Raw genomic sequence first — 45654 nt, 5'->3', positions numbered from 1 at the left:
GTGTTGAGGTGAGAATATCACCTTTAATCAGGTGGCCAAATTTACTGTGCCACTACAAACAGTTTAACGCAATTGTATATGACAGTGGCCTGTTCAGTCTTGAAGAAGAAAATGGGGTTCTTGTTGATGTTATTGGCTGCATTATCGATTACGAGGAGCCAGAAAACGAAAGATGTACAGGCATTGAGCGCGGTGGTTTTTTCGTAAACATGAGGATTGTTGATGGCAGTAAAAACATATCTTCTTTAATGCCTTTCATTACGACAGATCAGCATGTAAGGACATGGGCTTAATGGAGTAAGACAATGGTTACAAAAACAGTAATTCCGGGAGACATCACCACGCTAAAGGGAGATATTTCCTCAATTAACGGAAAAGTATCAACGCTTCAGACTGAGATGACCAGTGCAAAGCAGGATATCAGCTCCAGATACACAAAAACTGAAGTTGATAATAAGCTGAAAAACAAAGTGGAAGTGAACGATCTGGAAAGTGGTCGTTATGGCGGAGATTTTTATCCACTGACAGGTCGTGAAGCGTTTTATTTATGGAATTTGGCCACGACTACAGCGGCGGCAAACCTTTATCTTAATCCTGACCCTGCAATTTCGTCTGTGCTGCGGTCAACATCGTCTATCCGCTATAAACATTCAGTAGAGACGATAGATTCAGAGCACGCCGATCTCATTTTCAAGATGCGCCCTGTGTGGTACAGGTCGCAATGCGAAAATGACAGGCGCGATTGGGGATTCTATGGATTGATTGCCGAGGAAGTAGGAGAAATTGCCCCTCAGTTTGTTCACTGGCGACCAGCTAACGAAGATGATGCACCGGAAACCATTTCCAGCAATGGCCTTGTTGCCGAAGGTGTAATGTACGAACGTCTGGTTGTTCCACTGATTCACCATATCCAGAAACTGACTGAAAGAGTTGATGAACTTGAGTCAGAATTAAAGTTGTTATTAACTTCCCGAAGCGATATTGGATAAAGGAGGAGTAATGGATATAACACCTTTCCTTCACGCGCTTTGTGCTGTGGCTGCGCAGGTACTGATTGGCCTTTTTACCGGAAACTGGGCTTACGGGGCGATAGCTGGTTGTACGTTCTTCATTGCGCGTGAACATACCCAGGCAGAATATCGCTGGATTGAAATGTTCGGGCATGGCAAGCGTATGAATATGCCGTGGTGGGGTGGTTTTGATCCGCGCGTGTGGGATATGGCAAGTCTGATGGATTTTGCGGTGCCGGTGGTGGCGTGTCTCCTGGTCTGGATGTTGATTAATCGTGGGTGAAAAAGGTGGCTGTAAATGCAACGGAGGACGCGGTGCCGCTTCAGGTTGCCAGGAATAAGCACCGAGTTCTGTTAAATCATGCGCAATATGCCAATCGTCCCAGATATTGAGTAGCCTGTAATTCCTGTCATGTAATAATCATTTCTGCGATATGTCGCGGGCACACCATATACAAGATCGTACAGTGGTTGGTCAACTTTCTGTATGGTGTGCAGGGGCATATTAATTTGTTATCGATGCTACCGGTTGATAAATGATCAAAATGGTCGTTAGCTGTCTCCCCAACCCTGGTGCATGTTAAGTAGAACTTTTTGCTGCTTACAGTTTAGAAAGGTATCGAATGCCATTAAACCGGGCTATACCTTACTTGACAAGTATAGATGTGGTTGGTGGTGTTTTTTTTATAAATTTGTCAGCACACGATTTAAAAATGCATAACTATTCGTTCTTTTGTATGCGCATTTAATATTGAATAGTTGGTTTATTGCGTATGAGCTAAGGCGAGATAAAAGCTGCTGCATTCTTATGTATATAAATGAATAAATATCAACTCCCTCATATTTTATTTCGATAGGTATATTTTAGTCCTCAATTAATTGAGGGCTAATAACATGAATGGTTATTTATATAATTTTAGTGTAAAATTTGAACGTTATATAGATTTGCAGTGCAACAAAATAGCAATATTTTGAGTGGGAGAGATTTTATTGTTATGCGGGCAATGTGAATTTTTCTTTATGAATCTGTGTTTTAAAATTGTTCAATTCTGAGAGGAAAAATAACAATGAGTTGTTTTATGAAGTGAGCGTGTGTATTTTGTTTGATAAAGACACCTTAATCATAAGATGTGCTAATCATTTTATGTGTATTAATTGTGTTTTTATTAACCTCTGAGTGTAACTTTATTGTTATATCGATTTTTCTTGTAACCTTTATCTATTTCTTGAATATAAGATAATTCTTGAATTTCATAAATCATATAAATAAAATCCCACCGCTTATTTTTAGAGCACTATTCAATGGTGTTAAATCCTGTCTATCTATCAATTTAAAAGATTGAATGTTCATGAAAAAAATATTCGTAGCCTCTGTTATGTTTGCAGTTTCAGCAAATACTTATGCATATAATTCTTATAATGCCGGTGATAATAGCCAGGCAACTGATAGTAATGCGACAGCTATTGGTGCATATGCAAATGCTTCAGGTTCTTCTTCTACAGCAATAGGTGCTGTTTCAAAAACAGAAGGAGACTATAATACTGCAATTGGTTCATATTCTTCATCTCAAGGTAACTCATCGTCAGCTATTGGCGCAAATGCAAATGTTGTTGGAAATAACTCGGTAGCCATCGGTTCATTTAGTAAAGTAAACGGTGATTCAGCTATTGCAAATGGTGCGGGTAGTGAGGCAGTCGCTAATTCTACAAGTGTAGGTGCTGCGTCTAAAGCAACTGGAGAGAACAGTGTTGCATTTGGTTCTTCCGCCCAGGCGACTGCAGGAGATACATTAGCTATTGGTGTAGGGGCTACATCTACTGCAGAAAATGCTATCTCACTAGGCTCACAGAGTGTGGCTGAACATAATAATAGTGTTGCCATCGGCGGGGGAAGTACAACTGACAGAGAGTATAGTGTATCTTTTGGTACGGGTAACACTAATCGACAATTAACTCATGTTGCCGCAGGCACTGAGGATACTGATGGCGTTAACGTTAAGCAGCTGAAAGATTATACCGGGAATGAGATAGCTAAAAATAATACTGTAATTAATCAAAACATCAGTAATGCCAAGAATGAATCAATGGCATATACAGATCAGCAAGTTACCAAAAATAATGCTGTGATAAATCAGAATATCAATAATGCCAAAAGCGAATCAATGGCATATACAGATCAGCAAGTTACCAAAAACAATGCTGTGATAAATCAGAATATTAATAATGCGAAAAGTGAATCAATGGCATACACTGATCAGGAAGTTACGAAAAATAACGGCGTTATTAATAAAAACATACAATCAGCAAAACAAGAATCATTCGCATATACTGATGCAAAATTTAACCAAATTGATGGGAAGATAAATTCAACATTTAAGCAGTTGAATGATAAGATAGAAGCTAATGCTAAAAAAGCTAATGCAGGTATTGCTTCTGTGGCAGCAATGACCAATATCCCGTATGTGAATAATCAGACATTTAGTGCCGGTGTTGGGGTTGGTAACTATAGAAACGGTAATGCAGTAGCTGTTGGTGTTCAATATAAACTTAATGAAAACACCAATATTCGTGCATCGTCTTCGTGGAATAATACTGATGGAGCAGTAGTCGGAGGGGGTATTGCTGTAGGCTGGTAATTTGTTTCTATAACTATTGTTTTTAAATTACGTAATCTAAAAGCCTGCAGTCTATGGACTGACCCTATAAAGTTGGACAATTCATTTTAAGCGGCTTTCAGGGCTTGGGTTCGGTATTCTACCGGACTCAGGCCTTTTAATTTCAGGCTGATCCGCTCGTGGTTATAATAATGAATATAGTCCTCTATCGCTTTCCTCAATTCATTCAGATCGCTGAACCTGTTCAGGTAAAAACACTCCGATTTCAGTGTGCCGAAGAAGTTCTCCATCACTGCGTTATCCAGACAGTTTCCCTTTCGCGGCATACTTTGTGTCATTCCATGGACCTTTAACTTTGCCTGATAGCCTGCCATTCGATATTGCCAGCCCTGATCCGTGTGCAGCAACGGTGTATCCTCCGGCCCGAGGACTGAGAATGTATCGTGCAGCATCGTATTAATCATCTCCATCACCGGCCTTTCTGACAGGCTGTAGGAGATAATATCCCGGTTAAACAGATAGATAATTGAAGTGGTTGTTGAGACAAAACAGACACACAAAGCTTTGCATTGGACGCAAGGCTTTGTGCTTCTCTGGAGTGCGACAGGTTTGATGACAAAAAATTAGCGCAAGAAGACAAAAATCACCTTGCGCTAATGCTCTGTTACAGGTCACTAATACCATCTAAGTAGTTGATTCATAGTGACTGCATATGTTGTGTTTTACAGTATTATGTAGTCTGTTTTTTATGCTAAATCAAATATAATATATTGATATTTATAACATTTTACGTTTCTCGTTCAGCTTTTTTATACTAACTTGAGCGAAACGGGAAGGTAAAAAGACAAAAAGTTGTTTTTAATACCTTTAAGTGATACCAGATGGCATTGCGCCATCTGGCAGAGTGATTAACTGAACATCGCGGTAATCGATGCGCTGGCGAGAGAGTGGAAATGGACGTTAAACCCGACCATCGCGCCGCTGGCACCTTCATCGACATCAATACGTTCTACATCCAGCGCGTGAACGGTAAAAATGTAGCGATGCGTTTCGCCTTTCGGCGGCGCGGCGCCATCGTACCCGGTTTTACCAAAATCGGTACGCGTCTGCAAAACGCCGTCTGGCATTGCTACCAGACCAGAGCCAAACCCCTGCGGCAATACGCGTGTATCAGCGGGTAAGTTAACCACTACCCAGTGCCACCAGCCGGAGCCGGTTGGCGCATCCGGGTCGTAGCAGGTGACAACAAAACTTTTCGTTCCCGCAGGAACATCATCCCAAGCCAGATGCGGCGAAATATTATCGCCATCGTAACCCATGCCGTTAAAGACATGACGATGTGGCAACTTATCGCCATCGCGCAGATCATTACTGATGAGTTTCATGAACCCTCCTTTCTTGTTTGCAGAAAGTGTAGCCAGAAACCTTCAGGCTGACTGCTCGTTATTGGCAAAAAAATGTTTCATCCTGTACCGCTCGGTTAACTGCTGCGGTCAGGCGCTGCAACTGTTCAGGGCGAATAATATAGGGCGGCATCAGGTAAATTAGCTTGCCAAAAGGCCGGATCCAGACGCCCTGTTCGACAAAGAATTTTTGCAGCGCTGCCATATTCACCGGGCGAGTGGTTTCGACCACGCCAATTGCCCCCAGCACGCGCACATCGGCAACCATTTCGGCATCACGGGCGGGGGCAAGTTGCTCGCGCAGCTGTACTTCAATAGCCGCCACCTGCTGCTGCCAGTCGCCAGATTCGAGAATCGCCAGGCTGGCGTTTGCTGCTGCGCAGGCCAGCGGATTGCCCATAAACGTTGGCCCATGCATAAAGCAACCGGCTTCGCCGTTACTGATGGTTTCCGCAACCTCGCGCGTGGTGAGCGTGGCGGAAAGGGTCATTGTGCCGCCGGTTAAGGCTTTACCGAGGCACAAAATGTCCGGCGCGATTTCTGCATGTTCACAGGCAAACAGTTTGCCGGTACGACCAAATCCGGTGGCGATCTCGTCGGCAATCAGCAAGATACCTTCGCGATCGCACATTTTGCGGATTCGTTTTAACCATTCCGGATGGTAGATGCGCATCCCGCCTGCGCCCTGGACAATCGGTTCAATGATCACCGCCGCGATTTCATGACGATGCGCCGCCATCAGGCGGGCAAAGCCCACCATATCGCGCTCATCCCATTCGCCATCCATACGGCTTTGTGGAGCCGGAGCAAACAAGTTTTCTGGCAGATAGCCTTTCCACAGGCTGTGCATTGAGTTGTCCGGATCGCACACCGACATCGCGCCAAAGGTATCGCCATGATAACCATTGCGGAAGGTCAGAAAACGCTGGCGCGCTTCGCCTTTGGCCTGCCAGTACTGCAACGCCATCTTCATCGCCACTTCCACCGCCACGGAACCGGAGTCCGCGAGAAAAACGCATTCCAGCGGTTGCGGCGTCATTGCCACCAGTTTGCGGCACAGCTCAATGGCTGGCGCATGGGTGATACCGCCAAACATCACATGCGACATAGCATCAATTTGCGACTTCATCGCGGCATTAAGCTGCGGGTGATTGTAGCCGTGGATCGCCGCCCACCAGGACGACATACCGTCAACCAGGCGTCTACCGTCAGACAAAATCAGCTCGCAACCTTCGGCGCTCGCCACCGGATAAACCGGCAGCGGGGAGGTCATGGATGTGTATGGGTGCCAGATATGGCGTTGGTCAAAGGCAAGATCGTCCGTTGTCATAATCGACTTGTAAACCAAATTGAAAAGATTTAGGTTTACAAATCTACACCGAATTAACAACAAAAAACACGTTTTGGAGAAGCCCCATGGCTCACCGCCCACGCTGGACATTGTCGCAAGTCACAGAATTATTTGAAAAACCGTTGCTGGATCTGCTGTTTGAAGCACAGCAGGTCCACCGCCAGCATTTTGATCCTCGTCAGGTGCAGGTCAGCACTTTGCTGTCGATTAAAACCGGAGCTTGTCCGGAAGATTGCAAATATTGCCCGCAAAGCTCGCGCTACAAAACCGGACTGGAAGCCGAGAGGTTGATGGAAGTCGAACAGGTGCTGGAGTCGGCGCGCAAAGCGAAAGCGGCGGGATCGACGCGTTTCTGTATGGGCGCGGCGTGGAAGAATCCCCACGAACGCGATATGCCGTACCTGGAACAAATGGTGCAGGGGGTAAAAGCGATGGGCCTGGAGGCGTGTATGACGCTGGGTACGTTGAGTGAATCTCAGGCGCAGCGCCTTGCGAATGCCGGGCTGGATTACTACAACCACAACCTCGACACCTCGCCGGAGTTTTACGGCAATATCATCACCACACGCACTTATCAGGAACGTCTCGATACGCTGGAAAAAGTGCGCGATGCCGGGATCAAAGTCTGTTCTGGCGGCATTGTCGGCTTAGGCGAAACAGTAAAAGATCGTGCCGGATTATTGCTGCAACTGGCAAACCTGCCGACGCCGCCGGAAAGCGTGCCAATCAACATGTTGGTGAAGGTGAAAGGCACGCCTCTGGCCGATAACGATGATGTCGATGCCTTTGATTTTATTCGCACCATTGCCGTAGCGCGGATCATGATGCCGACCTCTTACGTGCGCCTTTCTGCCGGACGTGAGCAGATGAACGAACAGACTCAGGCAATGTGCTTTATGGCTGGCGCAAACTCGATTTTCTACGGCTGCAAACTGCTGACTACGCCGAATCCGGAAGAAGATAAAGACCTGCAACTGTTCCGCAAACTGGGGCTGAATCCGCAGCAAACCGCCGTTCTGGCGGGCGATAACGAGCAACAACAGCGTCTGGAGCAGGCGCTGATGACCCCGGACACCGACGAATATTACAACGCGGCAGCACTATGAGCTGGCAGGAGAAAATCAACGCGGCGCTCGATGCGCGGCGTGCTGCCGATGCCCTGCGTCGCCGTTATCCGGTGGCGCAAGGAGCCGGACGCTGGCTGGTGGCGGACGAGCGCCAGTATCTGAACTTTTCCAGCAATGATTACCTCGGTTTAAGCCATCATCCGCAAATTATCCGTGCCTGGCAGCAGGGGGCGGAACAATTTGGCGTCGGTAGCGGCGGTTCCGGTCATGTCAGCGGTTATAGCGTGGCGCATCAGTCGCTGGAAGAAGAGTTGGCCGAGTGGCTGGGCTATTCGCGGGCGCTGTTGTTTATCTCTGGTTTTGCCGCTAATCAGGCGGTCATTACTGCGATGATGGCGAAAGAGGATCGTATTGTTGCCGACCGGCTTAGCCACGCCTCCTTGCTGGAGGCTGCCAGTTTAAGCCCGTCGCAGCTTCGCCGTTTTACTCATAACGATGTCGCTCATCTGGAACGTCTGCTTGCTGCCTCCTGTCTGGGGCAGCAACTGGTGGTGACAGAAGGTGTGTTTAGTATGGACGGCGATAGCGCGCCGCTTACGGAAATTCAACAGGTAACGCAACAGCACAATGGCTGGTTGATGGTCGATGATGCCCACGGCACGGGGGTTATCGGTGAACAGGGGCGAGGCAGTTGTTGGCAGCAAAAGGTGAAGCCGGAACTGCTGGTAGTCACTTTTGGCAAAGGATTTGGCGTCAGCGGCGCGGCGGTGCTTTGTTCTGATAGCGTGGCGAATTATCTGCTGCAATTCGCCCGCCATCTTATCTACAGCACCAGTATGCCGCCCGCTCAGGCGCAGGCATTACGTGCATCGCTGGCGGTCATTCGTAGTGATGAGGGTGATGCACGGCGCGAAAAACTGGCGGCACTCATTACGCGTTTTCGTGCCGGAGTGCAGGGTTTGCCGTTTACTCTTGCGGATTCACGTAGCGCCATCCAGCCATTAATCGTCGGTGATAACAGCCGTGCGTTACAACTGGCAGAAAAACTGCGCCAGCAAGACTGCTGGGTCACGGCGATTCGCCCGCCAACCGTACCCGTCGGCACTGCGCGACTGCGCCTGACGTTGACTGCGGCACATGAAACACAGGATATCGACCGCCTGCTGGAGGTGCTGCATGGCAACGGTCAATAAACAAGCCATTGCGGCGGCATTTGGTCGGGCAGCCGCGCACTATGAGCAACACGCAGATCTACAGCGCCAGAGTGCCGATGCATTACTGGCAATGCTCCCACAGCGTAAATACCCCCATGTACTGGATGCTGGCTGTGGACCTGGCTGGATGAGCCGCCACTGGCGCGAACGTCATGCACAGGTGACGGCGTTAGACCTCTCGCCACTTATGCTTGCGCAGGCACGCCAACAAGATGCCGCAGATCATTATCTGGCAGGCGATATCGAATCCCTGCCGTTAGCGACTGCGACGTTCGATCTTGCATGGAGCAATCTCGCGGTGCAGTGGTGCGGTAATTTATCCATGGCACTCCGCGAGCTGTATCGGGTGGTGCGCCCCGGAGGCGTGGTCGCGTTTACCACGCTGGTGCAGGGATCGTTACCCGAACTGCATCAGGCGTGGCAGGCGGTGGACGAGCGCCCGCATGCTAATCGCTTTTTACCGCCAGATGAAATCGAACAGTCGCTAAACGCCGTGCATTATCAACATTATATTCAGCCCATCACGCTGTGGTTTGATGATGCGCTCAGTGCCATGCGTTCGCTGAAAGGCATTGGCGCAACGCATCTTCATGAAGGGCGCGACCCGCGAATATTAACGCGTTCGCAGTTGCAGCGATTGCAACTGGCCTGGCCGCAACAACAGGGGCGATATCCTCTGACGTATCATCTTTTTTTGGGAGTGATTGCTCGTGAGTAAACGTTATTTTGTCACCGGAACGGATACCGAAGTGGGGAAAACCGTCGCCAGCTGCGCACTTTTACAAGCCGCGAAGGCGGCAGGCTACCGGACGGCAGGTTACAAACCTGTTGCCTCCGGCAGCGAAATGACAGTAGAAGGCTTACGTAATAGCGACGCACTGGCGTTGCAACGCAACAGTAGCCTGCAACTGGATTACGCCACGGTAAACCCTTACACCTTCGCAGAACCGACCTCGCCGCACATCATCAGCGCGCAAGAGGGCAGACCCATCGACCCCGTGGTTATGAGCGCCGGGTTACACGCGCTGGCACAGCATGCAAACTGGGTACTGGTAGAAGGTGCAGGAGGCTGGTTTACGCCGCTTTCTGAGTCTTTCACTTTCGCGGATTGGGTAATGCAAGAACAACTGCCAGTGATACTGGTTGTGGGCGTGAAACTCGGCTGTATTAATCACGCGATGCTGACCGCACAGGCTGTACAGCAAGCCGGACTTACCCTTGCAGGGTGGGTAGCGAACGATGTGACTCCACCGGGCAAACGTCACGCTGAATATATGGCCACGCTCAAGCGGATGATTTCCGCACCGCTGCTTGGGGAGATCCCATGGCTTGATGAACCCCCTGAAAACGCGCTAACCGGAAAGTACCTCAATCTCACCGCATTGTTGTAGCAATATATTTGGTTAAATTGCGAGCGAGATCGCGTCGTCTGCTGCCTGCAATTCAACCAATTAAATTTCAAAAGAATTGAGAAAAAATATTTACCCCCACAATATGCGGTTAGTGTGGGAATTGCCCAGGCGGCAGGGCATACGGGCTGCAGGCAGTTATCCACTATTCCTGTGGATAACCATGTGCATTAGAGTTAGAAAACGCGATGCAAGCGAGAGAATACGCGGCTTGCACGCGAATTGACGCGAAAGAAGGCTTAAGGAAATATTTGTTATTTTTCAATTAATTATATAAAAGCAATGGCAGTCATGAAAGTGACATCTCTTGCCATAAATCCGTCATCAGCCATCTTGACAATTGTTAAAAAAGCCGTTGCTTTGGGGATAACCCCGCAATCCTGGAGTTTTATCTCGTCACTGAGCAAATTATGCTCATGATTGATACCTTCGTTGACGGTGTAACAGAAATAATGTGGCGTGAAACTGTTTTTTTATCCAGTATAATTTGTTGGCATTATTAAACACGACGAGTAAAATTACATACCTGCCCGCCCACTCCTTCAGGTAGCGACTCATGAGTAAACCGTTCAAACTGAATTCCTCTTTTAAACCTTCTGGCGATCAGCCTGAGGCAATTCGACGCCTCGAAGAAGGGCTTGAAGATGGCCTGGCTCACCAGACTCTACTCGGCGTAACGGGCTCCGGGAAAACATTTACCATTGCTAACGTCATTGCCGACCTTCAGCGCCCGACGATGGTGCTGGCGCCCAACAAAACGCTGGCAGCCCAGTTGTACGGCGAGATGAAAGAATTTTTCCCGGAAAATGCGGTGGAATACTTCGTCTCTTACTACGACTACTATCAACCGGAAGCCTATGTGCCGAGCTCGGACACCTTCATTGAAAAAGATGCCTCGGTAAACGAACATATTGAACAGATGCGGCTTTCAGCGACCAAAGCTTTGCTGGAGCGGCGCGATGTGGTGGTGGTCGCCTCTGTTTCAGCCATCTACGGTCTGGGCGACCCTGACTTATATCTTAAGATGATGCTGCATCTGACGGTCGGCATGATTATCGATCAGCGCGCGATTCTGCGGCGCCTGGCGGAACTGCAATACACCCGTAACGACCAGGCGTTCCAGCGCGGGACTTTCCGTGTTCGCGGGGAAGTGATTGATATTTTTCCGGCGGAGTCCGACGACGTTGCGCTACGTGTTGAATTGTTCGACGAAGAGGTAGAGCGGCTGTCGCTTTTCGACCCATTAACTGGGCAGATTATCTCAACCATCCCCCGCTTTACCATCTATCCGAAAACACACTACGTCACCCCGCGTGAACGTATTGTGCAGGCGATGGAAGAGATCAAAGAAGAGCTGGCCGATCGGCGCAAAGTGCTGCTGGCAAATAACAAGCTGCTGGAAGAACAACGCCTGACTCAGCGTACCCAGTTTGATCTGGAGATGATGAACGAGCTCGGTTATTGCTCAGGCATTGAAAACTATTCGCGCTTTCTTTCCGGTCGTGGACCCGGTGAGCCACCGCCGACGCTGTTTGATTATCTCCCCGCCGATGGCCTGTTGGTGGTCGATGAATCCCACGTCACTATTCCGCAAATTGGCGGCATGTATCGAGGCGACCGGGCGCGTAAAGAGACGCTGGTGGAGTACGGTTTCCGCCTGCCCTCGGCGCTGGATAACCGTCCGCTGAAATTTGAAGAGTTCGAAGCATTAGCCCCGCAAACCATCTATGTTTCTGCAACACCCGGTAATTACGAGCTGGAGAAATCCGGTGGCGACGTGGTGGATCAGGTCGTGCGTCCAACAGGGCTGCTGGACCCGATTATCGAAGTGCGCCCGGTAGCGACCCAGGTTGATGATCTTCTCTCAGAAATTCGCCTGCGGGCGGCAATTAACGAACGCGTACTGGTCACGACGTTGACTAAGCGGATGGCGGAAGATCTCACCGAATATCTGGAAGAACACGGTGAACGCGTGCGTTATCTTCACTCGGATATCGACACCGTCGAGCGTATGGAAATTATCCGCGACTTGCGCTTGGGCGAGTTTGATGTGCTGGTGGGGATCAACTTACTGCGCGAAGGTCTGGATATGCCAGAAGTTTCGCTGGTGGCGATCCTCGACGCAGACAAAGAAGGCTTCCTGCGTTCCGAACGTTCATTGATTCAGACCATTGGTCGCGCGGCGCGTAACGTCAACGGTAAAGCGATTCTCTATGGCGATAAGATCACCCCATCAATGGCGAAAGCGATTGGCGAAACCGAACGTCGCCGCGAGAAACAACAGAAGTACAACGAGGAACACGGAATTACGCCGCAAGGGCTGAACAAGAAAGTGGTCGATATCCTGGCGCTGGGGCAGAACATTGCCAAAACCAAAGCGAAGGGCAGAGGAAAATCGCGTCCGATTGTTGAGCCGGATAATGTACCGATGGATATGTCGCCTAAAGCGTTGCAGCAGAAAATCCATGAACTGGAAGGGCTGATGATGCAACACGCGCAAAATCTGGAGTTCGAAGAGGCGGCGCAAATTCGTGACCAGTTGCATCAGCTGCGTGAGTTGTTTATTGCGGCTTCGTGACAGGATAACGAAGAAGAGAGATGGCAAAAGCAAAATTGCCTGATGCGCTACGCTTATCAGGCCTACATGATCTCTGCAATACATTGAATTTGCGCGGTTTGTAGGCCGGATAAGGCGTTCACGCCGCATCCGGCATGAACAACGTGTACTTTGTCTTCAATAAGAAGCCGGAATTTTCTTTCGGCTTTCCGTTAACCCAAAGCCTGTAATGCCTTTTCCAGTGCGTTATGTAACAACTGGCGGTCATGACGATAGGGGATATCGCTGGCCTCCAGTACGTCCTGAATGACTAATCTGTCGTTAACTGTAGAAACATCGACCTTCGGCCCAACAATAACCGCATCAATCACCTTTTTACCGACATACTGCTCCATAATCGCCAGCTTGTTTTCAAGCTTCAGATTCGCCGCAGGCAGGCTTAATTCTCTTCCCAAATTGCCAATATAAACCATCGGGGCTGGCGTGCGGCGTAGTGCCTGCGCCATTTCCTCAAGCAGCAGGATTGGCATCAGGCTGGTATAAAAACTGCCTGGCCCGATGATTATCAGGTCAGCCTCATTAATTGCCAGCACCGCTTCACGGGTGGCAGGTACGTTGGGGGTTAACAGTAGTTCCTGAATCGGCGTAGTTAGCTGGTCGATGTTGACCTCGCCGTAAACTTCATGTCCCTGATCGTCAATGGCCATCAGATCAACGGGATGCTCTGACATCGGAATTAATTGCGCGTCCACTTTCAACAGATTACGAATTAAATTGATGGCTTCCAGAGGCCGCACGCTAAGGTGATCCAGCGCCTTTAACATCAAGTTTCCGAGATTATGACCGGAAAGCTCGCCATTGCCGCCAAAACGGTATTCAAACATCGCGGAGGCGACGCTCGGTTCCGTTATCAGTTGGTTGAGACAGTTGCGCATATCGCCCCAGGCAATTCCGCCTTCCGAGCGACGAATACGTCCCGTCGAGCCACCGTTATCCGTGGTGGTGACGATACCCGTTAAGCGAGAGCCTAAAGACGAAAGTGATGAGAGAACGCGTCCCAGTCCATGCCCCCCGCCGAGAGCAACGACACGATCAAGGTCAGCCAGCGTACGATTGCGCATATACATTCCTGAAGTCAGATTATCCGCGCTACAGTAGCGCAAATTACGGGGAAACAGCAATTAGCCTGCCAATATTGAGGATACAACTCATGGTTTTCTACCCCCAAAGGACAATATTCGCTCTGCGTCCCTGATGATGTATATCAAAGTAAAACCGCCATTTTCCCTTATTCTGTAGCGAAATAGGCCGATCATGACGCTATATACATGATTACATAGCGAAAAGGGTGAATGGTAAAAATCTCATTTACGCGCTAGTATCGGCATAACCACTAAACACTCTAGCCTCTGCACCTGGGTCAACTGATATGGTGCTTTGGCCGTGACAATGCTTTGAAAGGTTGCCACCAGGGCGAAGGAAGAAATGACTTCGCCTCCCGTATCTGGAAAGGTGTACATGGCTTCACAACTGACTGATGCATTTGCGCGTAAGTTTTATTACTTGCGCCTGTCGATTACCGATGTGTGTAACTTTCGTTGCACATATTGCCTGCCGGATGGCTACAAGCCGAGCGGCGTCACCAATAAAGGCTTTCTGACCGTCGATGAAATTCGCCGGGTTACGCGCGCCTTTGCCAGTCTGGGCACCGAAAAAGTTCGTCTGACAGGCGGAGAGCCGTCTTTACGTCGCGACTTTACCGATATCATCGCCGCAGTGCGGGAAAATGACGCCATCCGTCAGATTGCGGTCACCACTAATGGTTACCGTCTGGAACGCGACGTGGCGAACTGGCGCGATGCCGGACTGACGGGCATTAACGTCAGTGTTGATAGTCTCGACGCTCGTCAGTTTCATGCCATTACCGGCCAGGATAAATTCAATCAGGTCATGGCTGGCATCGATGCTGCATTTGAGGCGGGCTTTGAGAAGGTCAAAGTCAATACCGTGCTGATGCGCGATGTCAACCATCACCAGCTCGACACTTTTCTGAACTGGATCCAGCATCGTCCTATCCAGCTGCGTTTCATTGAACTGATGGAAACGGGCGAGGGCAGCGAGCTCTTCCGTAAGCATCACATCTCTGGTCAGGTTCTGCGTGACGAGCTACTGCGTCGCGGCTGGATCCACCAATTACGTCAACGTAGTGACGGTCCCGCGCAAGTCTTTTGTCATCCGGATTACGCCGGAGAGATTGGCCTAATCATGCCGTATGAAAAAGACTTCTGTGCCACCTGCAACCGCCTGCGCGTTTCCTCCATTGGTAAACTCCATCTCTGCCTGTTTGGTGAGGGCGGCGTTAACCTGCGCGATCTGCTGGAAGACGATACCCAGCAACAGGCGCTGGAAGCGCGTATTTCAGCGGCGCTGCGGGAGAAAAAACAGACCCATTTCCTGCATCAAAACAACACCGGTATTACGCAAAACTTATCGTACATTGGCGGCTAAAACGTCAAAAGGAGAGATCAGATGAGTCAGGTAAGCACTGAATTTATCCCGACCCGTATTGCTATTCTTACGGTTTCTAATCGTCGCGGTGAAGAAGACGATACCTCCGGTCACTATCTGCGCGATTCGGCGCAGGAAGCGGGCCATCACGTTGTCGATAAAGCCATTGTCAAAGAAAACCGCTACGCTATTCGCGCTCAGGTATCTGCGTGGATCGCCAGCGACGATGTACAGGTGGTGTTGATTACTGGCGGCACAGGCCTGACGGAAGGCGATCAGGCTCCCGAAGCACTGCTGCCGCTGTTCGACCGTGAAGTCGAAGGTTTCGGCGAAGTGTTCCGTATGCTGTCATTTGAAGAGATTGGCACCGCAACGTTGCAATCCCGTGCGGTAGCGGGCGTCGCTAACAAGACACTGATTTTCGCCATGCCGGGCTCGACCAAAGCGTGCCGCACCGCGTGGGAAAATATCATCGCGCCGCAACTGGATGCCCGTACACGTCCATGCAATTTCCATCCACATTTGAAGAAATAAGTATGTCGCAACTGACCCATATCAACGCCGCTGGCGAAGCGCACATGGTGGATGTCTCCGCCAAAGCGGAAACTGTACGTGAAGCGCGGGCGGAAGCCTTTGTCACCATGCGCAGCGAGACGCTGGCGATGATCATCGATGGTCGCCACCACAAAGGCGACGTGTTTGCTACAGCACGTATTGCCGGTATTCAGGCGGCAAAACGCACCTGGGATCTGATCCCGCTGTGTCATCCGCTGATGCTCAGTAAAGTCGAAGTCAATTTACAAGCCGAGCCGGAGCACAATCGGGTGCGTATAGAAACCTTATGCCGCCTGACCGGGAAAACCGGCGTTGAAATGGAAGCGTTAACCGCGGCCTCCGTGGCGGCGCTGACCATTTATGACATGTGCAAAGCGGTGCAAAAAGATATGGTGATTGGTCCGGTACGTTTGCTGGCAAAGAGCGGCGGCAAATCAGGTGACTTTAAGGTGGAAGCGGATGATTAAAGTTCTTTTTTTCGCCCAGGTGCGCGAGTTAGTGGGAACAGATGCAACCGAAGTGGCTGCGGATTTCCCAACCGTTGAAGCGTTACGCCAGCACCTGGCTGCGCAGAGCGATCGCTGGGCGCTGGCGCTGGAAGATGGCAAATTGCTGGCTGCCGTCAACCAGACGCTGGTGAGTTTTGACCATCCGCTGACTGACGGCGACGAAGTGGCTTTCTTCCCGCCGGTAACCGGAGGTTAAAATGGCAGAAACCAAAATTGTTGTCGGCCCGCAGCCGTTCAGTGTAGGGGAAGAGTACCCGTGGCTGGCGGAGCGTGACGAAGACGGTGCAGTGGTCACGTTTACCGGTAAGGTGCGCAATCATAACCTGGGAGACAGCGTCAAAGCATTAACCCTCGAACACTATCCGGGAATGACAGAAAAAGCACTGGCGGAAATCGTTGATGAAGCGCGTAACCGCTGGCCGCTGGGGCGCGTCACGGTAATTCACCGCATTGGTGAATTATGGCCGGGTGATGAAATTGTTTTTGTCGGTGTTACCAGTGCGCATCGCAGCAGTGCGTTCGAAGCCGGGCAGTTTATTATGGACTATCTCAAAACCCGCGCGCCGTTCTGGAAGCGCGAAGCCACGCCGGAAGGCGACCGCTGGGTCGAAGCTCGGGAGAGCGATCAGCAGGCGGCAAAACGCTGGTAGTTTTTAGCAGGCCGGATACCGCACAGCTGCATCCGGCAATTTCACCGCTCAGTACATGCGTTTACGCTGCGTCGATGCACAGCCCCATCATTTGCAGTATCCTTAAGATATTCCTTATATCTTCAGGAGAAAGTCATGGACAGATTCCCACGTTCTGATTCAATCGTACAAACCCGAGCTGGCCTGCAAACCTATATGGCACAGGTCTATGGCTGGATGACGGTAGGCTTGCTGCTTACCGCGTTTGTTGCCTGGTATGCGGCCAATTCCGCCGCCGTTATGGAGCTGTTATTCACCAACCGCATCTTTTTAATTGGTCTGGTAATAGCACAATTAGCTCTGGTTATTGTGTTATCAGCGATGATTCAAAAGCTGAGTGCAGGTGTGACAACCATGCTCTTTATGCTTTATTCAGCGCTGACGGGCCTGACGCTTTCCAGTATTTTCATTGTCTATACCGCTGCCTCTATCGCCAGCACCTTCGTCGTTACTGCCGGGATGTTCGGCGCAATGAGCCTGTACGGTTACACAACCAAACGCGATTTAAGCGGCTTCGGCAATATGCTGTTTATGGCGTTGATCGGCATTGTGCTGGCATCGCTGGTCAACTTCTGGCTGAAAAGCGAAGCGTTGATGTGGGCGGTCACCTACATCGGCGTGATTGTCTTTGTCGGATTGACGGCGTATGACACTCAGAAATTGAAAAATATGGGTGAGCAGATTGATACCCGTGACGCGTCGAACCTGCGCAAATATTCCATTCTTGGCGCATTAACCTTGTATCTGGACTTCATCAACCTGTTCCTGATGTTGCTGCGAATTTTTGGCAATCGTCGTTAATTCTTTTTTCACCACCAATATCCCGGCCATGTGTCGGGATTTTTTTATTTAAAACGATAACAAACAAGAGTCTGGTATAAAAAGCAATTTATGGCGTGGCGGTTGTGTTTTTCGCATCCATCTTTCATGGACGAAATAAGCTCCTTGAACTGGCGGGAAAATGCCATAGTGAAGAATTATGGAGTCCGGTTCGTTGCGCTTTTATAGGTGCATTAACACTCTATTACTATTTTATCGGCTTCTTTGGGATACTTGCAGCAATAGCGATAACGCTTGTCTGGCAAAGGCATACGCGGTTTTTTCATTAGTCGTAAATGCACATACTAAAGAACTTAACCGAACTTCACATCGCCGCTTCATTTTTCGCCCGTAGCTTCTTCGCCTGGCTTTCCAGCAACAGGTAACAGATCAGCGCCAGCAGCAGCGGGATAAAGTAATACAGCACACGGTAAGCGAGCAGGGCGGCGATAATTGTGCCTTTGGATGTATGCTCCCCAGCCAGTAGCGCGATAAACACCGCTTCCAGCACACCAATTCCCGCCGGAATATGCACAATTACCCCAGCAATACTACTAACCAGCAACACGCCCAGTACAAAGAAATAGTTCACGCTTTGACCGAGTAACAGCCAGATAATCGCTCCCATTACCATCCAGTTAACGCTGGAAATCAGCATCTGGGCGAGGGCGAATTTCCATGAAGGCAGCACCAGCTTTTGCCCTTTGATGGTCATATGGCGGTGCTTCGCGAAAGCGCAAAACTACAAATAAACCGCGATAATCATCAGTAAGCTAATGCCGAGAATACGCAGCGTAGTTTGATCGACATACCAGTGATCCGGCAGCTCCACCACGCCTGCGGTAAAGATAATCCCTGCCAGTAAAATATAGCCCAGCCAGTTGGTGGTAATACTGAGCGAGAAAATTCGTGTAATAGTGCTGCCCGGTAACCCTAGCCGGGAGTACAAACGATAGCGCATACCAATGCCGCCGACCCAGGTACTGAGTGTCAGGTTGAAGGCGTAGCAGATAAACGACACCAGCATCACCTGGCGTTTCGCCAGTTTGTGACCGCAGTAGAAGCGGGCGAGCAGGTCATAGCAGCCGTAAATCAGATAACTGATGACCACCAGCCCAACCGCACTGAGCAGCGCAACGCGATTGTAGTCGCGGATGACCTTCCAGACCTCTTCCCAGTTCACCTTTTTGGCGTAGACCACCAGCAACACAATCACCGCGATAAAAAACAGCCAGGTGAGGATCTTCTTTGCTAAGCGCCAGCGCGGATGTGATTTACTCATCAGGGCTTCATCCCCGAACTTTCAGTTTCGACCCGATCCTGCGTTTCCATTGCCGGTTGTGCGGGGGGATCAACTTGCGCCAGATGTGGCGTGTGTGCCGGAAGCCAGCCCACCAGCGCCGGGAAGTGGCGTAAAAAGTGGAACGCCAGCACGCTTTTGGTCAGGTTCCACCAGGTCCGTTTTGGCAGCATACTTTCATCCACTTGCTGGCAATCGGCGGTGATAATGCCGTTAAGATTGTCTCGCAGCGTCTGATTAAAGTTTCGATCGTGGATGATGACATTTGCTTCGAGATTCAGCGACAAACTGAGCGGGTCGAGATTACTGGAACCCACCGTTGCCCAGTGATCGTCCATCAATGCGACTTTGCCATGTAGCGGGCGGCGGCGGTACTCAAACACCTGAACGCCGCCTTTAACCAGATAGTTATACAGCAAGCGTGCGCCGACTCTGACAATGGGCATATCCGGTTCGCCCTGAATGATCAGTTTGATCCGCACCCCGCGCCGTGCCGCTTTACGTAAGGCGTGTAAAAATCGATAGCCGGGGAAGAAGTAGGCGTTGGCGATAATGACTTCCCGCCGCGCCTGAGTGAGCATTTTCAGATAGTGACGTTCGATATCATCGCGATGTTCTTCGTTATCGCGCCAGACCAGCAATACCTGCGCTTCTCCTGGCTGGCGGTTTTCTTCCGCTTTATGATGACGTCGCCACCAGCGTCGTGCCGCGCTCTGCCCCGGCAGGTTTTCCAGTTCAAATTGTAGAATATCTTCAACAATCGGCCCTTCGAGGCGTACCGCGTAATCCTGTTTAGCCTCTGGACCGTAGCTGGACATATGCTCAGCGGAGTAATTCAGCCCGCCAATAAAGGCGATACGCGCGTCGATCACCACAATTTTGCGATGCATCCGGCGAAACACATTGGTGCGCATACCAAAAAGGCGAGGGCGGGGATCGTAGTAGCGGAACACCACGCCAGCCGCCGTCAGTTCATTGACAAACTCATCGCTGAGATCCGGCGAACCGTAGCCATCCAGCAAGACTTCCGCTTTTACTCCGCGTTGCGCTGCTGCCAGTAGCGCCGCATGCAGCTGTTTGCCGACGTCATCCTCAAACCAGATAAACGTTTCAAGAATGATGCGTTCTTGCGCTTCGCCAATTGCTTTAAACACCGCGGGATAATATTGCTCGCCATTTTCCAGCAACTGGATCTTATTGCCTTCGCGCCAGCTACATTTCATAAATGAATCTCCGCACTTAAAGGGGCATGATCAGAAAGGTGTCGCCATGTCCGCAGCGGCAACGCGGTTGGCGTGCTGGCGCTGGCATTTTTGACGTAGATCCTGTCCAGTCGTAGTAGAGGAAATTGCACCGGAAACGTGCGCGCCGGGCGCCCGTGGGCGCGGGTAAATATCTCATCCAGCCCGGCCTGCACTTTTAACGGATGATTAGCTTTTTGCCGCCAGTCGTTGAAATCACCCGCCACCAATACCGGTTCGCCGTCCGGCAGCTCATTCACCCATTCGGCGAGCAGCGCAATCTGCGCCTGACGGTGCGCCTCACGCAGGCCCAAATGTACGCACATCACATGAATCGCTTTCCCGGTCATCGGCGGCACAATGCGGCAGTAGAGCACGCCGCGCTTTTCCGCACCATCGACCGAAACATCACGATTCTCATAATGTTCAATGGGATAGCGCGACAGTACGGCGTTGCCGTGATGCCCTTCCGGATACACAGCATTGCGACCGTAGGCAAAATCGCTCCACATTGTGTCGGCGAGAAACTCGTAGTGCGAGGTATCGGGCCAGTTTTTCACATGTAGCGGATGAACTTCGTGCGCGCCCATCACTTCCTGCAGGCAAACTATATCGGCGCCGACGGTGCGCACGGCGTCGCGAAGTTCCGGCAAAATGAAGCGTCGGTTGAACGCGGTAAAGCCTTTGTGAATATTGATGGTGAGTACCTTGAACGAAAAGTGTTGTGTTTGGTCGGGCATAATTTTCCCGTTTTGGCCTCTTATCTCATTGAAATAGTGTAGTCGGCGTCACAAAAAGGTGCGGTCTTACGGAATTTTCCGTAAAGTTCGGTACTCTGAGTAAGTAGAGATAAATTCTTCAGGAGAGAAGCCATGAAGTGGCAACAACGTGTTCGTGTCGCAACTGGCCTAAGTTGCTGGCAGATTATGTTGCATTTACTGGTAGTGGCGCTGCTGGTGGTGGGCTGGATGAGTAAAACTCTGGTTCACGTCGGCGTGGGATTATGCGTGCTGTATTGTGTCACTGTGGTAATGATGCTGGTGTTTCAGCGTCACCCCGAGCAACGCTGGCGTGAGGTGGCGGATGTGCTGGAAGAGCTGACCACCACCTGGTATTTTGGCGCGGCGCTGATTGTGCTGTGGCTGCTGTCCCGCGTACTGGAAAATAACTATTTGTTGGCCGTTGCAGGGCTGGCGATCCTTGCCGGCCCGGCGGTAGTGTCGTTACTGGCGAAAGATAAGAAGTTACATCACCTTACGTCTAAACATCGCGTACGCCGCTGACCCTGTCGTGGCCGTTATCACCAGTAGCGGCCACAAACTGTTCCACACAATATCCAGACTCGCATCCTTCAAATAAATCTGCTTGGTAATGTCCGTAAAGTGGCGAATAGGGTTAACCCAGGTCAGGTTTTGCAGCCATACTGGCATGTTCTCCACCGGCGAAACGTAACCGGAAAGCAGAATGGCGGGCATCATAAAGACGAACACGCCGATAAACGCCTGCTGTTGTGTTGAACAGAGTGATGAAATCAACAGACCGAATCCCACCAGCGATAAACCGTAAATCACCATCGTAAAGTAGAACAACGCCAGCGATCCGGCGAAGGGGATTTGATACGCCCAGATACCAATCGCCAGCACAATAGTGGCCTGGAAGGTGGCGACAATTAATGCCGGTACGGCTTTGCCGATGAATATCTGCCAGGTGGTGAGCGGCGAAACCAGTAGCTGATCGAGCGTACCTTGTTCACGTTCGCGGGCGACGGAAAGTGAAGTGACGATCATTACGCCGATAGTGGTGATCATGGCGATCAGCGACGGCACCACAAACCATTTGTAGTCGAGATTCGGGTTATACCAGTTGCGTACCACCAGCTCGCTGTTGTTGGGTTTCGGTTTTCCTTCCAGCAGCTCCTGCTGATAATTTTTGACGATCTGTTGTAGGTAGTTAGCGGCAATTTGCGCACTGTTGGAGTTACGCCCGTCGAGGATCAACTGCAACGGCGCGGTCTGGAAGGTATCCAGTTTGCGCGAGAAGTCAGCCGGGAAACGCACCAGTAGTAACGCCTTTTGTGTGTCGATGGTCGGGCGGATTTCCTGCGGGCTTTTCAGCAGCAGCACATGGGTAAAGGCGCTGGCGCGGGCAAAACGTTGAGTAAGTTCTACCGAGTGCTCGCCGTTATCTTCATCGTAGATGGCGATGGTGGCGTTGGTCACTTCCAGCGTGGCGGCGAACGGGAACAGGATCACCTGAATCAGCACGGGTAAAATCAGAATCGCGCGGGTTTGCGGTTCGCGCAGCAGCGACTGCAACTCTTTGCGGATTAACGTCCATAAGCGATGAAACATGCTCTTCTCCCTAATCCAGCCGACGTTTGGTTTTAAGCCATGTCAGGCCGATAAACATCACCGCCGAAGCGATCAAAAACAGCACGTTCACCACCAGCACCACTGGAATATTCCCAGCGAGGAACAGGCTTTGCAGGGTGCTGACGAAATAACGTGCGGGAATAATGTACGTCACCGCGCGGATCACCGCGGGCATACTGTCGATCTGAAATATAAAGCCGGAAAGCATAATCGACGGCAGGAACGCGGCGTTCAGGGCGACCTGAGCGGCGTTGAACTGGTTGCGGGTAATCGTTGAAATCAGCAGCCCCATCCCCAGGGTACTGAGTAAAAACAGGCTGGAGATAAAAAACAGAATCAGCAGCGACCCGCGATACGGCACGCCGAGAATAAACACCGACACCAGCATACACAGCAACATCGCCAGCATACCGAGGAAGTAATAAGGGATCAGCTTACACAGCAGCAGTTCCGTGCGGGTAATCTCCGTAGACAGCAAAGCCTCCATGGTGCCGCGCTCCCATTCTCGCGCCACCACCAGCGAGGTGAGAATCGCGCCGATGACCGTCATGATAATGGTCACCGCACCGGGGATAATAAAGTGTTGGCTTATCGCCGCCGGGTTAAACCAGTAGCGGGTTTGTACATCAATAAGCGGTTCAAAAGTCTGCCCGTTATCCTCCGCTCGCTGCATTTGCCAGATCTGCCAGATCCCTTCGACATACCCCTGCACAAAGTTAGCGGTATTCGGCTCACTGCCGTCGGTGATCACCTGAATCGGTGCGGTGGCGTTGGCGCGCTCCATCTGTTCCGCAAAATCCACCGGAATCACCACCAGACCACGAATTTTTCCCGCCTGCATTTTGGCGATCAGTTCCTGACGGTTATCGCTGATGGTGGCGTCGATGTAGGGCGAACCGGTCATGGTGTGGGTGAAATCCAGCGCCGCTTCGCTACGCTGTTCCAGTAAAATCCCGACGCGCAGCTTGCTGGAGTCGAGGTTAATGCCGTATCCAAAAATAAACAGCAGTAGCAGTGGGATCACTACCGCAATCAGCCAGCTACTCGGATCGCGAACGATCTGCCGCGTCTCTTTGACGCACAGCGCCCGCACGCGACGCCAGGAAAGGATCGGATTACTCATTGCCATGCTCCTTATCCCAGTCGTGGATCAGCTGAATAAAGGCTTGCTCCATAGTGGGATCGGGTTGCTCATTGTTAGCCGACTGTGCTTTCAAATCGTCCGGCGTGCCGCTGGCGATTAATTTCCCACGGTACACCAGGCCGATGCGGTCGCAATATTCCGCTTCATCCATAAAGTGGGTGGTGACCATCACCGTGACGCCTTTCTCTACCATGCTGTTGATGTGCAGCCAAAATTCACGGCGGGTGATGGGATCAACGCCGGAAGTTGGTTCATCGAGAAACAGAATGTCCGGTTCATGCATCAGCGAACAGGCCAGTGCCAGCCGCTGTTTAAAACCTAATGGCAGTTCATCGGTGGCATGTGAGGCGATACTTTTCAGGCCAAATGCCTCGCTCATACGGGAGATTTTTTCGTTCTGCGCCCGACCGCGTAAGCCATAAACACCAGAAAAAAAGCGTAAATTCTGTTCGACCGTCAGGTTGCCGTAGAGCGAAAACTTTTGCGCCATATAGCCGAGATGCTGGCGCGCTTTACCTGAACTCTCTTTCAGATCCATCCCCAGTACCAGCGCCTGACCAGAGGTCGGCACCAGCAAACCACACATCATCTTAAAGGTGGTGGATTTACCCGCGCCGTTTGGCCCGAGCAAACCAAAAATCTCCCCACGTTTAACGGCAAAGTTGACGTGATCGGTGGCGGCAAAATCACCAAATTTCTTGGTCAGTTCTTTCGCTTCGATCACCGTCTCGCCAGGTGTGCCTTCCACCGTATGTAATATTGCGCCCAGCGGCGATTCCGAGGTTCCGGCACCGCCCAGCAAGTCAATAAACGCATCTTCAAAGCGGGGCGTGGTTGGGTTGATGTCGATTTCCGGCATCCCGTCGGCATGGCGAATATCGTCTGGCGTGGCCTCTTTTTTGAGGATCAGGCGTACCGATTTCCCCTGAATCATGCCGTCGCTGACCTGCGGTAGTTTCAAGGCGCGTTGTAGCAGTTTGCGGTTGCCCTCGTGCGGGCTGGTCATCAGAAAGCTGCGTCCGGCCATGGTTTGCGTCAGGGCCGTCGGTTCTCCCTGATACAGCAGCTCGCCTTCGTTCATCAGTAACACGTCACGGCACTGTTCGGCTTCGTCGAGATACGAGGTGCTCCAGAGAATTAACATTCCTTCGCCTGCCAGCTCATGCACCATCTGCCACAGTTCGCGCCGTGAGATGGGGTCAACGCCGACGCCGGGCTCATCGAGCAGCAACACTTTCGGTTCGCCCACCAGGGTACAGGCCAGGCCGAGTTTTTGCTTCATCCCGCCGGAGAGCTTGCCCGCCAGCCGTCCGGTAAACGGGCCAAGAGACGTAAACTCCAGCAGGCGAGCAAAAGTCTGTTTACGTGCTTCACCGGTGACGCTGCGCAAATCCGCGTACAGATTGAGGTTCTCCATCACCGTCAGATCTTCATACAGGCCGAATTTCTGCGGCATATAGCCGAGAACGGCGTGCAGCGCAGCGTCGTTTTTGATCGGATCAAAGCCAATCACCGTGGCGCTGCCGCTGTCGGGTTTCAGTAATCCCGCCAGCATCCGCATCAGCGTGGTTTTGCCCGCACCGTCCGGCCCCACCAGCCCCGTCACATAACCGGCATGAATGGTACAATCGAGCGGCGCGACGGCGGGCTTTTCCATGCCCGGAAAGCGTTTTTCCAGGCCGTTTAGCGTGATAACGGCATCATTCATGTCCTGCCTCGTTACCGAATTGCACCGTCACCGGCATTCCCTGGCGTAACGCATCATCGGCGTCGGTCACCACAATACGCAGGCGATAGACGAGGTCGGTACGCAGATCCGGCGTTTCGACGGTTTTCGGCGTAAATTCAGCGGTTGGCGAGACAAAGCCAATTTGTCCGTGATAGGGCTTATTCGGGCGACCATCGGTATAAAGCAGCACTTTGCGACCTGGCTGGGCCTGGTCAAGGTTACGTTCATCAACATAAGCGCGCACCCACACCGGACGTGTCAGTGAGACGGTAAACACCGTGCCACCTTCATTGAGGACCGTGCCAGGCTCTACCGCGCGGGTTAACAGCGTGCCATCAGAGGGGGCTACCAGCGTTGAGTCCTGTAAATTCAGTTCCGCCTGCGCCAGTTGCGCCTGTGCCTGTTCGAGGCTGGCTTTCGCCTGGGCGATGTCCTGTTCACGGTTACCGGAACGGTACTGACGCAATTTATCCTGTGCTGATTTCAGCGTTGCCTGTGCCTGGTCGCGCGAGGAGCGGGCATTTTCCAGGTCATTTGCCGAAATGGTGCGGCTTTTCCACAATCCTTGCTGCCGGGCATAGAAGTTCTGCGCATAGTCATAGGCGGCCTGCGCCTGTTTCACCGCTGCGGCAGCCTGAGCGATTTCTTCATCGCGATACCCGGCAAGCATCAGGTCATACTGCGCCTGCGCCACCGAAACGCCAGCCTTCGCTTGCATCAGCGCAATCTCATATGGCTTGTGATCCAGCTCGCCCAGCACCTGACCTGCTTTGATCGCATCACCTTCGTCCACCGCCAGCGATTCAACGCGACCACCGACACGGAAGCTCAGATTTACGGTGCGAATATCCACATTGCCATACAGCGTCAGGCCGTTATCCTGGCGACTTTGATACCACCAGTAGCCTCCGGCAATCACGGCGGCAAGTACCACTACCGCCAGTCCAATCACGACAGGTTTTTTCATCACTACAAACTCCTTTGCGATAATCCTTGCAAAATCAGGTCGATATGACAGGTTACCGTCTGGTTAATCAGTTCGGTCTTTTCTTCATCGAACGCGGTCCAGCCGGTACGTAACAGAATCGTTTCTTTGCCGAGACGAAACGCCAGAATCTCACCAATCAACGCATGGGTATGGAGGATCATGCGGGTGTCGTTGGCGTCGCAGCCGGTCCAGGCGGCAATCAGGCGTGTCAGGTGGCTGTGTAGCGGGCTAATCACCTGTTCATGCACTAGATGGTAGGCCGCCGTGGGAGAGAGCTGTTCACGGGAGATAAACTTGCTGAGGTTGACGGTGTCATCCTGGGTGAGCAGTTGGATCATGTTCCTGCAGGCGCGAAGGATCAGTTCGCGGATAGCGGCGCGATCCGGCTGTGGTTGTGCGAACAAGCGTTCGGCTTCCTCGGCGTGCGGACGGAACTGCTCGCCAATGAAATCGGCAATCCACTGGGCGCAGGCGAGGTACAAATCCTCTTTCGAACCGAAGTAATAGGTAATGGCAGCGATATTCTGCCCGGCCTGGGCGGCGATATCGCGGGTGGTGGCGTTCATTCCATACTCACCAAACTGTGCCAGTGCTGCAGCAATCAGCTGTTTTTTCGCCTGTTCACCTTTGGTTGTCATGGCAGGACTATTCATAGCACAGCCCATTCTTAATCAAATGATTGATTAAGATTATGACTCATTTTTAGCGTTGTCCAGTATGGCCAGGAATTTTAGCAACGCCAGTCACAGGGATAATTTATGCGCTGCGTCACAAAAACTGCTACACTCCGCTCCCTCATGACATTGTGGTTTTTGTCATTTTCCTTTTCAGTATCTCCCTGAAAACTACACCGGTAACGGTCGGGGCGGTTCGGAGTAGTTATGTCTTTCGATTCTTTGGGTTTAAGCCCTGATATCCTGCGCGCCGTTGCCGAGCAAGGTTACCGTGAACCCACCCCTATTCAGCAGCAGGCGATCCCTGCGGTGCTGGAAGGCCGCGACCTGATGGCCAGTGCCCAGACCGGCACGGGCAAAACAGCGGGCTTTACGTTGCCGCTACTACAACACCTGATTTCCCGCGAGCCGCACGCCAAAGGGCGTCGTCCGGTTCGTGCGCTCATTCTTACCCCGACCCGTGAACTGGCGGCGCAGATTGGCGAAAACGTCCGTGATTACAGCAAATACCTGAACATTCGTTCGCTGGTGGTGTTTGGTGGTGTGAGCATTAACCCGCAGATGATGAAACTGCGTGGCGGCGTTGATGTGCTGGTGGCAACGCCGGGGCGTTTGCTGGACCTGGAACATCAGAATGCGGTGAAGCTGGACCAGATAGAAATCCTCGTCCTCGATGAAGCTGACCGCATGCTCGACATGGGCTTTATCCACGATATTCGTCGCGTGTTAACAAAACTGCCAGCGAAGCGCCAGAACCTGCTGTTCTCCGCCACTTTCTCTGACGATATTAAAGCCCTGGCAGAAAAGCTGCTGCACAACCCGCTGGAAATCGAAGTGGCACGCCGCAATACCGCGTCTGATCAGGTGACCCAGCACGTTCACTTTGTTGATAAGAAACGCAAACGCGAATTGCTGTCGCATATGATTGGTAAAGGGAACTGGCAGCAGGTGCTGGTGTTTACCCGTACCAAACATGGCGCTAACCATCTGGCGGAACAGCTTAATAAAGATGGTATCCGCAGTGCGGCGATCCACGGTAATAAATCGCAAGGTGCGCGTACTCGTGCGCTGGCCGATTTTAAATCGGGCGATATTCGCGTACTGGTGGCAACTGACATCGCTGCGCGCGGTCTGGATATCGAAGAGTTGCCGCACGTCGTCAACTATGAACTGCCAAACGTACCGGAAGATTATGTCCACCGTATCGGGCGTACCGGTCGCGCGGCAGCTACTGGTGAAGCGTTGTCGCTGGTATGTGTTGATGAACACAAACTGCTGCGTGATATCGAAAAACTGCTGAAAAAAGAGATCCCGCGCATTGCGATTCCTGGCTATGAGCCGGACCCGTCAATCAAAGCGGAACCAATCCAGAATGGTCGCCAGCAACGTGGTGGCGGCGGTCGTGGGCAAGGTGGTGGTCGCGGTCAACAGCAACCACGCCGCGCTGAAGGTGGTGCGAAGTCTGGTAATGCGAAGCCCGCAGAAAAACCGTCTCGTCGCCTCGGCGATGCCAAACCGGCAGGCGAGCAACAACGTCGTCGCCGTCCGCGTAAACCTGCCGCTGCGCAGTAATCTTTTGATGCCGGGCATAGCCCGGCATCAGGCTGATGAACAAACGCAAAACTGCCTGATGCGCTACGCTTATCAGGCCTACGTGAACTCTGTAATATATTGAATTTGCATGCCTTTGTAGGTTGGATAAGGCGTTTACGCCGCATCCGGCATTTCACAACAAGCACTTGTCAGCAATTTGAGAACACGGGAAAAAATTTCTCTGTTTTACCGCCCATAAGCCACCCGAGACGTTACTTCTCTATAGCCAATTGTTCGCGCAACTCCATTAAAAGGTAGCCCAGTCGATTCTTGCCCTTACCATTACCACCGTCTCCCCAGTAAGCATCATTTTCCGTATGCTCAACCAGTTTTGCGGGCGCGGTTGCCAGCAAAAGCGCACGCAGTTCTGCATGCTGTTCGAATTTAGCGCGAAGTGCTTTACGCATCACCTGTTCTTTGACCGACTCCCAGTTTTTACACAGAGGCTTAGAACGATCGCGCCCCATGCGTGCGGCGACCATAGGGGAAGAAACCCGACGGATCTCTTCGCGGTATTTTTCATCAAGGAATTTTTGTGCCTGAAAATAGTGTTCTGAGGTGGGCCAGGTTTTCCCGTCAACCTTGATGGGCCAGGCGGCAAAGTTAGAAAAATCACCGTAGTCATCGCCGGTGCTGTAGAAATTTATGATGGTGTCTTGCATGACGTGTTGGATCCTTTGTGCTCGAACGAGCATTAAACCGCATTATGTTGATGGTTATTGCGAGCCGCTTTCCAGAAACAGAAAAACCATTACCCCTGAAAACCGAAAAATGCCACAATATTGGCTGTTTATACAGTATTTCAGGTTTTCTCATGGCATTAACCGCCGCGCTTAAAGCGCAAATCGCCGCCTGGTATAAGGCGCTTCAGGAACAGATCCCCGACTTTATTCCCCGTGCGCCGCAGCGGCAGATGATTGCGGACGTCGCCAAAACGCTGGCCGGAGAAGAAGGGCGGCATCTGGCGATTGAAGCGCCCACCGGCGTTGGGAAAACGCTCTCCTATTTGATTCCCGGCATCGCCATTGCCCGCGAAGAGCAAAAAACGCTGGTGGTGAGTACCGCCAACGTGGCGTTGCAGGATCAGATCTACAGCAAAGATTTACCGCTGCTGAAAAAGATCATTCCCGATCTTAAATTCACTGCCGCTTTTGGGCGTGGGCGCTACGTTTGCCCGCGTAATCTGACGGCGCTCGCCAGCACTGAACCCACGCAACAGGATCTGCTGGCGTTTCTTGACGACGAACTGACGCCAAATAATCAGGAAGAGCAAAAACGTTGTGCGAAGCTGAAGGGCGATCTCGACACTTATAAATGGGATGGTCTGCGCGATCATACATCTATCGCTATAGATGACGATCTCTGGCGTCGTTTGAGTACCGACAAGGCCAGTTGCCTTAACCGCAACTGTTATTACTATCGCGAATGCCCGTTTTTTGTTGCCCGTCGGGAGATTCAGGAAGCGGAAGTGGTGGTGGCAAACCATGCGCTGGTGATGGCGGCGATGGAAAGCGAAGCCGTATTACCTGACCCGAAAAATCTGCTGCTGGTGCTGGACGAAGGTCATCACCTGCCGGATGTGGCGCGGGATGCGCTGGAGATGAGCGCCGAAATCACCGCACCGTGGTATCGGCTACAGCTGGACTTGTTCACCAAACTGGTCGCTACCTGCATGGAGCAGTTTCGCCCGAAGACAATCCCACCGCTAGCGATCCCTGAGCGTTTGAATGCGCATTGTGAAGAGTTGTATGAGCTTATCGCCTCGTTAAACAACATCCTCAATCTCTACATGCCTGCCGGGCAGGAGGCAGAGCACCGTTTTGCGATGGGCGAACTGCCTGATGAAGTGCTGGAGATCTGCCAGCGGCTGGCAAAACTCACCGAGATGCTGCGTGGTCTGGCGGAGTTATTTCTTAACGATTTAAGCGAGAAAACTGGTACTCATGACATTGTGCGTCTGCACCGTTTGATTTTGCAGATGAACCGCGCGCTGGGGATGTTTGAGGCGCAAAGCAAACTCTGGCGGTTGGCTTCGCTGGCGCAATCTTCCGGTGCGCCCGTGACCAAATGGGCGACGCGGGAAGAGCGCGAAGGGCAGCTGCATCTCTGGTTTCACTGCGTGGGAATACGTGTTAGCGATCAACTGGAAAGGCTGCTGTGGCGCAGCATTCCGCACATTATTGTCACCTCCGCGACCTTGCGTTCGCTGAACAGTTTTTCGCGTTTGCAGGAGATGAGCGGGCTGAAAGAGAAAGCAGGCGACCGCTTTGTGGCGCTGGATTCTCCCTTCAACCACTGCGAACAGGGCAAAATTGTTATTCCCCGGATGCGCTTTGAGCCTTCCATTGACAACGAAGAACAGCACATTGCTGAAATGGCGGCGTTCTTCCGTGAGCAGGTAGAGAGTAAAAAACATCTCGGTATGTTAGTGCTGTTTGCCAGTGGGCGTGCGATGCAGCGGTTTCTCGACTACGTGACGGATTTACGGTTGATGTTGCTGGTGCAGGGCGATCAGCCGCGTTACCGTTTAGTTGAACTGCATCGCAAACGCGTCGCCAACGGTGAGCGCAGCGTACTGGTGGGTTTACAGTCTTTTGCCGAAGGGCTGGATTTGAAAGGCGATCTTCTCAGCCAGGTGCATATCCACAAAATCGCTTTTCCGCCTATTGACAGCCCGGTGGTGATCACCGAAGGAGAATGGCTGAAAAGCCTCAACCGCTATCCGTTTGAGGTGCAAAGCCTGCCGAGCGCCTCGTTTAACCTGATCCAGCAGGTTGGGCGTTTGATCCGAAGCCACGGCTGCTGGGGGGAAGTGGTGATTTACGATAAACGCTTGCTGACCAAAAACTATGGCAAGCGACTACTGGATGCATTACCGGTATTTCCGATTGAGCAACCGGAAGTCCCTGAAGGTATAGTTAAAAAGAAAGAAAAAGCGAAATCCCCACGCCGTCGGCGGCGTTAATGATGTGAGTCAGGTAAGGAGTCGTAAATGGACTATCGCAAAATCATTAAAGAGATCGGGCGCGGGAAAAACCACGCGCGCGATTTAGACCGGGATACTGCGCGCGGTCTGTATGCCCATATGCTCAACGGTGAAGTCCCTGACCTCGAGCTGGGCGGCGTATTGATTGCGCTGCGTATCAAAGGGGAAGGGGAAGCAGAGATGCTCGGCTTTTACGAAGCCATGCAAAATCACACCATCAAGCTGACGCCGCCTACCGGCAAGCCGATGCCCATTGTCATCCCCAGTTACAACGGTGCGCGTAAACAGGCCAACCTGACGCCGTTGCTGGCACTTCTGCTACACAAACTCGGTTTTCCTGTGGTGGTTCATGGCGTTAGCGAAGATCCAACCCGCGTGCTGACCGAAACCATTTTCGAACTGATGGGTATTACGCCAACGCTACATGCCGGGCAGGCGCAGGCGAAGCTCGACGAACATCAACCGGTGTTTATGCGTGTAGGCGCGTTTTGCCCGCCGCTGGAAAAACAACTGGCGATGCGCTGGCGGATGGGCGTGCGTAACAGTGCGCATACCCTGGCGAAACTGGCGACGCCATTTGCCGAAGGTGAGGCGCTGCGTCTTTCCAGCGTTTCGCATCCGGAATACATCGGACGCGTCGCGAAGTTCTTTAGCGATATTGGCGGACGAGCGCTGTTAATGCATGGCACTGAAGGTGAAGTGTATGCTAATCCGCAACGCTGCCCGCAAATCAATCTGATCGACCGTGAAGGGATGCGGGTGCTGTATGAAAAACAGGACACTGCTGGCAGCGAGCTACTGCCACAAGCCAAAGACCCGGAAACCACGGCGCAGTGGATTGAACGTTGCCTGGCTGGCAACGAACCGATTCCCGAATCGCTGAAAATCCAGATGGCTTGCTGCCTGCTGGCGGCGGGCGAAGTGGCAACCATTAGCGACGGCCTGGCGCGCGTTAATCAGGCATTTTAATTTTTCTCTCCGCCGGATGAGCACTGTCATCCGGCCTTTACCCCACCGCAATATGAAATTCCTGCATCTTTATTGACCTTCCCGCGTCTGGCGCGCAGCATAAAAAAGCAACAGGCATATAACATAAACAGGAGTTAACCATGGAAAGTGGTCATCGCTTTGATGCGCAGACGCTACACCGTTTTATTCAGGCTGTATTTCGTCAGATGGGGAGCGAGGAACAGGAAGCAAAATTAGTTGCCGATCATTTAATCGCGGCAAATCTGGCTGGGCATGATTCACATGGTATTGGCATGATCCCAAGCTATGTGCATTCCTGGAGCCTGGGTTCTTTGCAAATCAACCATCACGCCAAAATTATCAAAGAGGCGGGGGCTGTGGTCACGCTTGATGGCGATCGCGCATTTGGTCAGGTGGCGGCACACGAAGCGATGGCGCTGGGGATTGAGAAAGCGCATCAGCACGGCATTGCCGCCGTGGCGCTACATAACTCGCATCATATCGGCCGAATCGGTTATTGGGCGGAACAGTGCGCGGCGGCGGGGTTTGTCTCTATCCACTTTGTTAACGTGGTTGGTATTCCAATGGTTGCACCGTTCCACGGCCGCGACAGCCGCTTTGGCACCAATCCGTTCTGTGTGATTTTTCCACGTAAAGATAACTTCCCGCTGTTGCTTGATTACGCCACCAGCGCCATCGCATTTGGTAAAACTCGCGTCGCCTGGCATAAAGGTGTTCCCGTGCCGCCAGGCTGCCTGATTGATGTTAACGGCGTCCCGACGACAAATCCGGCGGTCATGCAGGAGTCGCCGTTGGGGTCGTTGTTGACCTTTGCTGAACATAAAGGCTACGCGCTGGCGGCGATGTGTGAAATTCTTGGCGGGGCGCTTTCTGGCGGTAAAACGACGCATCAGGAAACGTTACAAACCAGTCCCGATACCATTCTTAACTGCATGACCACTATCATCATCAACCCGGAACTGTTCGGCGCGCCGGATTGTAGCGCGCAGACCGAAGCCTTTGCCGAGTGGGTGAAAGCTTCGCCGCATGATGAAGATAAGCCGATTTTGCTACCGGGTGAGTGGGAAGTGAACACCCGTCGCGAACGGCAGGAGTTGGGGATCCCATTGGATGCGGGAAGCTGGCAGGCCATTTGTGATGCGGCGCGACAGGTTGGTATGCCGGAAGAGACGTTGCAGGCCTTCTGTCAGCAGTTAGCCAGCTAAAAAAAAGCCCGTCCAGTGACGGACGGGCAAACAAGGGTAACATAGGATCAATGAGGGTTAGAGCATATGCGTCTGTCGGCAAACAGACAGGGAAATACTTTTGCTGGATGTAGCGTTAACGCCATATCCGACCAACGGTTCGGAATTTGTAGGCCTGATAAGACGCGGTAGCGTCGCATCAGGCATCTGTTGTCGGATGCGGTGTAAACGTCTTATCCGACTTACGAATTACTTATAGATAACCGCAGTTCCGCTTAATTTATTGTTGTTGGTGGCGGAAGTAATGCTGTATCCACTAGCCCCAGCAGCTGCCGCTTTCTCAGCCAGTTTCGCTTCCAGGGCATCGAGGGTGGATGCGCCATCGGCAGAAACTACGCCGATTTTGTTCATGCTCTGTGCCTGGGATGCCGTTACCGGTTCCGCGGCAAACACGCCAAATGACAGAGTTGAAAGAGCCATAGCAGCAACAACAGTATTGATAGTTTTCATAATTAATCTCTCGCAGGTGATTTTTGTTTAAGTGACGTTGTTTCGTCGATGTGATGAGTATCACGTTTTTTTACGAGAGATAAAATCGAAGAGAATTGACCGCCTTGTTCAAATAAATTGATTGATATCTAACATATTGATAAATCATTTATTTGTTGTACTTATGGACCCGTTTTATATCGCGTGGCAGTCACGGCAGCGTTAAAGGCACGGAATGCCACGCAAAATACAAATTATACTCGCTATACATCCCGCCAGTTGCAGTTAACGTAACTGGCTGTCTTTCGAACCTCTGCGATTATATCCTGTATAAGCTGGTTTTTGTAAATCTTTCTCCTGCTGACAATGAATGCATAAGCGCACGCCAGGAATGGCTTCCCGACGGGCTTGCGGGATGGGGGCACCGCACTCTTCACATTCATACAGGCTTTCGCCACGCGGAATTTCACCCCGAGCGCGAGCAATCGCATCTTCAATTGTACTGTTGATCTGTTCGTTGACGGCGTCATCGTTAGCCCAACCGGATGCCATATCGTCCCCTCCATATCAATGCTTGTACAGTTAAGTGTAGCTAATATAGGGACGAACTCGGGCAGTTCAAGCGTCAGATCTCCGACCATTCCCGCAGCAGATTATGATAAAGATTGAGCAGCGACAGGATCTCTTCACTTTCGCCATAGCGGCTTTTCAGCGACTGAATATTGTTGTCCAGTTCAAACAGCATGGCGCGCTTTTTATCATCGCGGATCATCGACTGGATCCACATAAATGATGCCACTCGCACGCCGCGGGTTACGGGTGTCACGCAGTGCAGGCTGCTGGAGGGGTACAACACCAGATCGCCAGCCGGGAGTTTTACCCGATGTTGTCCGAAGGTGTCATTAACGACCAGTTCTCCGCCGTCGTAGCTTTGTGGATCGCTCAAAAACAGCGTGGCAGAAAGGTCAGTGCGCATCCAGCCGTTTTGTGGATGGCTGCGTACTGCGCCATCCACATGAAAACCATAAGTTTCATTGTTCTGATAGCGATTAAACAGCGGTGTGGAAAGGGTACGCGGCAAGGCAACGGCAAAGAACAAAGCATGTTGGTTAACCGCGTTCAGCACCTCATTTTGCAGTGCGGCGTACAGGGCGCTGCGGGTGTCCACTTGCTGATTGCTCTTAACTTGTGCGCCTTGTGCACCGGTGGTGACGCGTCCATCAACCCATTCGGCTTGTTCCAGTTGTTCGCGAAACCGGGCGACGTCCTGTGGCGATAGCACGCCTGGAATGTGGTACATCATACAAGTTCTCCAAAAAGTGGGGCCGTGCGCCCCACATCTGAATCAGAAATGCATATTGGCGGTGAGCAGGAACGTTCTTGGTTCGCCCGGGTGATAACGGTAGCCGCTCTTGTTGATCGAGGCGACGTAATCGGTATCAAACAGGTTGTAGACGTTTAGCTGGAAGTCGAGATTGCGATTAACCCGATACCCCAGTTTGGCATCGGCGACCCAATAACCTTCGGTAAACGCTGGCGTTCCCACCGCGCCGTCTGAACCTTTATGCATACTGCCGATGTAACGCGCGCCCGCGCCAACGGAAATATCATCGGTTGCCTGATATTGGCTCCATAAGGTAAAGGCGTGCTCCGGCGTATATGGCAGTGATGATGAACCATCCTGAGCCACGTCCGCGCCATTTTTAATGGTCGCTTTTTGCTGGGTATATCCGCCAATCACCTGCCACGCGGGCGTGATATTCCCGGCCACGGATATCTCATAGCCTTCGACGCGTTTCTTACCGTATTGCGAGTAAGTTCCGTCATCGTTTTGCTCAACTTCATTTTCGATATCAGTACGGAACAGCGCGGCGGTAAGCAACAGGCGTTTATCCAGCACCTGCCATTTGGTGCCAATCTCACTGGTGTTGGCTTTTTGCGGTTTAAAGTCGGTGCGGCTGGCGCTGTTACCGCTGCCAGACTGCGCAAGGGCGAAGTTGTTGCCGCCTGGCGGCTGCTGGGAAACGGCATAGTTAATATAGACATTGCCGTTTTCCGTCAGGTGATACAGCGCCCCGGCTTTCCAGTTCACCAGATTGCCCGACTTGGCAGTGTCGATGGTGGTGACCGGAGAGTCGTTTGCCACGCCAGCAGGGCAGGTGACTGCGCCGCGTCCACTGCCGCCGCAGGCGGTGGCACTGTCATATTCAGTATGATAATTATCCAGACGGATCCCGCCGTTCAGCTCAAAATCACGGGTGATTTGCAGCGTATCGAAGGCATAAATTGCGAAGGTATCCGTCTGACCATCGGCGTTTGCGCCGTTGCGCGTCAGGCCGCCGGGATGAATGCTGCTGTCAGGATGATAAATATTCACCGCCGGTAACGTCACCGGATTAACGCCGTAGTTGGTCTGCGTTTCACGGGTAAATTCCAAGCCAGTACTGACATCATGACCGACAGAGCCGGTATAAAATGTGGTAGTCAGGTTGGTCTGGTTGGTGAGAATTTTATTACTCACATCTTTGGTGTTCGCCGTACGTGACCAGGTCCAGGTATTCACATCGCTGGTGGGCTTGGTAATATTCGACGCCCCGCCCATAATCGCCGTCATCAGGTAATCCTGCTTCACGCGCGACCATCGAGTCGTATTGCGAATGGTGGTGTTATCGTTGATGTCGTGCTCAAAACGCATGGTGGCGGTATCGGTGGTCGAATCGTCGTAATCGGAATCCGTGCCATAAAAGTTATGCGTATCTACTTTTCCGGAATGATTCAGTGACGCTGTTCCCGCAGATGGGGCGGAATAGCCCGGCAAACCGATGGTCGGAATGCCGCCGTCTGGCGTGTTGTGCTGGGTGACATGCAGATAATTAAGATACAAACGATTCGCTGTGCCAAGGCCAAAAGCGACAGAAGGGGCGACGCCGTAACGCTCATTTTTGACTTTGTCGCGTCCGGCATCGTGCGTTTTTTCGCCCATCACATTCAGACGCACCGCGGAGGTATCGCCAATCACCTGATTGACGTCCAGCGTGCCGCGGCGGAACCAGGCGCTGCCAATACTGGCGGAGGCGTCAATGCCGGAATCATTGCGCGGCTGCTTGCTGATCATATTGATCGAGCCCGTCGGCGCGCTGCGCCCGTAGTCGGTGCCGGACGGCCCTTTAATCACTTCGACCTGCTCGGTATTGAAGGTGTCGCGCGAGACGCTGCCGATATCGCGAATGCCATCAATATAAATACTGTTAGAGGTATCGGCACCGCGCATATAAATGGCGTCGCCAGTGGTGGAGTTACCGTTCTCACCAGCAAAAAATGCGCCTACGCCGGGGACGTTTTTGAGTGCGTCGGTAAGGTTAGTCGCGCCCTGATCTTTAATCACCTGTTCAGAAATCACCGTCATCGTGCGGGTCGTATCCGCTACCGGACGCGAGAATTTCGGATCGGCAGATTGTTGTGGCGCATAAAGCGAAGGCGTTGATGCTTCGACAACCAGCGTGTCATCCGCGTTAGTTTGCCCTTCGGCGGCGAGTGCCTGTGCCACAGGCGTGATGCCAATACAAAGACCGGCAAAGAACGTGAGCGAATGAAATTGTCTGGCAGGGAAATTGCGATTGTTTTCCATTTAGCAGGTGACTTTTTCTTATATGTTTAAGTTTTCACTGTCACGAGAAAGCATCTCTGCGGATGCGATGCCACTGTTAATCCCGTAATAGTATTCGTGAAACTGATAATAATTTTGATAAGCATTATCACTTGGAGCGATTTTCTATCACCCATTGCGCGAAAAAGAAATACATTTATTTACATTGCGTTCATATTTGATGTTTTTTGATTACAAAACAGACGAAAACTGCATCCAGAGGCGAATGCAGTTACGTTGGTGGGGTTATTTGTAGATGGTTGCAGTACCGAACATCTGGTCATTTCCGCCTGCGGAATTAATGACATAACCTTTCGCGCCTTGTTCGCGCGCTTTTTCTGCCAATTTATCCTCCAGATCGCTTAGGTTTGATGCGCCGGTCGCCGAAACGGTACCGGCGGGCCGTAGCTGACCGCTGTCCTGGTTACTCAGAGGCTGCGCGGCATAAGCCGTGAGAGAGATTCCGCTCAGGACGGTGGCAATCAGTAGTGCGAGGCACTTTTTCATAATGACATCCTCAGAAATACAACGAGTAGTGCCTGATAAGTGTAGGTCGCCTGTGCGATGCAAATGACGCAAAAAATTGACAGAGATGTGCTTGTTTTTTGAACGATATATTTTTACAAAATAAGACAAATCAATGACATGCATGATGCTGATTTTTATGGTGAATTGCCATAAACCATAGTCATGTTAAGGTTTTGGGGAATGATAAATGCAGCCAGATATTTACCCTGTCGCGTTATGCGGGTATCTTACGCCGCTGCTTAAAGGAGAATGCTATGTCCGCCCAGAAACCGGGGTTGCATCCGCGCAACCGTCATCACAGCCGCTACGATCTCGCCACGCTTTGTCAGGTCAATCCTGAACTCAAGCAATTCCTCACGCTTACACCCGCCGGGGAGCAAAGCGTAGACTTTGCCAATCCGCTGGCGGTGAAGGCGCTCAATAAGGCGTTGCTGGCCCATTTTTACGCCGTAGCGAACTGGGACATTCCGGACGGTTTTCTCTGCCCGCCAGTACCGGGCCGGGCGGATTATATTCATCACCTTGCCGATTTACTGGCAGAAGCAAGCGGAACAATTCCAGCTAATGCCAGCATTCTGGATATCGGCGTTGGTGCGAACTGTATTTACCCGCTGATTGGCGTACATGAATATGGCTGGCGTTTTACCGGCAGCGAAACCAGCAGCCAGGCGTTAAGCAGTGCGCAGGCGATCATCAGTGCTAATCCGGGGCTTAACCGCGCCATTCGTCTGCGTCGGCAGAAAGAGAGCGGGGCGATTTTTAACGGTATCATCCACAAAAACGAGCAATACGACGCGACCTTGTGTAACCCGCCATTCCACGATTCCGCCGCTGCGGCACGGGCAGGTAGTGAGCGTAAACGCCGTAACCTTGGGCTGAATAAAGACGATGCGCTGAACTTTGGTGGTCAGCAACAAGAGCTGTGGTGTGAAGGCGGTGAAGTCGCCTTTATCAAAAAGATGATTGAAGAGAGCAAAGGCTTCGCGAAGCAAGTGATGTGGTTTACCTCGCTGGTATCTCGTGGTGAAAACTTACCGCCGTTGTATCGTGCACTGACGGACGTGGGCGCGGTGAAGGTGGTAAAAAAAGAGATGGCCCAGGGGCAAAAGCAGAGTCGCTTTATTGCCTGGACCTTTATGAACGACGAGCAGCGTCGCCGTTTTGTCAATCGCCAGCGTTAAAGCGTTGGCTCCCCCGGTGGCAGCGGTTCTGCCGGGGCCGCGCCCGGAGCCGGCAGCACCTGATAAGTCTGCACTGGCGCGCGAACACCCGCCAGGTCGAAATGCTTTTTCACCTGGCTGTCGAGGGCAAAGCGTACCGTCCACTGTTTGAGTGGCAGCGTGGTGAACGACACACGCAGTGTAAACGCGGTATTGCTTAAGCCGACAATCCCGGCAAAGTTCGGTTCACCAATAACCAGCCCGCGAATTTCTTCGTTTTCCATCAGTTCCGTTACCGCATCTTTCAGCGCCTGATTGGCTTTATCAGTATCTTCATGGCGATCAACATCGTAATTTGCCACCACTGAACCAATGCCACGGACAAAGTTGGCAAAGGTGGTAATCGAAGACCACGGAATGATGTGATACGCCCCGGTATCCTGGCGCACGCCAACGGATCGAATCGACATTCGTTCCACCGTACCCGTCAACGGCCCGATGGTCACTAAATCTCCGGTGTTCATACCGTTTTCAAACTGAATAAATACCCCGGTGATAATATCTTTCACCAGCGTTTGCGAACCGAAAGAGATAGCCAGCCCCAACGCCCCTGCACCTGCCAGCAGCGGCGCAATGTTGACGCCGATTTCCGACAACACAATCATGATGGTGATGGTACTGATGATCACTGCCAGCGCGTTACGAAACAGCGTCAGCAGGGTACGTGTGCGGGCGCTGGGCAGCGGGCGACCATGGATATCCGAGGCCAGTCGGTTTTCGATCAAACTGGCGAGCACCGTCCAGCCAACCGCTGAGAAGAAAAGAATGAGCGCGATACGGATCAGGATATCTACCGTTTTTTGCCCCGCACCGTTTTGCAGCCAGTTCCAGAAATCGAACAATCCCCATGCGCTCAACAGCAACATTACCGCCACGCAGACTGTCAGAATACGCGCCGTTTTCAGTGCCGCCGAAAGCCAGCCATTCAGCCGTTTTTGCAGCTCCGGATAGTTACGCTGAGTATGTGGCGAGAGGGTGATGGTTTTCGCCAGCCAGCGGGAAAACATACCGGAAACAAACGCTGCGATACCAATAATCGCCAGGCTGCGCACCGTCGCGCCCATCATAAATTTCAGGCTATTGCCCGGATCGAACAACGAAAAGAAAAACAGCACGATAAAATAGGCGCTTGCCAGCCAGTGCCAGACCAGCGCAAAGGCGCGGATAAACAGGCTGAAAAAGGCCAGCGAATGCTCCGCAAAGTTGAGCAAATGCTGGGTAATCTCTTTTTTATTACGAAAGATCAGGTACAGCGCCCAGATGGTCATGCACAGCATGATTGCTACGTTTGCCAGCGCGCCAATTTGTACATTCACCTGATTAGAGATAATCGGCACTGCCACAATCAGGCTATAACCTATCAAACTGCTTAACCAGCTAAGGCGGCGACTCCAGTAACGGGCGCTCTCGTCCTGAATCGTGAACGGGCGCAGCTCCGCCACGTTTGGGCAAAAAATCAGGCGTAGTACGGCTTTGAAAAATTCAATCAGGGCGAAAGCATTAAGGAACAGACTTTGTTGAAAGGCGATGGTGCGACTACCCGCATTCAGGTTATCGCTTAAAACCTGACCGACAAATAATGTCAGAGCCAGTAACAGCAGGTCGATAATAAACGCCCCGATAATCATCGCCGGAAGCTGCAACCAGTTACTGCGCTCACGATTTTTTTGCCGCGCCCACTGGCCCATTTTGCGATACAGCGGCAGTGCGCACAGGCGAATCAGCCAGTAAAAACCAAACACTAAAACCGCTAACATTGAAAAATGGGTCAGCGCATTGCTGAAGGTTTGTGGATTAAACGGCTTATGCGGGGAGCCGGTGATATTGCGATAAAGTTGCCCGAAGCGGGCGGAAAGGGCTTCACCATAATGGTGGCTGACTTCGGTGACCTTTTGCAGCACGGTTTGCTCTTCAACCAGCGTTGGCGGCACGATCTTCGGGACCGGTTCCGCAGGGGGCGTCGCGGCGACGGTGCGCAACTGGTCGATCAACTCTTTACGCGAGGTGTCATTATCCAGCACATCCGCCAGTGCGCCATAAGCCGCTTTTTTTTGTTCGATATCCGGTTCCGGGGCCGGTTCAGTCGTTGAGTCCGTTGTCGTTGTGGTTGTAACGCCGGGTATGGATACCGCGTGGGCAGGTGCGCCCAGCAGGCAGAAGAGGATGAACAGGATCCACCGCATGACTCCTCCAGTGAGAAAACAGAGCAAAAAGATAAGTATAGATGCTGGGGGAGGGGCGATTTTAAATGAGAGGAATCTGGTGTGCCTCCCTTTCGGGTGAAAGGGAGGAAGGGATATTAAGCAGGTTGCTGACAACGTGCGGGCTTTTTTGCCGGATGCGGCGTGAACGCCTTATCCGTCCTACACGTTCATGCAATTTTAATAAGTTGCCATATATCCTGTAGGCCTGATAAGCGTAGCGCATCAGGCAATGTGTCTTATTAAGAGACGTGCTGTAAAAATTCCTGCAAGCGCTGGCTCGGCGGATTTTTGATCAACACCTGCGGATCGCCATCTTCCGCAATCCGGCCTTTGTCGATAAAGATCAGGCGCGAAGCTACTTTCTCGGCAAAACCGATTTCGTGGGTCACGATCACCATCGTCATGCCTTCTTCAGCCAGATCCTGCATAACCTTCAGCACTTCATGGCGCAATTCCGGGTCAAGAGCGGAAGTCGGTTCATCAAACAGCATCATTTTCGGTTTCACCGCCAGCGCGCGGGCAATCGCTACACGCTGCTGCTGACCACCAGAAAGTTCGGAAGGGTAGTGATGGGCGCGTTCCGCCAGACCGACTTTCGCCAGCAGTTCACGTGCCAGTTTTTCCGCCTCTTCTTTGTTCGCGCCACGCACGCGTAGCGGGCCAAACATGACGTTTTCCAGCGCCGTCAGATGCGGGAAAAGGTAAAACTGCTGGAACACCATACCCGCTTCCTGGCGAATCAGGCGCTCGTCAACTTTCGGATCGTTAACCTTCAGACCATCGACAATCAGATCGCCGGAGGTGATTTCTTCCAGTTTGTTGATGCAGCGCAGCAGGGTCGATTTACCGGAACCGGACGGCCCGATAATCACCACGACTTCGCCCTGGGCAATATTCAAATCGATATTGTGCAGCACTTGGGTTGGGCCAAAGTGCTTGGAGACGTTTTTAAATTCAATCACAGGATTTTCATCCTTCTTTCCAGACGACGCAGAATAAAGCTCAGCACCAGGGTAATAATCAGATAGAACACCGCCACGGCGCTCCAGATCTCAAGGGCGCGGAAGTTACCGGCAATAATTTCTTGCCCCTGACGGGTCAGTTCCGCCACGCCGATAACAATAAACAGCGAGGTATCTTTAATGCTGATGATCCACTGGTTACCCAGCGGCGGCAGCATACGGCGCAGTGCCAGCGGTAAAATGACGTAGCGAATGGTTTCCCAACGTGAAAGGCCGAGCGCCAGTCCTGCTTCACGAAAACCTTTGTGGATTGACAGCACCGCACCACGCGTGATTTCCGCAATGTACGCGCCGGAGTTGATCATGATGGTGACCACCGCCGCAGTAAACGGGTCGATGCGTAAGTCGTTAAACGCCATCGGCAGGGCGAAGTAGATAAACATCACCTGGACGACGATAGGTGTGCCGCGGATCACTTCAATAAAGACCAGCGCGACGTGGTTGGCTATCCAACCACCGAAGGTGCGTGCAAAACCTGCCGCCAGTCCGATAACCAGGCCGCCAGCCAGACCGAGGACCGAAATCCACAGGGTCATTTTGGCGCCTTCAATCAGAAGCGGAATGGCAGGCCAGATGGCACTCCAGTCAAACTGCATATGTTGTTCCTGTTACCGTGGTGTAAATACCCGAGCCAGAAGGTTGGCGGGGAGAAACGCTGGCCCGGTATGCAAAAGGCCACCGGGCCATAAATTAAAGGCAATCATTATTTCGGTTCAGTACCGAACCATTTTTTGTAGATTTCGTTGTATGTGCCGTTCTCGCGCAGGGTTTTCAACGCGCCGTTGATTTTGTCACGCAGCTCGTCGCTACCTTTCGGGAACGCAATACCGTATTGCTGTGCTTCCAGAGAGTCACCTACCGCTTTGAACTGACCGTTCCCGGCGGTTTTGATGAAGTACAGAATGTTTGGTGTGTCGTGCAGGACGGCGTCTGCGCGGTTGGTACCCAGTTCCATATAGGCGTTATCGATGTTCGGGAACTGACGCAGATCTTTGGTTTTGATGTTCGCTTTTGCGTAATCAACGGAGCCGGTGCCGCTTTTCACAGCAACCACTTTACCGTCGAGATCTTTCACGCTTTTCACATCGTTATTGTTGGCTTTCACCATCACTAACAGGCCGCTTTTGTAGTAGCCGTCAGAGAAATCGATCGCTTTTTTACGCTCGTCGGTAATGGTAATGCCCGCCAGCGCCAGATCGATGTTTTTGGTTTGCAGTGCTGGGATGATGCCGCTGAAATCCATTGGTTTCAGTTCGTAATCCAGCTTCAGTTCTTTGGCGATAGCAGCCCACAGATCCACATCAAAACCAACGTATTTGTCGCCCTGTTTAAATTCAAACGGAACGAAGGCGGTATCCGTCGCCACAACCAGTTTTTTATCCGCGGCATGAGAAGAAACCGCAAAAGCCAGGGTCAGTGCAGCCAGTGAAACTTTTAATACAGACTTCATAGCATTTCCTTTTTTCTATCCACGGGACGATCCCCTGCGTGACATTTACGTATATGAAAAAATCGTGCCAGTTTTACAACTCTTTGATTTTTATAGGCGCAGTTAAAACGGGTTGCACAATTTATGGGGCAACATCTCCGGTCTGCACCATATTGGGGCGCCAAAGTGGTGCGCAAAAATAGTGCACTCAACACATAGGTTATTTAGCGTAAATTCTGATGAAAAAACAATCTTTATGTAACGATTGTGTGATGTTGTTGATACAAATGTTTTACTTTGACAGGCGGGAAAGACGATGAGTTGCACTAAAAAAGTGCGTAGAGGCGGGCAGCAATGCAAAACGGCCTCCTGTCAGGAAGCCGCCTTTATCGCTTACTTAAGTTTTGCACCATCTGCGATGGATTTATTCGATATTAGATTCGATAAACCACAAGAATTTATCCAGGTCGCGGGAAGCGGCGGTCAGGATATCTGCGGTGTCGTCATCTTTCGCTTCGCCAATCGCTTTGCGCACGTCGTTGGCAACAATCGCGTAACGGTCAGCCAGCTCTTTCAGGTGATCCTGAACGCTGTGGATGTCCAGCGGGTAGCTTTTCAGCGGGGTTTTGCTGTTAATAACTTGAGTGGTACCAAGGGCAACGCCGCCTAGCTGCACCGCGCGCTCTGCCATAGTATCCAGGTGATCGGTCAGTGCGGTACGGAAACCATCCAGCATCTCATGTACGGCAATGAAGTTAGCGCCGCGCATGTTCCAGTGCGCTTGTTTGGTAATCAAAGAGAGATCAATAAACTGGATAACCTGGCGATTCAGCAACTCAACTGTCGCTTTCTTCTCGCTGTCAGAGACATCGTTGCCGGTATAAAGCAGATTTGTCGCTTTTGCTTTAACTAATTTAGCGGTACTCATAATTTCATATCCTCTTGATGTTGTGTCCCAGTAATTAACGAGACTAAGTATAGCACCACCCTGGTGTTCCGCTATTCTGGCTGTTCCTATCACACTAATAGCGGTAACAAGCGTGAAAAATAAAAGCCATATAAATTCACATAGTTATGTATATTGCTGGAGGCGATTCTTATTTTCTTTTTTACGCGAGCTATTCAGAGAGAATAGGTTTTAGGATAACAAGATATATAAAAAGGGCAGGGATGAAGAGTCGTGTAATATTCTGCATGGTTATGCATAAC

Annotated in this window: 42 protein-coding genes, 3 pseudogenes and 1 riboswitch; of the genes and pseudogenes, 22 read left to right on the top strand and 23 right to left on the bottom strand. The window is 51.6% G+C overall.

Annotated features, from left to right (window positions below; all coding sequences use genetic code 11):
• The 4 genes from FEK50_RS24325 to FEK50_RS13015 all read left to right on the top strand — a co-directional run.
• A partial coding sequence (locus tag FEK50_RS24325; RefSeq protein ID WP_240783260.1) for a hypothetical protein occupies window positions 1-293 on the top strand: 293 nt, incomplete at its 5' end.
• 12 nt (window positions 294-305) lie between these two features.
• The gene (locus FEK50_RS13025; protein WP_131162138.1) at window positions 306-989 is read left to right on the top strand and encodes a tail fiber domain-containing protein; all 684 of its coding nucleotides are present in this window, start codon (window positions 306-308) and stop codon (window positions 987-989) included.
• 10 nt (window positions 990-999) lie between these two features.
• Window positions 1000-1293, top strand: a complete 294-nt coding sequence (locus FEK50_RS13020; RefSeq protein ID WP_131162139.1) for a hypothetical protein — start codon at window positions 1000-1002, stop codon at window positions 1291-1293.
• A gap of 1066 nt (window positions 1294-2359) precedes the next feature.
• Entirely contained in the window at window positions 2360-3646 is a 1287-nt protein-coding gene (locus tag FEK50_RS13015; protein WP_165489005.1) for a YadA-like family protein, read from the top strand.
• Window positions 3647-3732: 86 nt separating this feature from the next.
• Here the strand turns inward: FEK50_RS13015 and FEK50_RS13010 are convergent.
• The 3 genes and pseudogenes from FEK50_RS13010 to bioA all read right to left on the bottom strand — a co-directional run.
• Window positions 3733-4158: pseudogene (locus FEK50_RS13010) on the bottom strand (IS3 family transposase); the annotation flags it as partial.
• 375 nt (window positions 4159-4533) lie between these two features.
• Entirely contained in the window at window positions 4534-5010 is a 477-nt protein-coding gene (locus FEK50_RS13005; protein ID WP_000767391.1) for a kinase inhibitor, read from the bottom strand.
• Between the two features lie 58 nt (window positions 5011-5068).
• Window positions 5069-6358, bottom strand: coding sequence for an adenosylmethionine--8-amino-7-oxononanoate transaminase (gene bioA, locus FEK50_RS13000; protein WP_130259787.1), 1290 nt, complete (start codon window positions 6356-6358; stop codon window positions 5069-5071).
• An 86-nt stretch (window positions 6359-6444) separates the two neighbouring features.
• Here bioA and bioB point away from each other — a divergent pair, with 86 nt between their 5' ends.
• The 5 genes from bioB (at window position 6445) to uvrB (ending at window position 12647) form a co-directional block, all read left to right on the top strand.
• Window positions 6445-7485, top strand: coding sequence for a biotin synthase BioB (bioB, locus tag FEK50_RS12995; RefSeq protein ID WP_000951213.1), 1041 nt, complete (start codon window positions 6445-6447; stop codon window positions 7483-7485).
• Window positions 7482-8639 carry an 8-amino-7-oxononanoate synthase gene (gene bioF, locus FEK50_RS12990; protein WP_131162141.1) on the top strand — a complete coding sequence of 386 codons (1158 nt, stop codon included), beginning with the start codon at window positions 7482-7484 and terminating at the stop codon, window positions 8637-8639. The genes bioB and bioF overlap by 4 nt, the downstream gene beginning before the upstream one ends.
• Window positions 8623-9378, top strand: a complete 756-nt coding sequence (bioC, locus tag FEK50_RS12985) for a malonyl-ACP O-methyltransferase BioC (protein ID WP_131162142.1) — start codon at window positions 8623-8625, stop codon at window positions 9376-9378. Before bioF ends, bioC begins: the two co-directional genes overlap by 17 nt.
• Window positions 9371-10051 carry a dethiobiotin synthase gene (gene bioD / locus FEK50_RS12980; protein WP_131162143.1) on the top strand — a complete coding sequence of 227 codons (681 nt, stop codon included), beginning with the start codon at window positions 9371-9373 and terminating at the stop codon, window positions 10049-10051. Before bioC ends, bioD begins: the two co-directional genes overlap by 8 nt.
• Before the next feature lie 574 nt (window positions 10052-10625).
• Window positions 10626-12647 carry an excinuclease ABC subunit UvrB gene (uvrB, locus tag FEK50_RS12975; protein WP_130205097.1) on the top strand — a complete coding sequence of 674 codons (2022 nt, stop codon included), beginning with the start codon at window positions 10626-10628 and terminating at the stop codon, window positions 12645-12647.
• 191 nt (window positions 12648-12838) lie between these two features.
• Here the strand turns inward: uvrB and yvcK are convergent, their stop codons facing one another.
• Complete coding sequence (gene yvcK / locus FEK50_RS12970) at window positions 12839-13747, bottom strand: uridine diphosphate-N-acetylglucosamine-binding protein YvcK (RefSeq protein WP_130214903.1); 909 nt, start codon at window positions 13745-13747, stop codon at window positions 12839-12841.
• A 265-nt stretch (window positions 13748-14012) separates the two neighbouring features.
• A riboswitch (molybdenum cofactor riboswitch) is annotated at window positions 14013-14157 on the top strand.
• Here yvcK and moaA point away from each other — a divergent pair.
• The 7 genes and pseudogenes from moaA to FEK50_RS12935 all read left to right on the top strand — a co-directional run.
• Window positions 14145-15134 (top strand): GTP 3',8-cyclase MoaA, encoded by a 990-nt coding sequence (moaA, locus tag FEK50_RS12965; RefSeq protein ID WP_001295301.1) that lies wholly within the window; start codon window positions 14145-14147, stop codon window positions 15132-15134. (Overlaps the previous riboswitch by 13 nt.)
• A 21-nt stretch (window positions 15135-15155) precedes the next feature.
• Window positions 15156-15668: a molybdenum cofactor biosynthesis protein B gene (moaB, locus tag FEK50_RS12960; protein ID WP_000084634.1), complete on the top strand. Its 513-nt coding sequence runs from the start codon at window positions 15156-15158 to the stop codon at window positions 15666-15668.
• A gap of 2 nt (window positions 15669-15670) precedes the next feature.
• Window positions 15671-16156, top strand: a complete 486-nt coding sequence (gene moaC / locus FEK50_RS12955; RefSeq protein ID WP_000080885.1) for a cyclic pyranopterin monophosphate synthase MoaC — start codon at window positions 15671-15673, stop codon at window positions 16154-16156.
• Window positions 16149-16394 (top strand): molybdopterin synthase sulfur carrier subunit, encoded by a 246-nt coding sequence (gene moaD, locus FEK50_RS12950; RefSeq protein WP_000598612.1) that lies wholly within the window; start codon window positions 16149-16151, stop codon window positions 16392-16394. The genes moaC and moaD overlap by 8 nt, the downstream gene beginning before the upstream one ends.
• 1 nt (window position 16395) lies before the next feature.
• A complete protein-coding gene (gene moaE / locus FEK50_RS12945; protein WP_000852287.1) occupies window positions 16396-16848 on the top strand; it encodes a molybdopterin synthase catalytic subunit MoaE in 453 nt (150 codons plus the stop codon).
• A 135-nt stretch (window positions 16849-16983) separates the two neighbouring features.
• Window positions 16984-17688: a Bax inhibitor-1/YccA family protein gene (locus FEK50_RS12940; protein WP_130205105.1), complete on the top strand. Its 705-nt coding sequence runs from the start codon at window positions 16984-16986 to the stop codon at window positions 17686-17688.
• A gap of 125 nt (window positions 17689-17813) precedes the next feature.
• A pseudogene (locus tag FEK50_RS12935) lies at window positions 17814-17996 on the top strand (BAX inhibitor (BI)-1/YccA family protein); the annotation flags it as partial.
• Window positions 17997-18031: 35 nt separating this feature from the next.
• On the opposite strand, the pseudogene FEK50_RS12930 reads toward FEK50_RS12935, so the two are convergent.
• The 3 genes and pseudogenes from FEK50_RS12930 to FEK50_RS12920 form a co-directional block, all read right to left on the bottom strand.
• A pseudogene (locus FEK50_RS12930) lies at window positions 18032-18988 on the bottom strand (YbhN family protein).
• Complete coding sequence (clsB, locus tag FEK50_RS12925; protein ID WP_130205109.1) at window positions 18988-20229, bottom strand: cardiolipin synthase ClsB; 1242 nt, start codon at window positions 20227-20229, stop codon at window positions 18988-18990. The pseudogene FEK50_RS12930 and the gene clsB overlap by 1 nt, the downstream one beginning before the upstream one ends.
• Entirely contained in the window at window positions 20226-20987 is a 762-nt protein-coding gene (locus tag FEK50_RS12920) for an endonuclease/exonuclease/phosphatase family protein (protein ID WP_131162144.1), read from the bottom strand. Before FEK50_RS12920 ends, clsB begins: the two co-directional genes overlap by 4 nt.
• 132 nt (window positions 20988-21119) lie before the next feature.
• Between FEK50_RS12920 and FEK50_RS12915 the strand changes: the two genes are divergently transcribed.
• Window positions 21120-21530 carry a YbhQ family protein gene (locus FEK50_RS12915; protein WP_025237330.1) on the top strand — a complete coding sequence of 137 codons (411 nt, stop codon included), beginning with the start codon at window positions 21120-21122 and terminating at the stop codon, window positions 21528-21530.
• Here FEK50_RS12915 and FEK50_RS12910 read toward each other — a convergent pair.
• The 5 genes from FEK50_RS12910 to cecR are packed head-to-tail and all read right to left on the bottom strand — an operon-like array spanning window position 21492 to window position 27133.
• Entirely contained in the window at window positions 21492-22598 is a 1107-nt protein-coding gene (locus FEK50_RS12910; RefSeq protein ID WP_000469032.1) for an ABC transporter permease, read from the bottom strand. The two genes, FEK50_RS12915 and FEK50_RS12910, sit on opposite strands and share 39 nt — an antisense overlap.
• Before the next feature lie 10 nt (window positions 22599-22608).
• A complete protein-coding gene (locus FEK50_RS12905) occupies window positions 22609-23742 on the bottom strand; it encodes an ABC transporter permease (protein ID WP_000070131.1) in 1134 nt (377 codons plus the stop codon).
• Window positions 23735-25471, bottom strand: coding sequence for an ATP-binding cassette domain-containing protein (locus FEK50_RS12900; RefSeq protein ID WP_130259778.1), 1737 nt, complete (start codon window positions 25469-25471; stop codon window positions 23735-23737). The genes FEK50_RS12905 and FEK50_RS12900 overlap by 8 nt, the downstream gene beginning before the upstream one ends.
• A complete protein-coding gene (gene hlyD, locus FEK50_RS12895; protein WP_130205709.1) occupies window positions 25464-26459 on the bottom strand; it encodes a secretion protein HlyD in 996 nt (331 codons plus the stop codon). The genes FEK50_RS12900 and hlyD overlap by 8 nt, the downstream gene beginning before the upstream one ends.
• Window positions 26460-26461: 2 nt before the next feature.
• Window positions 26462-27133 carry a DNA-binding transcriptional regulator CecR gene (gene cecR / locus FEK50_RS12890; protein WP_024191852.1) on the bottom strand — a complete coding sequence of 224 codons (672 nt, stop codon included), beginning with the start codon at window positions 27131-27133 and terminating at the stop codon, window positions 26462-26464.
• Between the two features lie 228 nt (window positions 27134-27361).
• Between cecR and rhlE the strand changes: the two genes are divergently transcribed.
• Window positions 27362-28726 (top strand): ATP-dependent RNA helicase RhlE, encoded by a 1365-nt coding sequence (gene rhlE / locus FEK50_RS12885; RefSeq protein WP_130205115.1) that lies wholly within the window; start codon window positions 27362-27364, stop codon window positions 28724-28726.
• A 233-nt stretch (window positions 28727-28959) separates the two neighbouring features.
• Here the strand turns inward: rhlE and ybiA are convergent, their stop codons facing one another.
• Window positions 28960-29442 (bottom strand): N-glycosidase YbiA, encoded by a 483-nt coding sequence (ybiA, locus tag FEK50_RS12880; protein ID WP_131162145.1) that lies wholly within the window; start codon window positions 29440-29442, stop codon window positions 28960-28962.
• 119 nt (window positions 29443-29561) lie between these two features.
• On the opposite strand from ybiA, the gene dinG reads away from it, so the two are divergent.
• The 3 genes from dinG (at window position 29562) to hcxB (ending at window position 33928) form a co-directional block, all read left to right on the top strand.
• Complete coding sequence (gene dinG / locus FEK50_RS12875; protein WP_131162146.1) at window positions 29562-31712, top strand: ATP-dependent DNA helicase DinG; 2151 nt, start codon at window positions 29562-29564, stop codon at window positions 31710-31712.
• A gap of 27 nt (window positions 31713-31739) precedes the next feature.
• Window positions 31740-32702 carry a DNA-binding protein YbiB gene (gene ybiB, locus FEK50_RS12870; RefSeq protein ID WP_131162147.1) on the top strand — a complete coding sequence of 321 codons (963 nt, stop codon included), beginning with the start codon at window positions 31740-31742 and terminating at the stop codon, window positions 32700-32702.
• Window positions 32703-32842: 140 nt separating this feature from the next.
• On the top strand, window positions 32843-33928 hold the full coding sequence (hcxB, locus tag FEK50_RS12865; RefSeq protein ID WP_130222200.1) for a hydroxycarboxylate dehydrogenase HcXB: 1086 nt from the start codon (window positions 32843-32845) through the stop codon (window positions 33926-33928).
• Window positions 33929-34156: 228 nt separating this feature from the next.
• Here hcxB and ybiJ read toward each other — a convergent pair whose 3' ends face one another.
• The 5 genes from ybiJ to mcbA all read right to left on the bottom strand — a co-directional run bounded on the left by ybiJ (window position 34157) and on the right by mcbA (window position 38549).
• Window positions 34157-34417, bottom strand: coding sequence for a DUF1471 family protein YbiJ (gene ybiJ / locus FEK50_RS12860; RefSeq protein WP_000849307.1), 261 nt, complete (start codon window positions 34415-34417; stop codon window positions 34157-34159).
• Window positions 34418-34681: 264 nt separating this feature from the next.
• Window positions 34682-34948: a C4-type zinc finger protein YbiI gene (gene ybiI, locus FEK50_RS12855; RefSeq protein ID WP_000146357.1), complete on the bottom strand. Its 267-nt coding sequence runs from the start codon at window positions 34946-34948 to the stop codon at window positions 34682-34684.
• Between the two features lie 73 nt (window positions 34949-35021).
• Window positions 35022-35699, bottom strand: a complete 678-nt coding sequence (ybiX, locus tag FEK50_RS12850) for a PKHD-type hydroxylase YbiX (protein WP_131162148.1) — start codon at window positions 35697-35699, stop codon at window positions 35022-35024.
• A 42-nt stretch (window positions 35700-35741) separates the two neighbouring features.
• On the bottom strand, window positions 35742-38024 hold the full coding sequence (locus FEK50_RS12845; protein WP_131162149.1) for a catecholate siderophore receptor Fiu: 2283 nt from the start codon (window positions 38022-38024) through the stop codon (window positions 35742-35744).
• A gap of 264 nt (window positions 38025-38288) precedes the next feature.
• Window positions 38289-38549: a DUF1471 family periplasmic protein McbA gene (gene mcbA, locus FEK50_RS12840; RefSeq protein ID WP_130205133.1), complete on the bottom strand. Its 261-nt coding sequence runs from the start codon at window positions 38547-38549 to the stop codon at window positions 38289-38291.
• A gap of 275 nt (window positions 38550-38824) precedes the next feature.
• Here mcbA and rlmF point away from each other — a divergent pair, with 275 nt between their 5' ends.
• Window positions 38825-39751, top strand: a complete 927-nt coding sequence (gene rlmF, locus FEK50_RS12835) for a 23S rRNA (adenine(1618)-N(6))-methyltransferase RlmF (protein WP_069913319.1) — start codon at window positions 38825-38827, stop codon at window positions 39749-39751.
• Here rlmF and ybiO read toward each other — a convergent pair.
• The 5 genes from ybiO to dps form a co-directional block, all read right to left on the bottom strand.
• On the bottom strand, window positions 39748-41973 hold the full coding sequence (gene ybiO / locus FEK50_RS12830; protein ID WP_131162150.1) for a mechanosensitive channel protein: 2226 nt from the start codon (window positions 41971-41973) through the stop codon (window positions 39748-39750). The two genes, rlmF and ybiO, sit on opposite strands and share 4 nt — an antisense overlap.
• Window positions 41974-42233: 260 nt before the next feature.
• Window positions 42234-42956 carry a glutamine ABC transporter ATP-binding protein GlnQ gene (glnQ, locus tag FEK50_RS12825; RefSeq protein ID WP_000569080.1) on the bottom strand — a complete coding sequence of 241 codons (723 nt, stop codon included), beginning with the start codon at window positions 42954-42956 and terminating at the stop codon, window positions 42234-42236.
• On the bottom strand, window positions 42953-43612 hold the full coding sequence (gene glnP, locus FEK50_RS12820) for a glutamine ABC transporter permease GlnP (RefSeq protein WP_061090926.1): 660 nt from the start codon (window positions 43610-43612) through the stop codon (window positions 42953-42955). The genes glnQ and glnP overlap by 4 nt, the downstream gene beginning before the upstream one ends.
• Before the next feature lie 107 nt (window positions 43613-43719).
• Window positions 43720-44466 (bottom strand): glutamine ABC transporter substrate-binding protein GlnH, encoded by a 747-nt coding sequence (glnH, locus tag FEK50_RS12815; RefSeq protein ID WP_130205139.1) that lies wholly within the window; start codon window positions 44464-44466, stop codon window positions 43720-43722.
• A gap of 403 nt (window positions 44467-44869) precedes the next feature.
• The gene (gene dps / locus FEK50_RS12805) at window positions 44870-45373 is read right to left on the bottom strand and encodes a DNA starvation/stationary phase protection protein Dps (RefSeq protein ID WP_131162151.1); all 504 of its coding nucleotides are present in this window, start codon (window positions 45371-45373) and stop codon (window positions 44870-44872) included.
• Window positions 45374-45654: the final 281 nt, after the last annotated feature.

Source organism: Escherichia sp. E2586 (assembly GCF_005781105.1).
Taxonomy (GTDB): Bacteria; Pseudomonadota; Gammaproteobacteria; order Enterobacterales; family Enterobacteriaceae; genus Escherichia.
The sequence above is the reverse complement of the archived record's forward strand: the minus strand, read 5'-3'. Positions and strand labels throughout refer to the sequence as shown.

Bases quoted from the DNA above. Each gene is read 5' to 3' on its own strand.
- FEK50_RS13025 (WP_131162138.1), top strand. From the start codon at position 306: ATGGTTACAAAAACAGTAATTCCGGGAGACATCACCACGCTAAAGGGA.
- FEK50_RS13020 (WP_131162139.1), top strand. From the start codon at position 1,000: ATGGATATAACACCTTTCCTTCACGCGCTTTGTGCTGTGGCTGCGCAG.
- FEK50_RS13015 (WP_165489005.1), top strand. From the start codon at position 2,360: ATGAAAAAAATATTCGTAGCCTCTGTTATGTTTGCAGTTTCAGCAAAT.
- FEK50_RS13005 (WP_000767391.1), bottom strand. From the start codon at position 5,010: ATGAAACTCATCAGTAATGATCTGCGCGATGGCGATAAGTTGCCACAT.
- bioA (WP_130259787.1), bottom strand. From the start codon at position 6,358: ATGACAACGGACGATCTTGCCTTTGACCAACGCCATATCTGGCACCCA.
- bioB (WP_000951213.1), top strand. From the start codon at position 6,445: ATGGCTCACCGCCCACGCTGGACATTGTCGCAAGTCACAGAATTATTT.
- bioF (WP_131162141.1), top strand. From the start codon at position 7,482: ATGAGCTGGCAGGAGAAAATCAACGCGGCGCTCGATGCGCGGCGTGCT.
- bioC (WP_131162142.1), top strand. From the start codon at position 8,623: ATGGCAACGGTCAATAAACAAGCCATTGCGGCGGCATTTGGTCGGGCA.
- uvrB (WP_130205097.1), top strand. From the start codon at position 10,626: ATGAGTAAACCGTTCAAACTGAATTCCTCTTTTAAACCTTCTGGCGAT.
- yvcK (WP_130214903.1), bottom strand. From the start codon at position 13,747: ATGCGCAATCGTACGCTGGCTGACCTTGATCGTGTCGTTGCTCTCGGC.
- moaA (WP_001295301.1), top strand. From the start codon at position 14,145: ATGGCTTCACAACTGACTGATGCATTTGCGCGTAAGTTTTATTACTTG.
- moaB (WP_000084634.1), top strand. From the start codon at position 15,156: ATGAGTCAGGTAAGCACTGAATTTATCCCGACCCGTATTGCTATTCTT.
- moaC (WP_000080885.1), top strand. From the start codon at position 15,671: ATGTCGCAACTGACCCATATCAACGCCGCTGGCGAAGCGCACATGGTG.
- moaD (WP_000598612.1), top strand. From the start codon at position 16,149: ATGATTAAAGTTCTTTTTTTCGCCCAGGTGCGCGAGTTAGTGGGAACA.
- moaE (WP_000852287.1), top strand. From the start codon at position 16,396: ATGGCAGAAACCAAAATTGTTGTCGGCCCGCAGCCGTTCAGTGTAGGG.
- FEK50_RS12940 (WP_130205105.1), top strand. From the start codon at position 16,984: ATGGACAGATTCCCACGTTCTGATTCAATCGTACAAACCCGAGCTGGC.
- clsB (WP_130205109.1), bottom strand. From the start codon at position 20,229: ATGAAATGTAGCTGGCGCGAAGGCAATAAGATCCAGTTGCTGGAAAAT.
- FEK50_RS12920 (WP_131162144.1), bottom strand. From the start codon at position 20,987: ATGCCCGACCAAACACAACACTTTTCGTTCAAGGTACTCACCATCAAT.
- FEK50_RS12915 (WP_025237330.1), top strand. From the start codon at position 21,120: ATGAAGTGGCAACAACGTGTTCGTGTCGCAACTGGCCTAAGTTGCTGG.
- FEK50_RS12910 (WP_000469032.1), bottom strand. From the start codon at position 22,598: ATGTTTCATCGCTTATGGACGTTAATCCGCAAAGAGTTGCAGTCGCTG.
- FEK50_RS12905 (WP_000070131.1), bottom strand. From the start codon at position 23,742: ATGAGTAATCCGATCCTTTCCTGGCGTCGCGTGCGGGCGCTGTGCGTC.
- FEK50_RS12900 (WP_130259778.1), bottom strand. From the start codon at position 25,471: ATGAATGATGCCGTTATCACGCTAAACGGCCTGGAAAAACGCTTTCCG.
- hlyD (WP_130205709.1), bottom strand. From the start codon at position 26,459: ATGAAAAAACCTGTCGTGATTGGACTGGCGGTAGTGGTACTTGCCGCC.
- cecR (WP_024191852.1), bottom strand. From the start codon at position 27,133: ATGAATAGTCCTGCCATGACAACCAAAGGTGAACAGGCGAAAAAACAG.
- rhlE (WP_130205115.1), top strand. From the start codon at position 27,362: ATGTCTTTCGATTCTTTGGGTTTAAGCCCTGATATCCTGCGCGCCGTT.
- ybiA (WP_131162145.1), bottom strand. From the start codon at position 29,442: ATGCTCGTTCGAGCACAAAGGATCCAACACGTCATGCAAGACACCATC.
- dinG (WP_131162146.1), top strand. From the start codon at position 29,562: ATGGCATTAACCGCCGCGCTTAAAGCGCAAATCGCCGCCTGGTATAAG.
- ybiB (WP_131162147.1), top strand. From the start codon at position 31,740: ATGGACTATCGCAAAATCATTAAAGAGATCGGGCGCGGGAAAAACCAC.
- hcxB (WP_130222200.1), top strand. From the start codon at position 32,843: ATGGAAAGTGGTCATCGCTTTGATGCGCAGACGCTACACCGTTTTATT.
- ybiJ (WP_000849307.1), bottom strand. From the start codon at position 34,417: ATGAAAACTATCAATACTGTTGTTGCTGCTATGGCTCTTTCAACTCTG.
- ybiI (WP_000146357.1), bottom strand. From the start codon at position 34,948: ATGGCATCCGGTTGGGCTAACGATGACGCCGTCAACGAACAGATCAAC.
- ybiX (WP_131162148.1), bottom strand. From the start codon at position 35,699: ATGATGTACCACATTCCAGGCGTGCTATCGCCACAGGACGTCGCCCGG.
- FEK50_RS12845 (WP_131162149.1), bottom strand. From the start codon at position 38,024: ATGGAAAACAATCGCAATTTCCCTGCCAGACAATTTCATTCGCTCACG.
- mcbA (WP_130205133.1), bottom strand. From the start codon at position 38,549: ATGAAAAAGTGCCTCGCACTACTGATTGCCACCGTCCTGAGCGGAATC.
- rlmF (WP_069913319.1), top strand. From the start codon at position 38,825: ATGTCCGCCCAGAAACCGGGGTTGCATCCGCGCAACCGTCATCACAGC.
- ybiO (WP_131162150.1), bottom strand. From the start codon at position 41,973: ATGCGGTGGATCCTGTTCATCCTCTTCTGCCTGCTGGGCGCACCTGCC.
- glnP (WP_061090926.1), bottom strand. From the start codon at position 43,612: ATGCAGTTTGACTGGAGTGCCATCTGGCCTGCCATTCCGCTTCTGATT.
- glnH (WP_130205139.1), bottom strand. From the start codon at position 44,466: ATGAAGTCTGTATTAAAAGTTTCACTGGCTGCACTGACCCTGGCTTTT.
- dps (WP_131162151.1), bottom strand. From the start codon at position 45,373: ATGAGTACCGCTAAATTAGTTAAAGCAAAAGCGACAAATCTGCTTTAT.